Source organism: Psychromarinibacter halotolerans (genome assembly GCF_029168315.1).
In the GTDB taxonomy this organism is placed as follows: domain Bacteria; phylum Pseudomonadota; class Alphaproteobacteria; order Rhodobacterales; family Rhodobacteraceae; genus Psychromarinibacter; species Psychromarinibacter halotolerans.
In genome coordinates this window covers 619,947-676,698 of sequence record NZ_JARGYD010000001.1, presented here as the reverse complement: position 1 = coordinate 676,698, position 56,752 = coordinate 619,947, and the positions used below count along the sequence as shown (strand labels likewise).

Sequence of the window (56,752 nt, the reverse complement as noted above, 5' to 3'; positions counted from 1 at the left end):
GCTGACGACTTCGTCGGCTTCGTTCTGACGCATCAGGCCGTGGTCGACGAACACGCAGGTCAGCTGGTCGCCGATCGCCTCGTGGATCAGCACCGCCGCGACCGAACTGTCGACGCCGCCGGACAGGCCGCAGATGACCTTGCTGTCACCGACCTGCTTGCGGATCTTGGCGATCGCCTCGGCCTTGTAGGCGCCCATCGTCCAGTCGCCCGAGAAGCCCGCGAGCCGGGTGAAGTTCTGCAGGATCAACCGACCGTTCGGGGTGTGGTGAACCTCGGGATGGAACTGCGTCGCGAAGAAGCGCCGGTCCTCGTCGCACACGATGGCGTAGGGCGCGTTGGGAGAGGTGCCGATGACCTCGAAGCCGGGGGCCAGCGCCGTGACGCGGTCGCCGTGGCTCATCCAGACCTCTTCCTTGCCGTGGCTGAACAGCCCGCGGAAGATCCGGTCCGACGTATGGGCGCCCGTGGGTTCCACGAAGGCGCGTCCGAACTCGCGGTGGTGGCCCGATTCCACCTTGCCGCCAAGCTGCTGCATCATGGCCTGCTGGCCATAGCAGATGCCCAGCACGGGCACGTCCATCTCGTAGACTTTCATCGGCGGCATCGGCGCTTCGTCGTCAAGGACGCTGCGCGGGCCGCCCGAAAGGATGATGGCACGCGGGTTGAACTCTTCCAGGAAGGCAGAGTCGACGGCCTGGAAGGGGTGGATCTCGCAATAGACATTCGCCTCGCGCAGGCGGCGCGCAATCAGCTGCGTCACCTGGCTGCCGAAGTCGATGATCAGAAGGCGTTCGTGGGAAGCTGTCATGGCTTGCCAATAGGCATTGCCGCGCGCGGGCGCAAGAGTGTCCGATAGGCCGTTTCACGACCCCGCATGTCGCTTTCACGACTATTCCGACGCAAACCGGCATCGCTATTGCGATGGGGGACGGTATCACCGGGACAATTCGGTAAAGGAGGACGACGATGACAGAGGCAGGCACACGCCGCCGGGGACGCGGAGGCGGCGGCGCGGCGCGTCGGGCGGAACGCACCAGCGTGCGCATCGAGGCAGCCCGGTTCATCGAGCGCAACATCCCCAACTTCGAGATCCTCAACGAAGAGGCGCTGCAGATCATCGAGACCAACGCCGAGACGGTGCTGGAAGAGATCGGCGTGAACTTCGTGGAGAATCCCGAAGCCCTTGAACGCTGGCGCGCCGCCGGGGCGGACGTGCAGGGCGAGCGGGTGCATATCCCGCGTGGGCTGGCGCGCGAGCTGTGTTCAACCGCGCCCGGACGGTTCACGCAGCACGCCCGCAACCCCGAGCGCAATGTCGAGATCGGCGGCAACAGCCTTGTGCTGGCCCCGGTCTATGGCCCGCCCTTCGTGCGCGACCTCGACGGTAACCGCCGCTATGCCACGCTGTCGGATTTCCATGACCTTGTGAAGCTGGGCTATATGTCCAAGTGGCTGCACCATTCCGGCGGCACGGTGTGCGAGCCCACCGACGTTGCCGTGAACAAGCGCCACCTCGACATGATTCAGGCGCACATGACGCTGTCGGACAAACCGTTCATGGGCTCGGTCACCGAACCCAGCCGGGCGCAGGATTCCGTCGACATGTGCGAAATCCTGTTCGGCAAGGACTTCGTCCAGCAGAACACGGTGATGACCTCGCTGATCAACATCAACTCGCCGCTGACCTTCGACGCGACGATGATGGGTGCGCTGGAAGTGTACGCCGCCAACAATCAGGCCTGCATCGTGTCGCCGTTCATCGTCGGCGGCGCGATGGCGCCGGTGTCGGTGGCGGGCACGCTGACGCAGGTGCTGGCCGAGGGGCTGGCGGGCATCGCCTATTCCCAGCTGGTGCGGAAAGGCGCGCCGGTGATCATGGGGGCGTTCGTCACCTCGATCGACATGAACTCGGGCGCGCCGACCTTCGGCACCCCCGAGGCGTCGCAGATCACCTATGGCATGGGCCAGCTGGCCCGGCGGCTTGGGCTTCCGTACCGCTCGGCCGGGTCGTTCTGCGGGTCCAAGCTGCCGGACGCGCAGGCGGCCTATGAAACGGCGAACTCGCTGAACGTCGGGTTGATGTCGGGCGTGAACTTCATGCTGCACGCCTGTGGCTGGCTGGAAGGCGGGCTGGTGTCCGACATCCGCAAATTCGTGATGGACGCCGATCAGCTTGGCGTCCTGCACGGGCTGGCCAAGGGCGTGGCCGTCGACGAGGACGCGCAGGCGATGGATGCGATCCGCGAGGTGGGGCCGGGCGGCCACTATCTTGGCTGCGCGCACACGCAGGCGAACTTCAAGACCGCCTTCTGGCGCAGCCAACTGCTGGACTACAAACCGTTCGAGACATGGGCCGAAGAAGGCGCGCGCGACACGCTGACCCTCGCGACCGAGCGGGCGCGCAAGTTGCTGAACGACTACCAGCAGCCCGCGATGGACCCCGCAGTGTCCGAGGCGCTGGACGCCTTCGTGGCCGAGCGCAAGGCGTCGATGCCCGACAGCTTTAGCTGATCTCCCAAAGCCCTCCCGTCAGGGGGGCGTCCTATCCCAGACCCGCCGCGCGGCTTGCCCGCGCGGGCGGGCAGTCTCGTGCGTCGGCCGCTTCGCGCGCGGCTTCGGCCGTCAGCAGGCGGGTTTCGCCGATCAGCGCGGTCAGCGCCTCGATGTGGCGGGCTGGCGAATAGGACGCGTCGTTGCTGCGCCGGGCATCGTCCATCATCTCTTCCACCGCAAGAAGCGCGGGGACCGTTCGCTGCGGACGTGGCGCCGCGATGGTCCCGAGAAACCGGCGCAGCACCCGCTCACGGTTGTATTCCCCCAAGGCGTGCCGAACTGCTTCCAGTAGAAGCCGGGGCCTGCTTAGCCCGTTCACCGTGTCCTGATACTGCGTCATGGCAAGACCTCGCTGTTCCAATCGTGACAGCGACCAACATGACCGCACCGCGCAGGGCGTTGCGCAACAAGGCTTCACGGGCTTGGCGTTAGGACAATATTTAGAAATTGGGGACAGTCTTACCGGTCTGTGGATAAAATTAACCAATTGGAAACTAATTCCACCCCAAGTTGTCATTGCTTTTGCGCTTGAGGGGTGCGCGGGGGACGCGCTTTCTTCATTCGCGGAACGTCTGGAAACCACCGTCAGGGGCATCGAACACGATGACGGGATACAGAGGAACCGGATCCGGGAACCCATTCCCGGACTGGCTGCCGGTCCATGTGCGCCACTATCTGGTCCACACGGAATGCGGACAGTCGATCAGGGCGCTGGCGCGGCTTGCGGGCTGTCATGCGTCCACCGTGATGCGCCACGTCAGGCGCAACGAGGGTCGGCGGGACGACCCTGTCGTTGACAGGGCATTCAACAGGCTGGCGGCCGACGCCCGCAGCCAGCCGAACTTTTCAAGCAAGGATACCCGGAACATGAAAATGGACAGCCGCATCAGCAAGGAGACGTGGCCCGACGTCGAGAAGGTGAATACCGAAGCAAGGCGCATCCTGCGGCGCCTGTCCGAGCCCGATGCAGTGCTGGCGCTGGCGCCGGGGATGGAAAAGGCGGTGGTCGTCCGCGAAACCTCGGACGGGCGCAGCGTGCGCACCGCCGTGCTGGACACCGACATCGCCGAGGCCTTCGTCGTGAAGGACTGGATCGAGGGCAAGGCCAAGGGCCGCGTCGCCCGCTACCGGATCACCGCGGCAGGCCGCGCGGCGCTGAAGCGGCTTCTGGCCGAGCATGACGCCCAGCCCGGGCTGGCCGAGGCGCCGTCGGCCTTCGGCGAACAGCACCGCGAGTACGCGCAGGCCGACCCCGAGCAGGGCAAGCGGCCCGGTCGACGCGCCCGCTATAACGCGAACGAAAGCCCGCTGGTGGCGCTGGCGCGGCGGCGCGACAAGGACGGCAACCCGTTTCTGGACGCCGACCTTGTGACCGCGGGCGAGCGCCTGCGCGAGGATTTCGAACTGGCGCAGTTGGGACCGCGCGTGGCGCAGAACTGGGACCGTTTCCTGACCGGCGCGGATCGCGGCGGGTTCGGCGGGTCGTTGGACGGGCAGGGGTCGGAACGCGCCCGCGCCCGCGTCGCGGCGGCGCTGAAGGACCTCGGCCCGGGGCTGGGCGACGTGGTGCTGCGGTGCTGCTGTTTTCTGGAAGGCATGGAGCAGGCCGAGAAACGCATGGGCTGGTCGGCGCGCTCTGGCAAGATCGTCCTGAAGATCGCGCTGCAACGGTTGAAACGGCACTATGCGACGCTGGGGGCCGAGGCGCAGATGATCGGCTGACGGAAACGTCTGAACAGCAGAAAGGGCGCCTGTGGGGACGGGCGCCCTTTGCTTTTGCGGGGTGGGCCATCGGATTGCCCGCAGGCCCGTATGATGCAGGTCAATGTCGCGCACGCCGTCCGGTGTCATCCTGCCGCGTATCCAGGAAGCCAAGGGAGGACGCGATGAGCTTTCGCAACAAACGCCGGGCGCTTCAGGGGGTCGTGGGCGGCGCCGGTGTCGTCGCGGCCCTCGGCGGTGTGCTGGGGATTTATTCCCTGACGGTCGGCATTTTCGCCGCCTTCGCCATCTGGATCATCGGCGCCACGCTGGTGATCGCGTTCACCGACAGCTGAGACGGCACAAGGGCGCACGGCAAATTACCGCGCGCCCCTGTCGGGTTCGTCGGCCTTATTCGGCAGCCTGCTGCGGCGTCTTCTCGGTCACCGGCACGGCGTTGGGGTCGTACTTGTCCGGGTCAGCCGCACGCACGGCGTCGCGTACGCCCTTGCCGTAGTCCGGGTGGACCTGATCGAACAGCTTGCACTGACGTTCGATGATCTCGGCCGGGACCCCGCCCATCGCGGCGGCGACGTTGGAATACAGCCTCTCTTTTTCGCCATCGTCGAAGATGTTGAACAGCGCCGTCACCTGCGTGAAGTCGTCATGCCCCTTGCGGTGATCGTAGCGGTCGGCATCGCCCGACACCTTCAGCGGCGGTTCCTGCGCCTCGGGTACCTCGACGGGAGCGCCATCGACCGAGTTCGGCTCGTAATAGGCGTCGGGTGTGCCGGTCTGAAGCCCGGCGTAATTCATCGCGCCGTCCTTGTGATAGTGATGCACGGGGCAACGCGGCTGGTTCACCGGCATCTGCTCGTAATGCGTGCCCAGCCGGTAACGGTGCGCATCGGCGTAGGAGAAGATCCGCGCCTGCAACATCTTGTCCGGCGAGAACGAGATGCCGGGCACGATGTTCGACGGGCTGAAGGCGGCGTACTCGATTTCCTGGAAATAGTTCTCGGGGTTCCGGTTCAGTTCCAGCACGCCGATGTCGATGGGCGGATAGTCCGCGTGCGGCCAGACCTTGGTCAGGTCGAACGGGTTATAGTCCGTCTTCTCGGCGTCGGTCTCGGGCATGATCTGGACCTGCACCTTCCAGCGCGGGAAATCGCCCTCGTCGATCGCGGTGTACAGCCGTTCCTGATAGCCCTCGCGGGTCTTGCCCACGACCTTCTCGGCATCCGAGTTGGTGTAATAGTCGTGGCCCTGCTCGGTCTTGAAGTGGAACTTGACCCAGAAGCGTTCGCCCTCGGCGTTCCAGAACGAGAAGGTGTGCGACCCGTAGCCGTTCATGTGCATCGGCGACTGCGGCAGGCCGCGGTCGGACATCAGGATGGTGACCTGGTGCAGCGATTCCGGCGACAGCGACCAGAAATCCCACATCGCGGTGGGCGAGCGCAAATTGGTCTTGGGGTGCCGTTTCTGCGTGTGGATGAAGTCGGGGAACTTGTACGGGTCGCGGACGAAGAACACGGGCGTGTTGTTGCCCACGAGGTCCCAGTTGCCGTCCTCGGTGTAGAACTTCAGCGAGAACCCCCGCACGTCGCGTTCGTGGTCGGCGGCGCCGGATTCGCCCGCCACGGTCGAGAACCGGGCAAGCATCGGCGTCTCGGCGCCCGGCTGCAGCGCCTTGGCGATGGTGTATTTCGAAATGTCGCCGGTGATCTTCAGAACCCCATGCGCGCCCCAGCCCTTGGCGTGGACGGTGCGTTCGGGGATGCGTTCGCGGTTCTGGTGGGCGAGTTTCTCGAGCAGTTGGTAGTCCTGCATCAGGACCGGGCCACGCGGCCCCGCGGTCAGGCTGTCCTGGTTGCTGGGAACCGGAGCACCTGCGGTCGTGGTGAGTTTCCTGAACATATGCGTCCTCCGAATCTGGAAATGTCTGGTTGCCGGAGGAGGTAGAACGGCGCGGCGCGGCGTCGATGGGTTCGTGCGGATGGGGGCTGTGGAGGCGGGGTGGCGTGGGTGATGGTGGGTCAGATGGGGTGGAACCCCATCCTACGCCCACATTGGCCCCGTCGGTATCACCGTGAACGACGGCGGCCCCGTAGGATGGGGTTTCACCCCATTACACCGACCCTAAAACAAGAAAAACCCGGCAATCCGAAGGGACTGCCGGGCTAAATTCATTCAGATAGCGCGCGAAACCCGCGCCGCGATCAGGCGGCGGCGGTCGCTTTGGCTTCCTTGAGGTACTTCAGCAGGTTCTCGGGGCTCGACTCGCCATAGGGGTCTTCGCCGTGGTTGTCGCACAGGCCCGGCTCTTCGAACCACGCTTCGATCACGCCATCGTTGACGATGGCCGCATAGCGCCACGAGCGCATGCCGAAGCCCAGGTTGTCCTTCGCGACCAGCATGCCCATGCGGCGGGTGAACTCGCCCGAGCCGTCGGGGATGACCTTCACGTTCTGGATGCCCTGGGCCTTCGCCCACTGGTTCATCACGAAGCTGTCGTTGACCGACATGCAGTAGATCTCGTCGATGCCCAGTTCCTGGAAGGTGGCGAAGTTCTCTTCGAAGCCCGGCAGCTGGTAGGTCGAGCAGGTCGGCGTGAAGGCGCCCGGCAGCGAGAACAGGACGACGCGCTTGCCTTTGAAGTAGTCGTCGGTGGTCATGTCCTGCCAGCGGAACGGGTTCGGGCCGCCGACGGCCTCGTCGCGAACGCGGGTGCGGAAGGTGATGTTGGGAAGGGTCTGACCGGCTTTCATGCGCTCGTTCCTCGTCTTGCTGAAATGCTGCGTTTGCGAAGGGTCTTAGCTGGCCGGGACAACGGGCCGCAACACGCCACGGCACGATTTGGCACGGTTCGACGCGCATAGCCGCCATGCGGTTATTCGAAAGCGTCGCTTTGCCTGTTGGGGTTTCCGTTGGAAATGCATTACATAGCAGGCAAGCGAGGAGGTCCCATGCGTGATCTGAAGATTCCCGATCAGCGCCACCCGGAAAAGGCGCACCGCCCGGATAACGCCCAGCCGAAGAAACCCGACTGGATCCGCGTCAAGGCACCCGTTAGCGCCGGCTACAAGGAAACGCGCGACATCATGCGCGAGCACAAGCTGACCACGGTCTGCGAAGAAGCCGGCTGTCCCAACGTCGGCGAGTGCTGGAGCCAGGGCCACGCCACCATGATGATCATGGGCGAGGTCTGCACCCGTGCCTGTTCGTTCTGCAACATCGCCACCGGTAAGCCGCCCGAGGCGCTGGACGTGTTCGAACCGGGGCGCGTCGCCGACGCCGTGGCCAAGCTGGGGCTGAACCATGTCGTGATCACCTCGGTCGACCGCGACGACGTTGAGGATGGCGGGGCCGAGCATTTCGCGATGACCATCCGCGCCATCCGCAAGCGCGCGCCGGACACCACCATCGAGATCCTGACGCCCGACTTCCTGAAGTCGAAGCCAGGATCGCTGGAAGTGGTGGTCGAGGCGCGGCCGGACGTGTTCAACCACAACCTTGAAACGGTTCCCGGCCTGTACCCCGAGGTCCGCCCAGGCGCCCGCTACTTCCATTCCCTGCGCCTGTTGCAGCGGGTGAAAGAAATGGACCCGTCGATGTTCACCAAGTCGGGCATCATGGTGGGTCTGGGCGAGGATCGACAAGCCGTGCTGCAGGTCATGGACGACATGCGCGCCGCCGACATCGATTTCCTGACCATCGGTCAGTACCTTCAGCCGACGCCGAAGCACCACCGCGTCGACCGGTTCGTCACCCCCGAGGAATTCGCGGGCTACGAAAAGGCCGCGTTCGGTAAGGGCTTCCTGATGGTATCGGCCACGCCGCTGACGCGGTCCAGCTATCACGCCGGTGACGATTTCGCCCGCCTGCGCGACGCGCGGCAGCGCAAGCTCGGGCTGGCCTGAAGTGTGGTTGGTGGGATGGGGTAGAACCCCATCCTACGCAAAAACGGGCACGCGACGTGAAGAATGGCCGTAGGATGGGGTTTCACCCCATCTGGCACACTCCCAAAAATCCCGCTTAGAACCGCCAATCGAGGTAGGTGCTGACCACCGCGTCGTGGCCGTCTTCGACCCCGGCGCCGATGTTCACGCCGATGCCGCTGTTCATCTGGTATCGCCCGGACGCCGCCACGGTGGCCGCTGCGCCGTCCAACGGGATCTGCACCGCGCCCGAAAGCTCGATCCGGGGCGCTGCCGCGTAGGTGCCGGACAGTTCCAGCAGGTCGGGCAGGGTGGTGGAATCCGGGACGAACACCGCCGCCCCCGCGCTTAGGCGGTCACCGCGCCACTCGGCGGCCAGTTTCGCTTGGGTGCCGGTGTCGTCGTCCACGTCGCCTTCGACAGCGCCCGATACCGTCCACGCGCCCTGCGTCCACGCGGCACCCACGGCGACCAGCGTGGCCTTGCGGCTTTTGTCGCGATGCGCCGACACCGCCAGATCCACCGGACCGATCCGCGACTCGACCCGCGCGCCCAGCGGCAGGTAGCCGTCGAACATCGCGCCCCATGTCGCCTCGGACCGGGTCTGTCGCGCGCGCTCGGCACCAAGCGTCGGCAGAATCCGGTCCAGAGCGGACAGCGCAAAACTGTCATAGGCGGGCTTCACCACGCCCGCCGATACCTTGGCCACGGGGAAGGTCCACGCAAGCGCGCCATAGGTCTCGTGCGGGGTGTCGGTCCGGTTCAGGTAGCCATAAGCGCCCAGTTCGAAGGATAAAGGCGTGCCGCTGACGCCCAGCGAAAACAGAACGTCGCCTGCAAGGAAGGGGGCGGCGCCCGGAATGCGGTTCGTCAGGCCAATGGTGGCGCGGCCCTCGGCGTTGAAGGGCCACGAGTCGTCGGCGCTGGCCGCGTGGCCCGCGATTGCCACGGCACATGCAAGGCACCACGTCCGCATCATCGGTCTCCTTCATCCGGGGGATATCGATGATAGCGCAACCGCCGAAAAGGGAAAGATCGCAGCCTTGCGTTCCCGGCAAGGGTGACAGTCGCACCGGCAAAGGGATTTGGGCCTTTCCATTCTCCGACTTGCGTGAAATAGCAAACTGCCAAAACGAAAACTCCAAAGGAGACCCTCATGGAGATTCGCGAGGCCCTTACTTTCGACGACGTTCTACTGGTCCCGGCGGCCTCGAGCGTGCTGCCGTCCACGGCGGATACGCGGACGCTTGTGACCCGTCAGATCGCGCTGAACATCCCGCTTCTCAGTTCCGCGATGGACACCGTGACAGAGTCGCGGATGGCCATCACGATGGCGCAGGCCGGCGGCATCGGCGTGATCCACAAGAACCTGGACGTCGAGACGCAGGCCCGCGAAGTCAGCCGGGTCAAACGGTTCGAAAGCGGCATCGTGTACAATCCCGTGACGCTTCGGTCGGACCAGACGCTGGCCGACGCCAAGGCGTTGATCGACCGCTACAACTTCACCGGCTTCCCGGTGGTGGACGAGAAGGGCCGCGTGGTCGGCATCGTCACCAACCGCGACATGCGCTTCGCCACTTCGGACGACACGCCGGTGCGGGTGATGATGACCTCGAAAGATCTTGCGATCCTGCAGGAACCGGCGGACCGCGACGAGGCGATCAGCCTGATGAAGGCGCGCCGGATCGAAAAGCTGCTGGTCACCGACGAAAGCGGCAAGCTGACCGGCCTGCTGACCCTGAAGGACACCGAGATGTCGGTGCTGAACCCGACCGCCTGCAAGGACCGGCTGGGCCGGCTGCGCGTCGCGGCGGCGACCTCGGTGGGCGACTCGGGCTTCGAGCGGACCGAGGCGTTGGTCGATGCGGGCGTCGACATCGTGGTCATCGACACCGCGCACGGTCACTCCAAGGGCGTGCTCGAGGCGGTGACCCGCGCCAAGTTGCTGTCGAACGAAGTTCAGGTGATTGCGGGCAACGTCGCCACCGGTGAGGCCGTGCGCGCACTGATCGACGCGGGCGCCGACGCGGTGAAGGTGGGGATCGGGCCGGGCTCGATCTGCACGACGCGGATGGTCGCCGGCGTCGGCGTGCCCCAGCTGACTGCCGTCATGGACTGCGCGGCGGCGGCGGGCGACGTGCCGGTCATCGCGGATGGCGGCATCAAGTTCTCGGGCGACTTCGCCAAGGCGATCGCGGCGGGTGCGTCCTGCGCGATGGTCGGCTCGATGATTGCCGGGACCGACGAAAGCCCGGGAGAGGTGATCCTGTACCAAGGCCGGTCGTTCAAGTCCTATCGCGGCATGGGCAGCATGGGTGCGATGGCGCGCGGCTCGGCCGACCGCTATTTCCAGAAGGACGCCGCCAGCGACAAGCTGGTGCCGGAAGGCATCGAGGGGCAAGTGCCCTACAAAGGCTCTGCCGGTGCGGTGATCCACCAGCTGGTCGGCGGTCTGCGGGCCGCGATGGGCTATACCGGCTGTGCCACCGTGCCCGAGATGCGCAAGAACTGTCAGTTCGTGAAGATCACCGGCGCGGGGCTGAAGGAAAGCCACGTGCACGATGTTCAGATCACGCGCGAGTCGCCGAACTACCGGCTGATGTGACGGACCACCCGTGACCCCCGGAGCACGCATCGCGGCGGCCATCGCCGTGCTGGACGAGGTTCTGTCCGGCGCCCCCGCCGAAAAGGTCCTGACGACCTGGGCGCGCCGGAACCGCTATGCCGGTTCCGGTGACCGCGCCGCCATCCGCGACCACGTCTATGACGCGTTGCGTTGCCGCCGGTCCTTCGCGTGGCTGGGCGGGGCGGAAACCGGGCGCGGCCTGATGCTGGGCGCACAAAGGGCTTCGGGCACCGATCCCTCGTCGCTGTTCACCGGCGAAGGATACGCCCCCGCGCCTGTTGGGGCCGAGGAAGCGGGGCAGGACCTGTCCAACGCGCCCGACGCGGTGCGGCTGGACATGCCCGATTGGCTGATGGGGCCGCTGTCCGACAGCCTTGGCGACCGGACCGAGCCCGCGCTGGCCGTGCTTCGGACCCGCGCGCCGGTGTTCCTGCGGGTGAATATCGCACGGGCCGACCGCGAGGACGTGCGCGCCATGCTGGCCGCCGACGGGATCGAGACCGCGCCGCATCCGCTGGCCGACACCGCGCTTGAGGTGACATCCAACCCCCGCCGCGTGGCGCAGTCGCGCGCTTATCTCGATGGCTTGGTCGAGCTTCAGGACGCCTCCAGCCAGGCGGCCTGCGCGGCGGTGCCGCTGGAACCCGGCGCCCGCGTGCTGGACTACTGCGCCGGGGGCGGGGGCAAGGCGCTGGCGCTGGCGGCTCGGGGCGCGCGCGTGACGGCGCATGATTCCGATCCGCGCCGGATGCGTGACCTGCCGGTGCGGGCAGAGCGAGCGGGCGCGGCGATTGTCACCGAAGAGACGATCGCCGACGCGGACCGCTTCGACGTGGTGCTGTGCGACGTGCCCTGCACAGGCTCGGGCACATGGCGCCGGACCCCCGAAGCGAAATGGTTGTTGACGCCCGAGCGTCTGGACGATCTGTGCCGCACGCAGGCCGAGATCCTTGCCACCGCGGCGCGGCATGTGAAGCCGGGCGGAACGCTGGTTTACATGACCTGCTCGATGCTGACCGCCGAAAATTCCGCCCAGATCGAGGAATTCCTTGCCGCATCAAAGGGCTGGACCCTGACGCTGTCCCGGCGCTTTAGCCCCGAGGACGGAGGCGACGGGTTCTTCGTTGCCGTTATGGACGCGCCATCCACCTGATCGCAAGTTGATCCCAGGCTGAGCCCAGTCTGAGCCTCGGCGCCCGTCGACCCTCCGGATCTTAACACCCTGTTAACCATTTCGCGCCAAGCTTCCGCGCGAAACGCAGGGGGAAGTGTAGTGTCCGACGTCGCAAGGCCTCCTGGCGCGCTGACGCGCATGGCGCTGACGGTGGCGCCGCATTGGCGCCGGGTGCTGGCGCCTGCCGCGGGCTGTCTGGGTCTCGCGCTTTTGTTCTCTGGCGGTTTTACGGGTTTGGCCTTTCTGGTCGTCGGATCCACGCTAGGGATGCTTGGCGTCCTGATCGGGGTGCTGGTCCTGCATTACCGCGTGCGGCAGGGGCATGTGACCGCCGCCATCGCGACGCTGGTCGGACGCGACACGGTGCCCAGCTTTCTGACGGATGAAATCGGGCGCATCACCTATCGCAACGCCGCTGCCGCCAACCGATACCGCGACGGCGACGACAACACGCTGGCCGGCGCCATCGGCGACCACTTTGCCGCGCCCGGACAGGTGATCGCGCGGCTTCGCCACCGCGCCGACGCACAGGGCAGCGCCGCCGAGGACGTGGCGACCGCCTACGGCGTGCTGCGGCTTTCGGTCACCCGCGCCGATCCCGGCGGGCACATCTGGCGGCTGGACGAACACGCCAGCGCCTCGGCCGAGGATATCGAGATGCCGATGATGCGCCTGTCGCGCACCGACAGCATCGTCGCGATGAACCTTGCGATGGAACGGCTGATCGGCGGCCGGGTGAAGACGCTGGACCGGGTGGTGACGGACCTGCCGCTGCGCAAGGGACAGATGCACACGCTGGACACGGCGAAGGGGCAGGTGTCCGCCCATATCGTCACGATGGTGGAACCGGGCGGCCTGCGGCAGGCCTATGTCTGGCCCGGCGAATCCCCTGATACGGCGATGACCCACGCCGATGCGCTTCCCGTCCCGGTGCTGAAGCTGTCGGCCAACGGGCGAATCCTGATGGCCAATCGCCGCGCCCGCGCGCTTCTGGCGCTGCCCGAAGAGGAAGAGTTCGACTTTGCCGCCACGGTCGAGGGGCTGGGCCGCCCGGTGGAGGAATGGCTGCGCGACGTGTCCGAGGGGCGCGGCGGCAATCAGGCCGAGGTGGTCCGCGCGACCCGTCCGCAAAAGGACGTGTACCTTCAGGTGGCGCTTGGCCGGATGGTCGACGGCGGCACGGCCTCGTTGCTGGCGGTGCTGATCGACGCGACGGAGCTGAAGACGCTGGAAGCACAGTTCGTGCAAAGCCAGAAAATGCAGGCAGTGGGGCAACTTGCGGGCGGTGTCGCACATGACTTCAACAACCTGCTGACCGCGATCTCTGGCCATTGCGATCTGCTTTTGCTGCGCCATGAACCCGACGATTCCGAGTATGGCGACCTTGTGCAGATCAACCAGAACGCCAACCGCGCGGCGGCGTTGGTCGGGCAGCTTCTGGCGTTCTCGCGCAAGCAGAACATGCAGCCCGAACTGCTGGATCTGCGCGACACGCTGGGCGACCTGACCCATCTTCTGAACCGGCTGGTGGGCGAGAAGATTCAGCTGGATTGGACCAACGACCCCGACCTGCCTCAGATCCGGGCCGACAAGCGGCAGCTGGAACAGGTGCTGATGAACCTTGTCGTGAACGCCCGCGACGCGATGCAGGACGGCGGACGCGTCCGCATAGCCACCCGCGCGGTGCGCCTGTCCGATGTGCTGGCGCGCGACCGGGCAAAGGTGCCGCCGGGCGATTACGTGGTGGTCACGGTCGAGGACGAAGGCTGCGGCATCCCCGCCGACCGGATCGCCAAGATCTTCGAGCCGTTCTATTCCACCAAGCGCACGGGCGAGGGGACCGGGCTGGGCCTGTCGATGGCGTACGGCATCGTCAAGCAGTCCGGCGGTTTCATCTTCGCCGACAGCGTTCTGGGGCAGGGCACGGTTTTCACGATGTATTTCCCCGCCCATCGCGGCATTGGCCCCACCACGGCGGACCAGCGCGCCGCGCCCGCGCGACCGGCGGCGCGGCCTAACGGGGGTGTCGTCCTGCTGGTCGAGGACGAAGCGCCGGTGCGCGCCTTTGCAAGCCGCGCGCTGCGCCTGCGCGGCCATACCGTGCTGGAAGCGGACAGCGCCGAAGAGGCGTTGAAAAAGCTCGAAGACCGCGAGTTGCAGGTGGATGTCTTCGTGACCGACGTCATCATGCCCGGCATGGACGGTCCGACATGGGTCCAGCAGGCGTTGCAGGTCCGCCCGGACACGCGCGTGGTGTTCGTATCGGGCTATTCCGAGGACAGCATCTCTCATAACCGGGCGAAGATTCCCAACTCCGTGTTCCTGCCCAAGCCGTTCTCGTTGGCGCAGCTGACGGAAACGGTGCAGGAACAGATCGGCTGACGGAATAAGAAGCCAAGCGTTTCCCATTGGTTACAATATTCTCCCGAACCATCGAGGCCCGTAAACCAAACGTTCACCACTATGGGCGCATCCTTCATTCCATAAGATTTTGCTTGAAATGTGCTCTTTTTGTTCCCATACCATTGTGGGAACAAGAGGCGAACATCGGCAGTCATTGCCGCAGGGCAGGCGCTGTGAAATAAGGGTGCGAACGATCATGGCTACGGCAGAACTTCTGAAGATGATGGACAAGAGCGACAGCGACAAGAAGAAGGCGCTCGACTCGGCGCTGGCACAGATCGAACGGCAGTTCGGCAAGGGCTCGATCATGAAGCTCGGGGCCGACAACCCGCTGGGCGATATCGAGGCGACATCGACCGGGTCGCTTGGCCTGGACATCGCGCTGGGAATCGGCGGCATTCCGAAAGGCCGGATCGTCGAGATCTATGGTCCGGAAAGCTCGGGCAAGACGACCCTGACCCTGCACTGCATCGCGGAAGAGCAGAAAAAGGGTGGCGTTTGCGCCTTCGTCGACGCGGAGCACGCGCTGGACCCGCAATACGCCAAGAAGCTTGGCGTGAACCTTGACGAGCTGCTGATCTCGCAGCCCGATACCGGCGAACAGGCCCTGGAAATCACCGACACGCTGGTGCGGTCGGGCGCGGTGAACATGGTGGTGGTCGACTCGGTCGCCGCGCTGACGCCGAAGTCCGAACTGGAAGGCGACATGGGCGACTCGTCCGTGGGTGTCCACGCCCGCCTGATGAGCCAGGCGATGCGGAAGCTGACCGGTTCGATCAGCCGGTCCAAGTGCACCGTGATCTTCATCAACCAGATCCGGATGAAGATCGGCGTCATGTTCGGTTCGCCCGAAACGACGACGGGCGGTAACGCGCTGAAATTCTACAGCTCTGTCCGTCTCGACATCCGCCGCATCGGCGCGATCAAGGACCGCGACGAGGTTGTCGGCAACCAGACCCGCGTGAAGATCGTGAAGAACAAGGTGGCCCCGCCGTTCAAGCAGGTCGAATTCGACATCATGTACGGCGAAGGCATCTCGAAAACCGGCGAGCTTCTGGACCTTGGCGTCAAGGCCGGCGTGGTCGAGAAGTCGGGCGCTTGGTTCTCTTACGGGGATGAACGCATCGGGCAGGGGCGTGAGAACGCGAAGACCTTCCTGCGCGAGAACAAGGACATGGCGTACGAGATCGAGGACAAGATCCGCGCCGCGCACGGGCTGGATTTCGATATGGCCCCCGGCGAGAAAGACGACGACGACGCGCTGATGGAAGACTGACCACAGCGCATCGCGGAAATATCGCTGAATTCAGGGGGCCGCGCTTGCGGCCCTTTGTATTTGTATATACATACGCTATCCTGAACCTATACACGACGGAGGGATGGCGCATGTACGCACTACTGGCCCGAACCCGCGATGCGCTCGAGAAACGCCGGGCGGTTCGCGAACTGCAACGGATGCCCAACGAAGGGCTGTTCGACCTTGGCATACGCCGCGACCAGATCCGCGACTATGTCCACGGGCGCGGCGCCTTCGCGGCCCGGCCCGCGGCCCGCACGGCCGAGATCATCCCGTTCCCGGCCGGCCGCATGGTGCGCCGCGCCGCCTGAGGGCGTTTCGACAGGCGCTAAGGGCCATTGGCCAGTGGACAGTTTCCGGGTGCAAGGCTAAACGGGGCAGACCGTTGCCACACACCCGGACCGTACCCAAGACATGGCCAGCCTGAACGACATCCGCTCGACCTTCCTCGACTATTTCCGCCGTCAGGGGCACGAGGTCGTTCCGTCCTCTCCCCTCGTTCCGCGCAACGACCCGACGCTGATGTTCGTGAACTCGGGCATGGTCCAGTTCAAGAACCTGTTCACCGGGGTCGAGAAACGGGACTATAACCGGGCGACCACGGCGCAGAAATGCGTGCGGGCCGGGGGCAAGCACAACGATCTGGACAACGTCGGTTACACCGCGCGGCACCATACGTTCTTCGAAATGCTGGGGAACTTCAGCTTCGGCGATTACTTCAAGACCGAGGCCATTCCCTTTGCGTGGGAACTGCTGACCAAGGACTTCGGCATCGACAAGTCGCGTCTGCTGACCACGGTCTACCACACCGACGACGAGGCGTTCGAGATCTGGAAGAAGGTCGGCGTGCCGGAAGACCGGATCATCCGGATCGATACCTCTGACAACTTCTGGCAGATGGGCCCGACCGGCCCCTGCGGCCCCTGCACCGAGATCTTCTATGATCACGGCGATCACATCTGGGGCGGGCCTCCGGGCTCTGCCGACGAGGATGGCGACCGCTTCATCGAGATCTGGAACGTCGTGTTCATGCAGAACGAGCAGTTCGAAGACGGCTCGATGCGCGCGCTGGACATGCAGTCGATCGACACCGGCATGGGGCTGGAACGGATCGGCGCGCTGCTTCAGGGCAAGCACGACAACTATGACACCGACACCATGCGCGCCCTGATCGAGGCGTCGGCCCACGCGTCCAGCACGGACCCCGATGGCGACGGCAACGTCCACCACCGGGTGATCGCGGACCACCTGCGGTCGACCTCGTTCCTGATCGCGGACGGAGTCATGCCCTCGAACGAGGGGCGCGGCTATGTCCTGCGGCGGATCATGCGCCGCGCGATGCGCCACGCCCACCTGCTGGGCACGCAGGACCCGGTGATGCACAAGCTGGTTCCCGCGCTGGTGCAGCAGATGGGTCAGGCCTACAGCGAACTCGGACGCGCGCAGGCGCTGATCGAAGAAACGCTGCTGCTGGAGGAAACGCGCTTCAAGACCACGCTGGACCGTGGTCTGAAACTGCTGGACGACGAGCTTGACCAGATCGCCGAGGGGGCCGAGCTTCCGGGCGAGGCTGCGTTCCGCCTGTACGACACCTATGGCTTCCCGCTGGACCTGACGCAGGACGCCCTGCGCGAAAAGGGCCGCACCGTGGACACCGCCGGGTTCGACGCCGCGATGGCCGAACAGAAGGCCAAGGCGCGCGCCGCGTGGTCCGGGTCCGGCGAATCCAAGGATCTTGCCCTGTGGTACGAGATTGCCGACGAGCAGGGCGGCACCGAATTCCTGGGCTATGACACCGAGACCGCCGAAGGGCAGGTCACTGCGATCATCAACGACGGCAAGCTGACCGACAGCCTGCCCGAGGGCGAAAGCGGCTGGGTGATCGTGAACCAGACGCCGTTCTATGGCGAGTCCGGCGGTCAGGTTGGCGACACGGGCGTGATCCGCTCGCTGACCGACGGGTCGGTCGAGGCAGAGGTGACCGACACCCAACGCTTTGGCGGCGGCCGCATCTTTGGCCACTTCGTCACCGCCAAGAAGGGCGCGCTGAAGACGGGCGAGCCGGTGGCGCTGAAGGTCGACCATTCCCGGCGCAGCATGATCCGGGCCAACCACTCGGCCACGCACCTGCTGCACGAATCCCTGCGCGAAGTGCTGGGCGATCACGTCGCGCAGCGCGGGTCGCTGAACGCGCCGGACCGGCTGCGGTTCGACTTTAGCCATTCGAAGGCGCTGAGCGCCGACGAGGTGGCGCAGGTCGAGCGCGACGTGAACGCCTATATCCGGCAGAACACCCCGGTCGAGACGCGTATCATGACCCCCGACGACGCCCGCGCCATCGGCGCGCAGGCGCTGTTCGGCGAGAAGTACGGCGACGAGGTGCGGGTCGTGTCGATGGGCCGCGCGCCGACCGGCAAGGGCATGGACAAGGAAACCTACTCGATCGAGCTTTGTGGCGGCACCCATGTGGTCCGCACCGGCGACATCGGGGCCTTCGTGCTGACCGCCGAGTCCGCGTCGGCCTCGGGCGTGCGCCGCATCGAGGCGCTGACCGGGCAGGCCGCGATGGCCGAACTGCGGGGCCGCGACAAGCGGCTGTCCGAGATCGAGGATCTTGTGAAGACCTCGGGCGAGGATGCCGTCAGCCGGGTCAAGGCGCTGTTGGACGAGCGCAAGTCGTTGACGAACGAGCTGGCGCAGCTGCGCCGCGAGCTGGCGATGTCCGGCGGGGCCGGGCAGGGCGCGGGCGCCGAAGCCCAAGAGATCAACGGCCGCAAGTTCCTTGCGCAGGTGCTTCAGGGCGTCAGCGGCAAGGATCTTCCGGCCCTGATCGACGAACATAAACAACGGCTTGGCTCGGGTGCGATCCTGTTGATCGCCGACGCGGGCGGCAAGGCCGCCGTCGCCGCTGGCGTGACCGAGGACCTTGTGTCCGACATCAGCGCCGTGGACCTTGTGAAGGCCGCGGTGGCGCAGCTTGGCGGCAAGGGGGGCGGTGGCCGCCCCGACATGGCCCAAGGCGGCGGCAAGGATGTAACGAACGCGGACGCGGCCATCGCCGCAGCCGCCGAAGTGATGGGAGCCTGACAATGGGTGCACTCTGGATCGCGCATGTAACCGTCTCTGACGAAGAGGCCTATGGAAAGTACGCCGCCATCGCCACCGAGGCGATCGCGGCCCACGGCGGCGTCTTCCTTGCCCGTGGCGGGCGCTATCACGTGCTGGAAGGCCGGGACCGTCCCCGCAACGTGGTGGCGCGCTTTCCCAGCCTCGAGGCGGCGGTGGAATGCTACAACTCGCCCCGCTACCAAGAGGCGCTGAGCTTTGCCAAAGGCGCAAGCGAACGCGACCTCGTCGTTGTCGAGGAAGTGTAGTCCCGGCGCATTCAACCTGCGGCCGATTGACTTTTGCGTTGGCTCGCCGCCCGAATCGTCCGGTTTCCTCCAGCCCACGGAAATCGCTGAATTTTCGGCCCCGGTCCCCGTCAAGCGTCGGGGGCCGGGGCTTTTTACGTCGCGGTACGCGGAATTCTGTCAGAACGGCCACTTTTCGGTCGAGGATTCGCAAGTTATCCCCACGGGTGAAGCGATTGATTTTTGGTCGTCAGTTCAATTCTTCCACAGGACAACTTCTTTTCTGTTTGCATAAATCGAACAACATCAGCCGGTTCCGCGCTTTGTTTCAAGTGGCGTGCCAATTGCAAAAAATGACCTTACGGCAGATGCTGGGCGAGTGGTGCGGTCGCGCCACATAACTGCCCCAAATGGTAGAATATGTGCAATTTTCGCTTTCAATTGTCTTTCCTGCATCGGCTGCCCCTAGGTTAGTCAAATTCACGCGTGGTAAATTTTCCTTACTTTTTTGGGTAATGGAGGTTTGCAAAATGAAATCGATCCTGACCGCCGCGGTTGCCGCTGTTGTCATCTCTTCCGGGTCCGCGATGGCTTGGGAAGGCAAGACCGTCGGCTGCTTCGACAAGGTCTGGGTGTCCGCCACCTACACCACGAAGAAAGAGCTGGTGAAGCCTGCCAAGGAGCAGTTCGAGCATAAGAACGGCCGCATCGAACTGGTTCACTACGCTCCTGTCTATCGTGAGATCAAGATGCTTGCGTCGCCGGGCTACTGGGTGATGCGCGAAGTCAGCTGCGGCTGCCCGGTCTGCGACTGATCTGTCCGGAACGCTGGCGTCATCCGCGCCGGTAACCTTATTTGAAAAGCAAATGCGCGGGCCGGTCAGGCCCGCGCATATTTCGTTCCGGCCTATGGGCGTTCGCTGTCCAGCAGGATGGCACCCGACATTATCTGGCCGATATAGCCGCAGCCGTCGGGCCGCTGGCTGAAATGCGCCCACGCCGTCGCCGAAAAGCGGTGCGGCGCCATGAACAGCATCATCAGGGTCAGATCCTCTCGCGAAACCGGACCGGCGACGGCCCCCCGCGCTTCGAAGGCGACGATGGCGTCCGGCGTCAGGCTGCGAATCTGCATCGCATAGGCGACGTACTCGGCCGAGATGATGCAGCTGTCCAGCGGGCAGGGCACCTGATCGTGCAGTGCATGGGCCAGTTCGTGGACGATGACGCTGTCGTGGAAGGCCGCGTCATCCAGATCGCGAAACGGGGTGTCGGCATTGCGCACGGCGGCAGTGTCTTCGGGCGTCAGGATCTCGATCCGGTCTTCGCCGCAGTGGTACATGCCCACGCAGCCGCCCGGCAGGTCATCGACGACGTCGATGGTCAGCGGCTTGGACAGCGGAAGGTTACAGGCGGCAAGGACCGGAAGAGCAGCCCCCACGACGTCGCAGACGTGTCGTTCCAACGTGGGCTCGCCCCCGGTCACGGACACGCGCCCGTCGGCGAAACAGTCCAGCGCGTGCGCATCGACCGGCAGCATGCCGAACAGGCCCGGAAGGGCCGTCAGCAACCATATCGGACGACGGTTCGGCATAGGGGCAGGTTAGCGAACCCGCCCCACGCCAGGCAATCCTGTTACGGATCGTTATGCGCGCGACTGGCGCTTGCGCTCGTGCGGGTCGAGATACCGCTTGCGCAGACGGATCGCGTTCGGCGTCACCTCGACCAGTTCGTCGTCGTTGATATAGGCGATGGCCTCTTCCAGCGACAGCGTGACCGGCGTGGTCAGGCGCACGGCCTCGTCGGTGCCCGAGGCGCGGACGTTGGTCAGCTTCTTGCCCTTCAGCGGGTTCACCTCGAGATCGTTCTCGCGCGAGTGCTCGCCGATGATCATGCCGGTGTAGACCGGAGCCTGCGCCCCAAGGAACATCTTGCCGCGATCCTCGAGGTTCCACAGGGCGTAAGCGACGGTTTCGCCGTTCTCCATCGAGATCAGCACACCGGCACGGCGGCCCGGAATCGGACCCTTGTGCGGCGCCCAGCCGTGGAACACGCGGTTCAGCACGCCCGTGCCACGGGTGTCGGTCAGGAACTCGCCGTGATAGCCGATCAGGCCGCGCGACGGGACATGCGCGATGATGCGGGTCTTGCCGGCACCGGCAGGCCGCATCTCGACCAGATCGCCCTTGCGCGTGCCGGTCAGCTTTTCGATCACGGCGCCCGAGTATTCGTCATCGACGTCGATCGTGGCTTCCTCGATCGGTTCCTCGGTTCCGTTCTCGCCTTCGCGCATGATCACCTGCGGCCGAGAGATCGACAGTTCGAACCCTTCGCGGCGCATGTTCTCGATCAAGACGCCCATCTGAAGTTCGCCACGGCCCGACACCTCGAAGGCCTCGCCGCCGGGGGTGTCCTGGATCTTGATGGCGACGTTGCCCTCGGCCTCTTTCATCAGGCGCTCGCGGATGACGCGGGATTGCACCTTCTTGCCGTCCCGACCGGCCAGCGGGCTGTCGTTGATGCCGAAGGTCACGGTGATGGTCGGCGGGTCGATCGGCTGGGCGTCCAGCGGCTCGTCCACGGCCAGCGCACAGATGGTGTCGGCCACGGTGGCCTTGGTCATGCCCGCAAGGGACACGATGTCGCCGGCAAGGCCTTCTTCGATGTCCGACTGCGCAAGGCCGCGGAAGGCCTGGACGCGGGTGACGCGGAACTGTTCGATCTTCTGGCCGATGCGGGACAGCGCCTGCACCGTCTGGCCAACCTTGACCTTGCCGGATTCGATCCGGCCGGTCAGCAGGCGGCCGACGAAGGGGTCAGAGCCCAGCGTGGTTGCCAGCATCCGGAAATCATCGTCCTGGTGCTTGATCTGCTTCGGCGACGGGACGTGGTTGACGATCAGGTTGAACAGCGCCGACAGGTCCTTGCGCGGGCCGTCAAGCTCGGCATCCGCCCAGCCGTTGCGGCCCGAGGCGTACATGTGCGGGAAGTCCAGCTGGTCCTCGTTCGCGTCGAGGCTGGCGAACAGGTCAAAGCATTCGTCCAGTGCGCGGTCGGGTTCCGCGTCGGGCTTGTCGACCTTGTTCAGCACCACGATCGGGCGCAGGCCCAGCGCAAGCGCTTTCGAGGTCACGAATTTCGTCTGCGGCATCGGGCCTTCAGCCGCGTCCACCAGCAGCACCACGCCGTCGACCATCGACAGGATCCGCTCGACCTCGCCGCCGAAGTCGGCGTGGCCGGGGGTGTCGACGATGTTGATCCGGGTGTTCTTCCATTCCACCGATGTCGGCTTGGCGAAGATGGTGATCCCACGCTCGCGTTCCAGATCGTTGGAATCCATCGCCCGTTCGGCGACCGCCTGGTTCTCGCGGAAGGCGCCGGATTGTTTCAGAAGTTCGTCCACAAGCGTTGTCTTGCCGTGGTCGACGTGAGCGATGATCGCGATATTGCGCAGGTCCATTGGTCGTATCCGTAAGGGGAGTTGGCGCGCGGATACCTTGGGACGACCGGAAAGGCCAGCCCTTGCGGCATGTCAGGCGCGCAAAGCTGCCTGCTGCCTAGTGCGGCGCCGTTTTCGAGAACAGGTGTATGACAAGAATGCCGGTCAGGATCAACGCGATGCCAAGGACCGCGGGCAGGTCCAGCCGTTGCTGGAACACCAGAAGACCGATCACCGCGATGAACACGATACCAAGCCCGGACCACACCGCATAGGCGACGCCAACAGGCACCGTCTTTAGCACCATCGCCAGAAGGTAGAAGCTGACGCCGTAGGCGACGAAGACCACCACCGTCGGCAACGGGCGGGTGAACTGCTGGCTGGCTTGCAGCGCGGTGGTCCCGATCGTCTCGCACAGGATGGCAAGCACGAGGTAGGCATAGGTCATCATGGCGGCTCCTTCCGTTGACCCCTAGCGCGGGTCCGACGCGGGGGGAAGCGCGTTTGTCACAGCCTCGATTCCGTGTAGGCTTGACCCAAGGACAGGGAGGACAGTCCAATGACGGTTGCCGACGACGTCGCCGCGCTTTTGGCGCGGCTGGAAAGCGGCCGCGATCTGGTGATCGACGGGGACGTCCACATCACCGATCCGGATCGGCTGCCGGATTGGCAGCGCAAGCGGCGCGCGGCCAACCCCGACTATTACCACGGGCGCACGATCTCGGCCGAGGATGCGGTGGCAGAGATGGACGCCGCCGGGGTCGACATGGCGCTGGTCTGGCAGAACCCGGCAGCGACCGAGTACGGCGACGATCCGGCGGCGAACTATCAGGCGCTGCTAGAGGCCAACCGCTACATCGCGGATGCCGCGCGGCGCTTTCCCGGGCGGTTCATCCCGGCGGGCTGGACCGACCCCAAGGCGCTGGGGCTGGACGGGGCCTTGCGGCTGGTGGACGAGTTGACCGGCGCGCTTGGCATGGCGATCGTGAAGATGAACCCGGCGCAGAACGCCTATCGCATGGCGTCCGAGCCCGTGATGGCGACCGTCGCGCGCATCGTCGAGCGGGGGGCGGTGCCAGCGTTCCACTTCGGGTCCGACACGCCTTATACCCCGGCAGAAGACCTGCGCGCCGTGGCCGAGGCCTTTCCGCAGGTGCCGGTGATCGGCGTTCACATGGGCGGCGGCGGCGCAGCCTATCCGGACTCGGACGAGACCTATGCCAAGGCGCGGGCGCACGGGCTGGAGGTGCCGAACATCTTCTACGTCCTGTCCGCCAAGCGCGACACGCATATCGAAAGCGACCTGATCGCCTATACCGCCGCCGGACCCGAAGCCGCAGCGCGGATCGCCTGCGCGTCGGACGCGCCGTATGGGCGGATGACTTGGAATTTCGGCGGATACCGGGCGATGTTCGGCGCGCTGGCACAGGGGCAGGGCAATCCCGACCCGCGCCTGGCGCCGGGCATGTTCACCGATACCGTCGTGGCGGGCTACATGGGCAACAACCTTGCGCGGCTGGCGGCTTCGGCCATCCGGCGCTGGCAGGCCGTGCACGCCGATCAGGTTGCGATGTAGCGGTCGCGGCGGTGGTTGAAGGCGATGGTAAGGTTCAGCACCACCGCGCCCAGCAGCGACCACAGGATCACCTGCGGCGGGAACAGCAGGAACCCGATGGCGAAGATCACAGCGTCGACCAGAAGCTGGACGTAACCGGCCTTGAACCCGGTGCTGTCCTGCACGATCAGCGCCACGACGCCCAGCCCGCCCAGCGACCCGTTGTGCCGGAACATCGCCAACAGGCCGATACCCGTAGTGGTGCCGAACACGACGGCCGCGACGCCGGGCGCCATTTCGCCCACGGTCCAGCCCATCGGCAGAAGCGAGGTGATCCCCGACAGCAGCGTGACCGACAGCAGCGATTTGAAGGTGAACTCGGCCCCAAGACGGCGATAGGCAAGGACGTAGAAGGGCAGGTTGACGATGAAGAACACGGCGCCGAACGGCCATCCCGACAGGTACGAGATGATCACGGCAACGCCTGCGGTCTGACCGGTGATCAGCCCCGCGCTGGTCAGGACATGTACCCCGATCCCGCACAGGAAGATGCCGATGCCAAGGCCCTGGACGTCGTCCAGTGGCGTGTGTTCGACAGTGTTCGGCAGGTCTTTTCGCATATGCGGCGATTAGGACAGAATACCTGACCCGTCAATGATCTTCAGCGATCTCCGCCGCGTGCCTGCGGGTTCGGGCCCACTCTGCCGCCTCGCGCCGGGTCAGGGTGGGGCGGGCCTTGTCGCCATAGGTTTCGGGGGTCTGGCCGTATTGCTGTAGGGCCAAGCGCAAAGAGCTTCGCGCCGGCGGGGACAGCGCCGCCAGCGCCATTTGGCCCGGGAACAGGCTTTCCACCGGCATCGCGTTGCTGGTCAGGATCTCGTGCCGTGGCATCAGGACGTGGACATAGACCATTGCCGGACAGCCGTGCCGGACCCGGACGCCGCGCAGGGGCAGCAGGCCACAGGCCGGCGCAAGCATCTGACGGCCTTCGTCCTCGGTCAGCAGAACCCGATGCTGCGGCGAAAGATCGACCGAGTCCGATGGCGTGCCCGGGCCCAGCGCGCCCGGCTCGAACCGGATCGGGCGGCGGCCGTCCTCGCGCCCGCGAAAATCGGCGCGGCTTCGGCCGGTCCATAGAACCGGCTGCGGGCCGTGGTCCAGCGTCATGACCCTGTCGCCCGCCCGCAACCGCCCTGCCTGCACGGCGCCCGATGGCGTGTCGACGGGCGTCGCGGAGGTGAAGCAAGCGACGTTCGAATACAGTTCCGAGCTAGAGGTATTGTCGCTGCTGCCCGCCGGATCGCCATCGCGCGATTCGACCGGATAAAAGCTGGATCCCGCCGGGAAGCCGGTCACCCATGCGGGAACCGAGAATCCCACGTTCTCGCCGCCGATGCGGATGACCCAGACCTCGACCCCGCTGGCATCCACAAGCGAGAATTCCGCCTGAACCACGTCGCCCGCGCTGTACGTCTTGCCGTTCAGCGTAATGTCCTGGTTCAGGACCTGCGCCGCGCCGGTTTCGGTATAGCCGTCTTCGAAATACGGGTCGTCGTCGGTTATGTGAAGCTGTGCCGGCGCGCCGCCTTGATAGGTGTAGGTATATCCCGTCCACGTCGGCTGCGCCGGGTCGTAATACTGCGCATTGGGGTGGTTGGCATCCATGTCGTACAGGATGTTGGACTGTGTCAGGTGCCCCGGAAGGTTGACCCGGTCCCATTCGTATATCGCGACAATCGGCATCGAAACCACGCAGCTTTTGCGTGGACATTGCACGAGTTCGGTTAAGGAACCGTGTTCGGCCCTCGGCCTTGGGTCGCGTCGCCCGCGCGGACAGCCGCGCGGGCAGGGCGTGGCCTAGCCGACCAGCGCCTTGTTCAGGTTCTCGTCGATCTTCTCAAGGAAGCCCATCGTGGTCAGCCAGCCCTGATCCGGGCCCACCAGCAGCGCAAGATCCTTGGTCATGAACCCGTCCTCGACCGTCTGCACGACCACCTTTTCAAGCGTCGTGGCAAAGGACATCAGGGCGATGTTCTCGTCCAGCTTGGCGCGGTGCTTCAGACCGCCGGTCCAGGCATAGATCGACGCGATCGAGTTGGTCGAGGTCTGCTTGCCTTCCTGGTGCTGGCGATAGTGGCGCGTGACGGTGCCATGCGCGGCCTCCGCCTCGACGATCTTGCCATCGGGCGTCATCAGCTGCGACGTCATCAGCCCCAATGAGCCATAGCCCTGCGCCACGGTGTCGGACTGCACGTCGCCGTCGTAGTTCTTGCAGGCCCAGACATAGCCGCCCGACCATTTCAGCGCACTGGCGACCATGTCGTCGATCAGCCGGTGCTCGTACCAGATGCCCTTTTCCTTGAACTGGTCCTCGAACTCTTCCTCGAACACCTGCTGGAACAGATCCTTGAAGCGGCCGTCATAGGCCTTGATGATCGTGTTCTTGGTCGACAGGTACACCGGCCAGCCAAGGCTGAGGCCATAGTTGAAGGACGCGCGGGCGAAGTCGATGATCGACTGGTCGAGGTTGTACATCGCCATCGTCACGCCGGACGAGGGGGCATCGTAGACCTCTTTCTCGATCACCGTGCCGTCTTCGCCCTCGAACTTCAGGGTGATCTTGCCCTTGCCGGGGAAGCGGAAGTCGGTGGCCTTGTACTGGTCGCCGAACGCGTGGCGACCGACGACGACGGGCTTGGTCCAGCCCGGCACAAGGCGCGGCACGTTGCGGCAGATGATCGGTTGGCGGAACACCACGCCGCCCAGAATGTTGCGGATGGTGCCGTTCGGGCTGCGCCACATCTTCTTGAGACCGAATTCCTCGACCCGTGCCTCGTCAGGGGTGATCGTGGCGCATTTCACGCCCACGCCGACCTCTTTGATCTTCTCGGCGGCGTCGATGGTGATCTGGTCGTCGGTCTCGTCCCGGACCTCGATCGACAGGTCATAGTACAGCAGGTCGATGTCCAGATAGGGCAGGATCAGCTTTTGCTTGATGAAGTCCCAAATGATGCGGGTCATCTCGTCGCCGTCGATGTCGACGACGGGGTTGTCCACCTTGATCTTGGTCATGGGGTCTCCGATGGCTGGAATCGCTGGATGCTTGCCTCTTACAGGAAAGGAGGCCGCGCAGGAAGATCGTATGCGATAGTATACATACCCCGTCCCACGGCTTTGGCGGCAAGGGGGCGAATGTGGTATCCTGTACGCATTGAACAAAGACCCATTTGACGAAACCCATTGGAGAGACCGATGCCAAAGCGGATCGCGATTTTCTGCGACGGGACGTGGAACCGCCCCGACGCCCCCGAGACGACCAACGTCTACAAGCTGCACAAGGCCGCGCTGCAAACCGCGCCGGACGGGATCACGCAGATCCTGAAGTACATCCCCGGCGTCGGCACCGGCTTTGGCATGACGGGCGCGCGAAAGTACTGGGATATCGCCGTGGGCGGCGCATTTGGCACCGGGGTGACGCGCAACATCCTGGCCGCGTACCGCTTCCTGATCGAACACTACGAGCCCGGCGACCATATCTTCATCTTCGGGTTCTCGCGCGGGGCCTTCACGGCGCGGTCGCTGGCCGGGCTGATCCGCGCCTCTGGGCTGCCGCCGCACGCGATGGCGCACCGGGCGGCCGAGGGGCTGAAACGGTATCGCGACAGCAGCGACACGACGAAGCCGGGCAGCCCCGAAAGCCATGAATTCCGGCTGGAGTATTCACCCGGCGTGGCCACCAGCGCGGCAGAGCAGGCGTGGCGGCGGGACAACAACGCGCCCGAGGGGCATTTGCTGACGATCACCTATCTTGGCGTCTGGGACACGGTGGGCGCGATGGGCATTCCCGGCCACTACAAGCTGCTTGCCCAGATCTTCAACCGCAGCCACGGGTTCCACGACACCCAGCTGTCCAGCAGCGTAACCGCCGCGCGCCACGCCGTGTCGATCGACGAACGGCGGCGGACCTTCCCGCCGACGCTTTGGGGCAACCTCGACACGCTGTCCCGGATCGAGCCGGGCAAGGGGCCGACGCATCGGCAGGAATGGTTTTCGGGCGACCACGGATCGGTCGGCGGCGGGGGCGAGATCGTGGGGCTGTCGAACATCGCGATGCGTTGGATCGCCGCAGGCGCCACCGATCAAGGGCTGGTCTTCGAACCGGGCCAGATGACGGGATTTCGCGGGGCAGAGAACCACCTGGACGCGCTGCACAACACCGCGGCGCGGGCAGGGGTCCTGAAGCGCCTGCTGCGCCGGAACGCCAAGGACCGGGTCGGAGAGCATGGCCCCCAAACGCTGGCGGATCTGTCCCGTCCGGCCCAGTGCCGATGGCGGAACGGGCCAGAGTATCGTCCCGTCTCATTGGCGCCATTCGCAGCGGATTTGAACCTGATGCCGCGCTGCACCGAACAGGAGCTTTCGGAATAATCGGAACCTCGAGCGGCCTGTCGCGTTGACTGCACAACACATGCGATCTGCGTGAAAGGAGACTGAACCAATGGACCTTATTCGCATCATCTTCGCGATCATTCTGCCGCCGCTGGGTGTTTTCCTGCAGGTTGGCCTTGGCAAGCATTTCTGGCTGAACATCCTGCTGACGCTTCTGGGCTATATCCCGGGCATCGTGCACGCTGTGTGGATCATTGCGCGCACCCCGGAACACCAACCGGCGTAAGACAGACATAATTGACGTCTGAACTGGATCGGACCCGCACGGCACACCCGCCGCGCGGGTCTTTTCCTATGTGTGCGGTGTTCGCTTGCTCTCAGGCGGACGCGGCCCAAGCCGCGATGGCGGGTTGTAGGTCGCCATAGCCGGTGAACCGCCGCTCGTATCGCAGGCCAAGACGCGCGGCGCAGTCCTGTGCACGGGCGTCCAGCGCCGGATCGTCGGTCTGCGCCTGATACACCAGCGTTTCGTAATGCCCGAAATAGGTCGGCAGAAGCTCGGGGTGGCGGTCAAGGCCAAGCGGCTTCCAGACGAAGGCATCGAACTGGCGGACCAGAAAGTCGGTCAGGTAGAACGCGGTGAACTCGTCTCCGGCGCGGGCAAGGAAGGTCTCATTGCCCTCGAAGAAGGAATAGCAGTGCGGCCCTTCCAGCATGGACACACCCAGTTCGGCGCAGCGCCGCGCGAGCAGCCCGCCGGTGCCGCAATCGGCATAGACCACGTGGATGGCGTCATAGTTCGGGCGATGCCGGGCGACGGCCTCGGCCACGGCGTCGGGGATACGGTCGGGGCGGTTGTGCAGGATGGCAGGCAGGCACATCAGGTCCAGATGAGTCCAGCCGTTGGCCCGGATCAGCGCAAGGATCTCGCGGGCCAGCGCACCGCAGGCGATCAACAGCGTGGAGGCCCGTCCATCCGCCGCCATCCCGGACACGGTCAGCGTCGCGTCGTCGGGCGGCGCGGGGGTGTCGGTCATCGCTTCAGGCGGACCGCCGTGCCATAGGCCAGCACCTCGGACGCGCCCTGCTGGATCATCGAAGTCTGCACCCGGGCCGCCACGATGGCGTCGGCGCCAAGCTGATATGCCTCGTCGATCATGCGGTCGATGGCCTGCTCGCGCGAGCCTGCCAGAAGCGACGCGTACTCTCGCACCTCGCCGCCCACGAGGTTGCGAAGCCCCGCGACGATATCGGTGCCAAGGTGTTTGGCGCGCACGGTCGAGCCGCGCACAAGGCCAAGCACCTCGGCGATCTCTTGTCCGGCGACCGCGTCGGTGGTCACGATCAGCATGTCATTTTTCGATGTGGTCATAGTGATCGTCCTCGGCGTTTCCGATCCGGTCGGCGATCACGCGCCAGACCACGTACCCCACCAGCGCGGCGGGAATGAAGGCCAGCCACGCGCCCGGCACGGCAAGGGCCGTCAGCGCAAGGCTGGCGACCCAGACGGTGATCCCCGCCGCCACGACGACGATCACCAGCAGTAGAACGAACTTGTCCAGCGGCATCCCGGCACCTCCTGTCATGGAATGTGGGGCCACGGCGGACGCGGCGCAACCTTTTCAGCGCGCGCCGGTCTGTTCCGTCAGCCGGTGGCCAGCTGGTTGTGCTTGCGCGCCATCATCGCCTTCGCGGTTTCGACCGCGACCGCCGCATCGCGGCAATAGGCGTCCGCGCCGATGGCCTTGCCGAATTCCTCGTTCAGGGGGGCGCCGCCCACCAGCACGATGTAGTCGTCGCGCAGGCCCTGTTCGACCATCGCGTCGATCACGACCTTCATGTAAGGCATCGTCGTCGTCAAAAGCGCCGACATTCCAAGGATATCGGCGTCGAACTCCTTGATCGCGTCGATGTAATTCTCGACCGGGTTGTTGATCCCGATGTTCATCACCTCGAACCCGGCGCCTTCCATCATCATCGTCACAAGGTTCTGGCCGATGTCGTGGATGTCGCCCTTGACCGTGCCGATCACCATGCGGCCGATGGTCGGCGCGCCGGTTTCCGCCAGCAGGGGTTTCAGGATCGCCATGCCGCCCTTCATCGCGTTGGCGGCCAGCAGCACTTCGGGGACGAACAGGATGCCATCGCGGAAATCGACACCGACGATGGTCATGCCGCCCACCAGCGCCTCGGTCAGGACCTTGTAGGGGGTCCAGCCGCGTTCCAGCAGGATGTTCACGCCTTCTTCGATCTCGTCCCGCAGCCCGTCGTACAGGTCGTCGTGCATCTGCTGCACAAGTTCCTCGTCGTCGAGGTCCGACAGGATCAGGTCGTCTTCGTCGTCAGCCATGCAAAGTCTCCCGCACGGATCGATTACGCTGGGTCTTCTTCATTACTGGGCGAATGCGCCGATGTTGGGGCGGCCGATTGCGACATCGGGCGGTCCGTGACCGACGCCTCGCGGAATCGGTACTAGCCGATGTTCCCTTTACGTTCTATTTTCAGCGCATGGACTCGCACATGACCTCAGATAGCACTGTCGCGCCCGACCGGCGCAAGGGGCGCGCGGCGCTTGGAAATCCCGCCAACCGCTTCGAACGGCTGGCATCTTCGGCCGTCGACGACGGTTGGGACCGGGACGAGGATCTGCCGCCCCTACGCACCGAGGTGTCCGAGGAACGCCCGCGCACGGTGATCACGCGGAACACGTCGCCCGACGTGCCATTCGACCGCTCGATCAACCCGTACCGGGGGTGCGAACACGGCTGCATCTATTGCTTCGCGCGACCGACGCACGCCTATCTTGGCCTGTCGCCGGGGCTGGATTTCGAGACCAAGCTGATCGCGCGCCCCGACGCGCCAGAGGTGCTGGCCAAGGAACTGGCCGCGAAACGCTATCGCCCGCGCACGCTGGCCATCGGGACCAATACCGATCCCTATCAGCCGATCGAGAAGGATTATGGCCTGATGCGCCGGACGCTGGAGGTGCTGCGCGACTTCCGGCACCCAGTCGGGATCGTGACAAAGGGCACGCTGATCGAGCGGGACATCGACATCCTGTCCGAGATGGCCGCCGACAACCTTGTGCGCGTCGGCATCTCGGTCACCACGATGGACCGCGACCTGTCACGCCGGATGGAACCGCGCGTGCCATCGCCCGAACGCCGCCTGCGCGCGATCGAGCGGCTGGCGAAGGCGGGGGTGCAGGTGCGGGTCATGGCGTCCCCGATGATCCCGGGCCTGACCGATCCCGATCTTGAGCGCATCTTGGCGGCAGGGCGAGATGCGGGTGCAATCGGCGCAAGCTGGATCATGCTGCGCCTGCCGCACGAGGTCAGCCCGATGTTCCGCGACTGGCTGGCCGAGCATTACCCCGACCGGATGACCCGCGTGATGGACAAGGTGCGCGAGGCGCATGGCGGCAAGGACTATGACGCCGAGTGGGGGCGCCGGATGCGGGGGCAGGGTGGCTATGCCGAGCTGATCGACCAGCGGTTCCGGCTGGCGGTGCGCCGGCTGGGCCTGTCGACCGACCTGCCGCCGCTGGACTGTTCGCTGTTCCGGATCCCCCCGCGAAAGGGGGACCAGCTAGAGCTGTTCTGACCGTCGTGCCGGTGTCAGCCGCGACGACGCCGGCGGCGGCTGCGGTCGGGGGCAGGGGCGTCGGCCTCGGTCCCGTCGCTGGGCGACGAGAACCCGCCAAGCGTCTCCGCGATGGCTTCCAGCGACGGACGCTCGCCTTTCGGGCGGGTTTCCAGCGCCTCGCGCATCTTTTCAAGGTGCTCGGGCATGGTGCCGCAGCAGCCGCCGATGATCGTCGCGCCGGAATCCCGCGCCATGACCGCGTAATCCGCCATCAGCTCGGGCGTGCCGTCATAGTGGATATGCCCCTCGACGTATTTCGGAATGCCCGCGTTGCCTTTCGCCACGATGGGAAGCGAACTGCCCTGGCTCGACAGACCCAGCACGGTGCGCAGCAGGTCGGACGCGCCCACGCCGCAGTTCGCGCCGAAAGCCAGCGGCACTTGCGGCAGCTTCTCGGCCAGCGTGGCCCAACCTTGCGAGGTCAGGCCCATCATCGTGCGCCCGGCGGTGTCGAAGCTCATGGTGCCGACGAAGGGCATCCCGGCCAGCTTCGCGGCCTCGGCGGCGGCCTTCATCTCTTCGGGGGCGCTGATCGTCTCGACCCACAAGACATCGGCGCCGCCTTCTTTCAGACCCTCGGCCTGTTCGTGGAACATCTCGACCGCGATGGCGTGAGTGAGGGTGCCCATCGGGGCCATGATCTCTCCGGTCGGGCCGACCGAGCCCGCGACGACCACCGTGCGGCCAGAGGCATCCGCGATCTCGCGGCCCAGTTCGGCGGCGACGCGCGACAGTTCGCGGGCGCGGTCCGCCGCGTCGTGCAGTTTCAGCCGCGAGGCGTTGGAGCCGAACGAGTTGGTCAGGAACAGGTCGCTGCCCGCGTCGACGGCGCCCTTGTACAGTGCGCGGATTTTGTCGGGCTCGTCCACGTTCCAGAACTCGGGCGCGTCGCCGGACGACAGGCCCATGTTGAACAGGTTCGTGCCGGTGGCACCGTCCGCAAGAAGCCAGTCGCGGTCGGCAAGCAGTCGGGACAGGGCGTCGCTCATGTGAAAGGTCCAATAGATTTGAGGCAGGGATGCACAAGGCATATCCCCGAAGGTTACGCAAGGCCACGGGCGCCATTATGGCGTAAACTGGCAATGATCATAACCCGGGCGCGACCGAAACCCGGAATCCGTCAGGACCGAGGCGTTCGCGCCTCACGCGGGCGGGTGATGCGGTCGGCAAGGTCCACGGCGGCAAGGCCAAGGTTGGCCGGGGTCGGGGCGGCGACGTACAGTGTTTCCCATGACGGGGCGAAGCTGGCCTTGAACCGGCGCAACCCGTCGGACCCGGACAGGCTGCGGAACCGCTGCGCCAGCGGCTTGGGCAGCGGCCAGTCGCGCGGGACGGCGGCCAGAGACAGGCGGGTGCAGTCCTCGTCGGCGGCGGCTTCGATGGCGTGGGTGACCAGCAGGTGCATGGTGCCCTGCGGCGCGTCGGCGCCGTGCACGACAAGGTCCAGCGTCTGTTCGTCGTGGCTTTCGTGAAAGGTCAGGAACGCCACCAGCCGGTCGCCATGATAGGCAAGGTGGCACCGCTGCCCGGCGACGTAGAACGCCGAAAACACCCCCATCGAAAAGCCCCGCGCCTTTTCACGGGTGTCCGCCAGGGCGCGCATTTCGGCCAGCGGCAGCGCGGCGCCCCAGTCCGACACCAGCGTCAGGTCCGTTTTTTCGGCCTTGCGGACCTGTCGGCGCAATTGCCGCCGCGACGGGCTGCCAAGGTCGAACCGGCGCGGATCAAGCCACGCCTCGTGCGAGACGGGCATCACCGACCAGCCCAGCCGCCGCGCGGCGGCGGCGGTGCGCCCGCCGCATTTGTAGACGCACGGCACCCGCAGCCGATCCTCGGCCGCGCGGTCCAGCGCATGAAGCGCGATGGCAGGGTCCTGCCCACGGCGCAGCGGGTCGGACAGCATGATCAGGCTTTGCCCGGTCAGGGCCACCATCGACAGCGGCAGGTGGTGCGCGTTGCACAGCAGGTCGAACGCGCCCTGCCGCATCAGCCCCGCCTCGGCCCGGCGGGCGGTATAGGCCAGCGCCTGCGCCTTCACCGGCGGCACATGCGCCGCGATCACCGGGTCCAGCACCGGGCGGTCGGCATCCTCGTGCCGCCGCAGCGCCGGACCGGCCAGCAGGATCAGCAGCGCGACCGAGGCGGGCAGGGCGAAATACACCAGCCGGAACCCCATGATCGCCGCCAGCAGTTCGGGTTCCGGCAGGTGGGGCAGGAAGGTCAGCGTCACATACTCGAACGGTCCCACGCCCCCCGGCGTGGTGCCGAACAGGCCCGCGAACAGCGCCAGCAGGAAGACGGCATAGAACAGGTCCGGCGCGGGCAGAGCGTCCTTTGGCAGCAGGACGTACAGCGCAAGCGCGGCGAACCCCGTGTCGGCGGCGGTGTAGATCATCAGCCGCACCTGCGCCCGGATCGGCGGCAAGGCGCGGCGCATGTGCAGCAAGTGCCGGGGGCGCCACAGCGACATCGCAAACAGCGCGATCGCCGCGATCACCGCGACACCGGCAAGCAGGCGCCAGCCGCCGGACAGCACCGGCGTCACCGCCAGCGTCGCCGCCGCCAGAACGGCAAGACACAGCATGAACGCGACAGAGACACCCACGGTCAGCCGCATCGCCTGCCACACCGACATCTCGGGGAACATGCGCCAGCGCGCCAGCGCGCCCGTCAGCAGGCCGAAGCCGGTCAGCTGCGACGCGCCGACCGCGCCGATCCCGGCGATCTGCGCATAGCGTTCCGGCGCGCCGGTGGCGCCCAGCCGGTGCATCACCCACTCGAACCGTCCGAACGCCCAGAAGCTCCCCGCCGTAGCCAGCACCGCCAGCAGCCACTGGCCCACGCCGATGTCACCTGCCGCGGCGATGACGGCCCGCAGGTCCATCGCCGCAAGCTGCCGGATCAGCAGGTAGCCCATGATCACCAACAGCCCCAGCGGCAGCACCTGCCGGGTCAGCAGGGCCCGCAGGCCATCCTCGTTTTCCGTATTGTCCGTGTCCGCCGTCGCGCGGTGCACCATCCGACCCTCCGGCCAAGCCCGCGACGGGCATACGCCACAAGCCCTTCGCAAAGGCTTAAGACCCGCGTCGAGCGGGAAGGGTGGTTAACGATGGTGTGGGGAAGGGACGGCCACGCAGGGCCGGAAACGCGCCGCCGGACAGGACCGCCGGCGCAGAAAGCTTAGAACAGGCTGCGGGTCACTCCGGCAGTTCTTCCATCAGCTGCGCCTTGGCGACGGTCATCAGCTCGGACATCTTCGCGCGGATCGTCTTTTCGTCGGCCTTGCCTTCGAGATCGCCGGACACCTTGCGATAAACGTCCTCGTCACCGGCTTCCTCGAAATCGGCGCGGATGACTTCCTTTGCATAGTCCTCGGCGTCCGAGCCGCTTTTGCCCATAAGCTCGGCGGCCCACAGGCCCAGAAGCTTATTGCGACGCGCCTCGGCCTTGAACTGCATCTCGGCATCGTGGGCGAACTTGTTCTCGAAGGCGTTCTCGCGATCGTCAAAGGTGGTCATAGGGTCCTCTCGGGCTCTCGTTCCGGTCGTTCCCCATATGCCCGTGGCACCTGCGTTAGGCAAGGCCCGCCTTGTCTTGCGATGTGCGGTCAACTGGCCTATAGGGGCCGCTCAGGGACGGGATACGTACCCCATCCGATCGGAGATTTCATGGCAAGGCGCAAGAAGCTTTACGAGGGCAAGGCGAAGATCCTGTACGAGGGCCCCGAGCCCGGCACGCTGGTGCAGTACTTCAAGGACGACGCCACCGCCTTCAACGCCGAGAAGAAAGACGTCATCGACGGCAAGGGGGTTCTGAACAACCGCCTGTCCGAGTATTTCATGACGGGCCTCAACAACATCGGCGTGCCCACGCACTTCATCAAGCGCATCAACATGCGCGAGCAGCTGATCCGCCAGGTCGAGATCATCCCGCTGGAAGTCGTCGTGCGGAACGTGGCCGCCGGTTCGCTGTCGAAGCGGCTTGGCATTGCAGAGGGCACCGCGCTGCCCCGGCCGATCATCGAGTTCTACTACAAGGACGACGCGCTGGGTGACCCGCTGGTCACGGAAGAGCACGTCATCGCCTTCGGCTGGGCCGCGCAGCAGGACCTTGACGACATGGTCGCGCTGTCGCTGCGGGTCAACGACTTCATGTCCGGCATCATGCTGGCGGTCGGCATCCGTCTGGTGGACTTCAAGATCGAGATCGGCCGCGTCTGGGACAACGACTTCCAGCGCCTGATCGTGGCGGACGAGATCAGCCCCGACTCGTGCCGGCTGTGGGACATCGAAACCGGCCAGAAGCTGGACAAGGACGTGTTCCGCCGTGACCTTGGCAACCTTGCGGACGCCTACACGGAAGTCGCGCGGCGCCTTGGCGTGCTGCCGTCGAACGTGACCCACGCGACGAAGCCGCACCTGATCAATTGAAAGCGACACCGCCTTGGTGTGGTTCGCTGACTTCGAGACCTTGACGACAAAGACAACGGGCCGGGCCCCGGGGGTATGCACATGAAAGCGCGTGTTCAGGTGATGCTGAAGAACGGGGTCCTTGACCCGCAGGGCGAGGCCGTGCGCCACGCCCTTGGATCGCTGGGCTTCGACGGGGTCGAAGGTGTCCGGCAAGGCAAGGTGATCGAGATCGATCTGGCCGAGACCGATGCCGACGCCGCCCGCACCAGCGTCACCGCGATGTGCGAGAAGCTTCTCGCCAACACGGTGATCGAAAGCTACGAGATCGAGATCGACTGACATGCGGCGGGTGCGGACGATGCCCACGCGCCGTTCGCCCGCCGGGGTGGCGGCATGAAGGCGGCCGTCCTGACGGAATACCGCGCGCCGCTGTCGGTGCAGGACCTTCCCGATCCTGTCTGTCCCGAAGACGGCGTTGTGTTGGAGGTTCTGGCCTGCGGCGTCTGCCGCTCTGACTGGCACGCGTGGACCGGCACCGATCCCGATATCGTGCTGCCGCATGTTCCCGGGCACGAATACTGCGGCATCGTGGTCGAGACGGGCGCGCGCGTCACGCGCTGGTCGCCCGGTGATCGGGTGATCGCGCCCTTCATCCTTGCCTGCGGTCAATGCCCCGCCTGCCAGTCCGGCAACCAGACGACATGCCCCACGCAGGTCGTGCCCGGCTTCACCGTGGCCGGGGCCTTTGCCGAACGCATCGCCGTGGCCCATGCCGACGTCAACCTGACCCGTCTGCCCGCGTCGATGGACCCGGCGCTTGCCGCGGCCCTTGGCTGTCGGGTGACGACCGCGTGGCATGCGCTGACCGGCCGCGCCGCGCTGAAGCCGGGCGAGTGGCTGGCCGTCTGGGGCACCGGCGGGGTCGGGCTGTCCGCGATGCTGCTGGGCCGGGCGCTTGGCGCACGCGTCGCAGTGGTCGACGTGGTGGGCGAAAAGCTGGACCACGCGCAGGACCTTGGCGCCGACGCGGCCATCGACGCGTCCAAGGGCGACCCGGTCGCGCACCTGCGCGAGATCACCGGCGGCGGCGCCCATGTCGCCGTCGAGGCGCTGGGGATCGCGGAAACCACCCGCAACGCCTTGCTATCGCTTCGGAAACTCGGACGTATGGTGCAGGTCGGAATGCCCGCCGGCAGCCACGTCACGATGCCGTTGCCGATGGATGCCGTCTATTCCGGTCAACTGGCGATCTATGGTACACGCGGGATGCCGGCCCACCGCTATCCCAGCCTTCTGTCGCTGATCGAAGGCGGGCAGGTGGACCTGAACCCTTTGATCGCCCGCCGCATCGGCCTGTCGCAGGCCAGCAACGAACTTGCCGCCTTCGACGCACCCGCCCCCCCGGGCGTCGCCGTCATCACCGATTTCTCGTCATGAGCGCATCCCGCAAAGCAAGGGCAGCCCTTCAAGACGCCCTTCTTCGCGAGCGTGACTGCCCGCTGGATGAAAAGGGCTATGTCGTCTCGCTCGCGGACAATCTTGTCGATGGAGTGGACGACCAAGATTTCCGTGACGATTTGAGCGGCGGAGCTGGCAAAGAATTGGAGGGCAAGTTTCGGGCCCCTCATTCCTCTTCAGCGTTGGCGGTCAACAGCTTCGCCCCGTTCCGACGCAAGCTCAACGCGTTTCGTATGCCCAATCTGCCGGCTGCCGGCAGTATCGCATTTGAAGTAAAATGCCCGAACGGACTGGCGCGCGCACAGCCACCGAACCTCGATGTTCTTGTGACCTCGAAGGATGTGATCGTGGGTGTGGAATCGAAGCTACTGGAGTATTTTTCGCCCCACCGGGCGGCCTTTTCGGCCCGCTACAGGACCGAATTGCCAGATCACCTGCGCGACGGTCCGTGGTTCGCAGAGATGCTTCGACTGTCAGAGGACCCCCAAAGCTACCGTCACCTTGATGCCGCACAGTTGGTCAAACATGCGTTCGGGCTCGCGCACACGTTCCGGGAAAACTCAACTCGCCTGCTCTATGTCTTCTGGGAACCGGGGGATGCGGACCAAATCCCCGAATGCCGGCGCCATAGGCAGGAACTGCAAGACTTCGCCGACCGCGTATCAGGCGGAACGCCGCAATTCTCCTATTTGTCTTACCCGGAACTCTGGGATAACTGGAGCACCGCCGAAACCGATTGGGTTCAGGCCCATGCCAGCGCGCTGCAAAGGCGCTACGGGGTCGTTTTGAACGAGAGGAAAGCCACATGAAAGCCGCCGTCATCGTCTATCCCGGCTCCAACTGCGACCGCGACCTTGCGGTGGCCTTCGAGCGCGCGGGCGCCGAGGTCACGATGGTCTGGCACAAGGACACCGCGCTGCCGGCAGGGCTGGACATCGTCGGGGTGCCGGGCGGGTTCTCTTACGGCGATTACCTGCGCTGCGGCGCGATCGCGGCACAGTCGCCGATCACCCGCGCGCTGGCCGACTTCGTGCACGCCGGTGGCCATGCCATCGGCATCTGCAACGGCTTTCAGGTGCTGACCGAAACCGGCCTGCTGCCCGGTGCGCTGATGCGGAACTCGGGGCTGAAGTTCATCTGCCGCAGCGTGGGCCTGCGCGTCGCGACGACCGACAGCGTTTTCACCCGCGATTATTCCGACGGGCAGGTGATCCACCTGCCGGTTGCGCACCACGACGGCAACTATGTCTGCGATCCCGACACGCTGAAACAGCTTCAGGACGAGGACCGCATCGCCTTCACCTATACCGACAACCCGAACGGTTCCGTGGCCGATATCGCGGGCGTTCTGTCGGGCAATCGCCGGGTGCTGGGCCTGATGCCGCACCCCGAGCGCGCTGTGGACGACGCGCATGGCGGCACCGACGGGGCGGCGGTGTTCCGCGCAGTGGCCGGGCTGGTGGAAGCCGCCTGATCGCGCCGCGCTTGAGCACGGTGCGCCGCCGCTCTAGATTGACGCAATGACCGAAACCAAGGACACGCGCACCGAATCCGTGCGCACCGCGCTGTCATGGCGGGTGCGGGCGTTCCTTGTCGTGTTCATCTGCGCCGCCGTCGCGGTGGTCTGGATCACCAACCAGTTCCTGACCGAACGCTACACGGTCGCGACAAAGAACCGGGCCGAGGTGCGGCAAACGCTGTACGCGGGTAACCTGCAAAGCGAATTGCAGCGGAACTCGATCGTGCCGCTTCTGTTGTCGCGCGACCCGGTGCTGATCGGGGCGCTGAACTCGGCCGACTTCAGCCAGACCTCGCTGCGCCTGATCTCGGTGATGGACGAAATCGGCGCCGCGTCCATCATGATGCTGGACGCCAGCGGCCGGACCGTGGCCGCCACCGACCGGGGCCGGATCGGGTCGGCGCATCGTCAGGCCCCCTATTTCATCGAGGCGCTGCGGTCCAACGACACGGTGTTCAACGCGGTCCAGAACGACAGCGGTGCGATGCAGTTCTCGTATTCGCGGCGGATCGAAGCCGGGGGCGAGCTGATCGGCGTGATCGTGGTCGAGGTCGACCTGAGGAAGTACGAACAAAGCTGGTCCACGATTTCCGACGCGGTGATCGTCACCGACAGCGAGGGCCGCATCATCCTGTCGACAGAGCCCCGCTGGCGCGGCCTGACCGAGGAAGAGGCGCTGAAACTGCGGTCTGCGCCATCGGCCATCGAACGGGCGATCCGCGCCACCGCCGACTGGGCCGCCCTTCCGACCGAGGCGTTCTATCGCGGCAGTGCGCTGATGCGGCTGGAAAACCGCATCCCGTTCCGGGGCTGGCGCATGGTGACCTTCACCACCTACGGCAGCGTGCGCGAACGGGTGAACGGCGTTCTGGCGCTTGAGATCATGTTCTTCGCCATCCTGCTGGCCGGCGCGTTCTACCTGTCCAGCCGCCGCGCGCTGGCACGATCGATCTTTTTTCAGAAAGAAACAGCGGAACTTCGCCAGCTGAACGAGGCACTGCAGCGAGAAATCGCCGAACGCGAACGGGTGGAAAAGAACCTTGAAGTGGCCGAGCAGACGCTGGCCCAAAGTTCGAAACTCGCGGCGCTTGGCGAGATGTCGGCCAGCGTCAGCCACGAGCTGAACCAGCCGTTGGCGGCGATGAAAACCTACCTTGCCGGGGCCAAGCTTTTGCTGCAGCGCAGACGCCCCGAAGAGGCCCTGACAAGCTTCCAGCGCGTCGACGATTTGCTGGAACGGATGGGCGCCATAACTCGGCAGCTAAAAAGCTTCGCGCGCAAGGGCGGCACCGCGGTCGAACCGCTGGACGCAAGGGCTTGTATTTCCTCGGCTTTGTCGATGATGGAGCCGCAGTTGAAGGACCGGAAGGTCCGCATCACGCGGTCGCTTCCGGACCAGCAGGTGATGATCCTTGCCGACCGGCTGCGGCTGGAGCAGGTGCTGATCAATCTGCTGCGCAACGCGCTGGACGCCACCAAAGAGACGGCAGAGCCCTCGATCGACATCCTGCTGACGGTGGGCCAGATCGCCACCATCACCGTCCGCGACAACGGTCCGGGGATCGAGGATCTCGAGTCCCTGTTCGAGCCCTTCTACACCACGAAAGCCCCCGGCGACGGGGTCGGCCTTGGCCTTGCGATTTCGTCAGGCATCGTGAAGGAGCTCGGCGGAAGACTATATGCAAGGAACGGCCGGGTGGGCGGCGCCGTTTTCGAAGTACGACTTCCGCTCATCGATGCGGACGTTAAGGCTGCCGAATGAGGTACTAAAAAATATGACGCAGGCTATGAAAATTGCCATCATCGACGACGAACAGGATATGCGTCAGTCGATCAGTCAGTGGCTGGCTCTGTCCGGCTTCGACACCGAGACCTTTGCCAGCGCAGAGGACGCGCTGAAGTCGCTCGGGCCGGACTATCCCGGCGCGGTGGTCAGCGACATCAAGATGCCCGGCATGGACGGGATGCAGTTTCTCAAGAAGCTGATGAGCGTGGACAGCGCGCTTCCCGTCATCATGATCACCGGCCACGGTGACGTGCCGATGGCGGTCGAGGCGATGCGCGTGGGCGCGTTCGACTTTCTGGAAAAGCCGTTCAACCCGGACAAGATGACCGATCTGGCCAAGAAGGCCACGCAACGCCGCCGCCTGATCCTGGACAGCCGCGCGCTGCGCAAGGAGCTGTCGGACGGCTCGACGCTGATGAAGAAGCTGATCGGCGCGTCGCCGGTGATGGAGCGGCTGCGCGAAGACATTCTGGATCTCGGGCAGGCGGACGGACACGTCCTGATCGACGGCGAGACCGGCACCGGCAAGACGCTTGTGGCGCACGCGCTGCACGCGGTGGGCGCCAAGGCGGGCAAGAAGTTCGTCCTGCTGTCCTGCGCCGCGCATGACAAGGACTCGCTGGCTGGCAAGCTGTTCGGCCCGGTCGAGGACGGCAGCGGCCTTCCGGCGCTGGAAGAAGCGCGCGGCGGCACGCTGGTGCTTGAGGATGTCGAGGCGCTGCCGCAAGAGCTGCAGGCACGGCTGCTGTCGTGGATGAACGATCAGGGCACCCCGGCCGAGACCCGCATCGTCGCGATCTCGAACCTGCAAGAGCAGGGCAAGACCTGCGAGGACGTGCTGCGGCCCGACCTGTATTTCCGCCTCGCCGCGATGAAGATCACCCTGCCGCCGCTGCGCCAGCGGGGCGAGGACATCCTGATGCTGTTCACCCACTTCTCGGAACAGTTCGCCGATGAATACGGCTGCGACGCGCCGCAGGTTTCGGCACAGGAAGCCGCGCAGCTTCTGCAAGCGCCGTGGCCCGGCAACATCCGCCAGCTGATCAACGTCGCCGAACGCGCCGTGCTGCAGAACCGTCGCGGCACCGGCACCATCGCATCGCTGCTGATGGCCGAAAGCGACGAACAGCAGCCGGTGATGACGACCGAAGGCAAGCCGCTGAAAGAATATGTCGAGGCGTTCGAACGGATGCTGATCGACAACACCATGCGGCGTCACAAGGGGTCCATCGTCGCGGTGATGGACGAGTTGTGCCTGCCGCGCCGGACGCTGAACGAGAAGATGGCGAAGTACAATCTTCAGCGCTCTGACTACCTGTAAACACACGGTTGCGGACCTGTAGGCCGGACAGCCTGCGGGTCCGCGTCCGACGCGCAGGCCGCGCCGTGGCATCGCGGGACGTGCGAATGAAACGCGGCGTTGCGGCCCAAGACGCGTTGCGCGCGTCAGTTGTGCAAGGTGAACGCCATTCGACCTTACCAATGTTTCCAAACACTGTACGGTCGGATCACATTCATCATTGTATTGGGGATACATTCGCCCTTATGTTACATCTTAGCGCGGGACGAACGATAACTTCGCGACCGCCTACCGAATTGAATTTTCATGTTTTTCCAACCATCGGCCCCCCGCCGGGAAACTCATGAGATCAAAACCAGGCCCGCAGGGGCCGGGGAATCGCCCGCAAAGCCGTCACCGGCCGGGCCTAGTTGGCGTCCGTAACACCGGATGCCGGAGAAGAACCGCGATGAGGCGCGCAGGACGATACATGACAGGTGAACTGGCCAGCGGGCCGGTCATCGAGTCGCGTCGCGCGCCAGCATTCGCCCAGAAAACACCGATCCACAAACTAGCCGCGCCTCCGGGCGACGGCTTCGACGTGCGGTGCCCAAGGACTACATGGCAAAGAAGATGCTTATCGATGCCACCCACGCGGAAGAGACCCGCGTTGTGGTGGTCGACGGAAACAAGGTCGAGGAATTCGACTTTGAAACGGAAAACAAGCGCCAGCTAGCAGGCAATATTTACCTGGCAAAGGTCAGCAGGGTCGAACCCTCGCTGCAGGCGGCGTTCATTGAATACGGCGGCAACCGGCACGGTTTCCTCGCATTCTCCGAAATCCACCCCGATTACTACCAGATCCCCGTCGCCGACCGCGAAGCCCTGCTTGCGGAGGAACGCGCGTACGCGGCGCAAGAGGACGAGGACGAAGACGAGGCGCCCAAGAAGCGCCGGTCGCGGTCTCGCCGTAAGCCGAGGGCCGAGAAGGCGGAAACCGTCAAGTCGGATGACGCCGTCGCAACCGGCGAAGTGTCCAGCGACGACATCCCCGGCATGGGCGTTGTCGACCTTGGCGAAGAGAGCGACAGCGACGAAACCGTCGACAGCTCGGACGCCGGACGGGTGGACGCTGCCGAAGACGCGACCCAGTCTGACGCGTCCGATGCCACCGCCGCGGACGACGTGTCCGACGACGATGATCACGACGACGACGACGATCACAGCCACGACGACGACCAGCCCTATGCGGCGGTCGATCACGCGACCGAACTGGATTCCGAGATCGAATCCGTCGCGGAAGAGGACGTCGCCGAGGAAATCCGCCGCCCGCGCAAGCCGCGTGCCCGGAAGTACAAGATCCAGGAAGTCATCAAGGTCCGGCAGATCCTGCTGGTACAGGTCGTCAAGGAAGAACGCGGCAACAAGGGCGCCGCGCTGACCACCTACCTGTCGCTGGCCGGCCGGTACTGCGTCCTGATGCCCAACACCGCCCGTGGCGGTGGCATCAGCCGCAAGATCACCAACGCCGCCGACCGCAAGAAGCTGAAGCAGATCGCGACCGAGATCGACGTGCCCGATGGCGCGGGCCTGATCGTGCGGACCGCCGGTGCCAAGCGCACCAAGTCCGAGATCAAGCGCGACTATGAATACCTTCAGCGGATGTGGGAACAGATCCGCGAACTGACGCTGAAGTCCATCGCGCCCGCCAAGATCTATGAGGAAGGCAACCTCATCAAGCGGTCGATCCGCGACCTGTACAACCGTGACATCGACGAGGTTCTTGTCGAGGGCGAGGCCGGCTATCGCGTGGCCAAGGACTTCATGAAAATGATCATGCCGTCCCACGCGAAAAACGTGAAGAACTACTCTGAACCGATGCCGCTGTTCGCGCGCTATCAGGTGGAATCGTACCTTTCGTCGATGTTCAACCCGGTCGTACAGCTTCGGTCCGGGGGCTACATCGTCATCGGCGTGACCGAGGCGCTGGTCGCCATCGACGTGAACTCGGGCCGCGCCACCAAGAAGGGCTCGATCGAGGAAACCGCGCTTGAGACCAACATGGAGGCGGCCGAGGAAATCGCCCGCCAACTGCGTCTGCGCGACCTTGCCGGCCTGATCGTCATCGACTTCATCGACATGGAAGAGCGTAAGAACAACGCCTCGGTCGAAAAGAAGTTCAAGGACAAGCTCAAGACCGACCGCGCCCGCATTCAGGTGGGCCGGATCTCGGGCTTCGGCCTGCTGGAAATGTCGCGTCAGCGTCTGCGTCCCGGCATGCTTGAAGCAACCACGCAGCCTTGCCCGTCCTGCCACGGCACCGGTCTGATCCGGTCGGACGACAACCTTGCGCTGTCGATCCTGCGCCAGCTGGAAGAGGAAGGCACCCGCCGCAAAACGCGCGAAGTGCTGCTGAAGGCGCCCATCGGGATCGTCAACTTCCTGATGAACCAGAAGCGCGAGCATGTCGCCGGGATCGAGGCACGCTATGGCATGTCGGTCCGGATCGAGGCCGACCCGCACCTGATCTCGCCCGACTTCTCAATCGAGAAGTTCAAGACGGCGACCCGTCCGGTGGCCGAGGCCGCGCCGGTGGTTTCCGTAACCGCCGAACTTATGGCCGATCTCGACGAGGTCGAGGAAGAGGACACCACCGAGGATCAGGTCGACACGTCCTCCGAGGACTCGGGCGACGACAACGGCGACGACAAGCCGAAGAAGCGCCGTCGCCGGCGTCGCCGCCGTCGTGGCAGCGGCAACGTCAACGGCGAGAACGGGTCCAACGGCGAGAACGGCAACGGTCAGGACACGCAAGACTCGGATGGGTCCGAAGAGTCCGACGAGGCCAAGCCGAAGCCCGCCAAGGAAGAGGCCGCCAAGGACGATGCGTCCGAGGCGACCGAAGCCAAGCCCGAAGGGGACGAGGCCGAAGTCGCCGAAGAGAAGCCCAAGCGCCGCCGTCGGTCGCGCTCGCGTTCGCGCAAGTCGTCGGATACGTCCGAAACCAGCACGGAACAGGCCGCGACCGAAACGCCGGAGGCCGCAGAGCCTGTCGCGCAGGACGCCGTCCCCGAGGCTGCGGAGGTCGTGACCGAGGCACCTGCTGCTGAAGCTCCGGCCGCGGAAGAGATGGCAGAGACCCCGTCAGAGCCGGTCGCAGAAGAAGCTGCGCCCGCGCCCGAGCCCGCTGCGGAACCCGAGACGGATGAACAGCCCGAACCGGCGCCGGTGGCAGAGCCCGAACCCGAGCCCGAAACGGTCGCCGAGGACAGCACGGATGAGACCGGTACGGAAGAGGCCCCGGCCGCCGCGCAGGACGAGACGCCTGAACCCGCAATGGCCGAGGACTCCGCCGAAGCGGACGCCCCCGCCAAGCCCAAGCGACGCGGTTGGTGGTCGATGGGCCGCTAAGGTCTGGACCACAGCACAGAACAGGGGCGGCCCACGGGCCGCCCTTTTTCGTGTCCGACCCCGATTACATTCCCTTTGGTGGCATTCGCAAATTCTTAATCGCCTTAAAAGCGAAACACACCGGCGACTTCGCGCGCTACATGCGCCGCGGGCGAGATGTGGTTGATAATCTGTTCGAAATCCCGCAATCATCCAGCACGGGTGAGGGGTTATTCGATGTCCGATTTCAGAAAGCTTAGTACGACTCTTTCTTATGCGCGGCTTGGGCTGGTCTCGCTGACTGCCGCGATCGCTCCGATCACCGGCGCGGCGCAGGAACTTTGCGGTGCCGACCTGTTCGAAGGCGAGCCGGACGCCGACAGCCTGATGGCCAAGACGCTGGAATTCCTCGACCTGCTGGAAGCCAGCGGCGTTGTCGCGTTCACGGGTGTCGAAGGGAAGATGTCGGTCACCGCCGCGCGCGAGGCGCTGCTGGACGGGGTCGCCAGCGCGACCCTGCTGACCTGCGTGGTCAACGCCGACAGCATCGAATTCAACGACGGCTCCGAGAACCTTGTGATTGCCTGCGGCGGGCTGGGAACGCCCACCGTGGTCGCGGCACCGGCACCTGCGGCGGAAGACGTGGCCGAGGACGCGCCCGCCGAGGAGGAAACGCTTGTCGATCTGGTGGACGACACTGCCGACGAACAGGTCGACCAAGCCGATGACGAACTCGCCGCCGACACCGGCGACGCGGGGGGCGAGGACACCGAAGCCGAGCCCGTCACCGAAGTGACGGCCGCCACCGAGGCTGGCCTGCCGACCGGACAGTTGTTCTGCACCACCGAGATCGCGACCATCGAACAATACCTGAGTTCCGAGGCCTAGGCCCGGGCCGTCGTCCCGCGAGACGCCCATGATTTCAGCATTCATTCCATTTCGCGATTGGTCGATTGAACGGCTTGGTGCCTGCCTTGACCGGCTTCGGGACCTGCCGAGCATCACCGAGATCATCCTTGTCGACTTCGGGTCTGCCGAACCGCTGGGGCAGGTCGAGGGCTGCCGCGTCGTGCGCGTCGAATCTGGGCGCTGGTGCCTGTCCGAGGCCAACAACATCGGCATCGCCGAAGCCAGCAACGACGTCGTCCTGAAAATCGACGCCGACGTTCAACTGCTGCTGCCCGACGACACGCTGGCCGGGTTGGCCCGGTCGGTCGCGGACGGGCAGGCGGATTTCGTCAATCTGCAAGCAACCGACTTCGACTATATCGACGGGCGCGTGTCCCGTAAGCGGCTTCGCCCAAGCTGGGGAGAGGGCTGCTGCAACCTGTTCAGCCGCGCGGCGGTGATCGAGATCGGCGGCTTCGACACCCGGTATTTCGACTACGGAGGAGAGGACAACGACCTGTGCCAGCGGCTGCGGCGGTATGGCCGGCGGGTGGATGTCTTTAGGTCGGACATGGTGCTGCATGAACGCCATCCCTATTCGGATGCCCGGGCGCAGGGTCAGTTTACCGAGGATCACAAGAAGACGCTGCTCGCCGACGCCTCGATCTTCCGGTCGCGGCCGTTTCGCTATTCGGATTATCGCAACCCCGACGCCTTCGGACCGGCCATCACCGTGGCGATCGCCACCATCGACCGCACCAACCGCGCCGATCACCTTGCCTATTGCCTGAACGGGCTGGCGGGGCAGACGGTGCAGGATTTCGAGGTGGTGATCTGCGAGAACGGCACGCCCGAGGGGGCGCGGCTGGACCTGCCGGCGTTGCAGGCGGCCTTTCCGATGCTGGACATCCGGCTGCTGACGCTGGGCGACCCCTCGATCCCGACCGCCCGCAACCGGATTACCGATGCGGCGCGCGGGTTCTACATCGCGGTGCATGACGACGACGACTTTTCGTTCCCGTCGCGGTTCGAGGATCAACTGGACTGCTTTACCACCCACGAGGGCGCGCACGGCTGTCATTCCAGCTGGATCGAGTTCGACGAATCCACCGGCGGGCTAAAGTCCTTTATCGGCCAGTCGCGCGACATCAACGACCTGCTGCGCCGGCAGGGGAAGGTCTCGCTGCATGGGACCGGCTTCTACCGGCGCGACGCGATGCAGCGGATCCGCTACGACGAAAGCCTTGTGCTGAGCTCGGACCACCATCTGCACACGCGGATGGCGCTGGCCGGGCTGAACATCCCGCACACCCGTCAATTTCACGTCCTGCGCCGCCTGCATGGCGCCAGCGTGTCGGCCACTGGCCCCGAAATCCAGCGCGACGTCTCGGGCCGGACGAATGCGGCGTACAAGTATTTCATGGGCGGGTCGTTCCTTGCGGCGGTGCGCGCCCGCAAAGAGAAAAAGCTGTGGTCCGCTGGTTTTCCCACCATGCGCGAGATGCTGTCGTATCTGCCCGACGACTTCGGCGCGTTCCGCATCGACCTTGATGTCGAGACGGCGCTGGCGCTGGGGCTGGACCCGATCTTCGGCGCCGGAGGCGGCGCGACCGAACAAGAGGCGGGCGGGCTTGCCTTCGTGCCAGCCTATCGGGGCTATGGCTATGACACCCGGCTGGTCTTGCGTTCGGCAAAGGCGCTGACCGCCGGCGAGGTGATGCAGCGGCTGCCGGAATACCGCGACCTGCGCGGCGTCGACGTGGTGTCGGACGCCGAACTGTCCAGCGACCCGGCGCTGCGCGATCTTGGCGCGCTGGTGGTGGCGCAGGGGCATCGCCGCGTAATCTCGCGCCCGTACCCGGACATGACCTCTGCGCTGGCCGCGCTGCCCCGGTCGGTCCTGGGCTTCGGGCTGGGGCGGATCAACTTCTTCGCGGTGAACCACCCCGAGGAAGGCGTCCACGTCATGCTGGGAACCTACAAATCCGTCACAGATTTGGAACATGCGCTGAGCATGGCGAATGCCGGAACCACCGGCGATTTCATCGCCGTGTCCAACGGCGGCAAGCGCGGGAGTTTCAATGGAAATTAGCTTCCACTACGCGCGCGACCGCCAGTACTACGCGATCCGGTTCGGCGCGGGCCCGTTCGAGACGGTGCCCTTCCTGTCAGAACTGCGGTTCTGGGGCGTCGACCGCTTTCCCTGCCCACGGCTTAGCACGGTGGCGGCACTGATCGCGCTGGGGGATCACCCGATGACCTCGGCCACGTTGCCGAACGCCGAATTGAACGTGCCGCTGTGCGCCGCGATCTCGGAACATTTCGGGATCGAGCTTCACCCGTCCAAGTACAACGCCGAACGCCGCGACCTTGCGGGCGGCGATCTTGTCGTGGCGCCGACGCGGTTCACCGCACCGCGCGATCCGCGCACCTTCGTCGACGGTGGCGAGGTTCTGACGTGGATCAGCCTCGATGACATCGGCGGGCCGCTTGGGGGGCTGGTGCGCACCAACCTCGATGCGTTCCAGATGGACGAGATGACCAAGAACCTTGTCGTCGCGCTGTGCTGTGCCGGCAAGGAGGTCGGGCATATCGTGCTGGACGGCGCCCCGCCGAAACTGGCGCAGCTGATGCACTGGCTGGGTCTGGAACTGGTTACCCCGTCCGAGGTCTAGGCCAGCCGCAGCGCCGACCGGACACTTCCGGCGCCGGTGGTCGTTCAGCCGTCGCGCAGTTTCGACAGCAGGCTGTCCCGCAGTTTCTCTTCGACGGTTTCCGGCTGTACGACAGTCGCCCCGGTGGCGCCGTCCCGGCGGAACGGGGGATATACCGAGTCCTCGTTGGCAAGGTAGATCTCCAGCACGCCGCCGTCCGGGTTGTAGCCAGAGCTGACAAAATCCCGCGCCGCCGCGTGCAGCCCGTCGGCCAGCAGACCGGCGCCTTCGGCGGCCCATGTGTCATAGAACCGGACCTGATTTTCCGAGATCTGGTAATCGACCCGCATCACGCGGCGCACCGGCAGGCCCAGATCCTCGACGATCCGGGTCGTGGTCTGGACCATCTGGGCGTCGACGCTGGGTTCCGCGAAAATCCAGACGGCAAGGTTGCCAAGACCCGGGACTATCGGTGTCGGCGGAACCGGGTCCGTGGCGGGCGCCATGCCGCTGGTTCCGGTGGCGCCCAGCAGCACCAGTGCACTGCGGAACGGCGGATCGGCGGGCGCAGAGGCGAGCATCGGCGCGGGACGCGTGCCCGGAGTGTCCAGCGATGGCGGCGATGCCCAAGCGAAGACCTCGGGCGGGGGCGCCGGGGCGTCCAGTCCGGGCAGCGCACCCGGGGTCGCGGCGGCGGTAAGGTCGTCAGGCCGGCCCAGCGCGCGCAGGTTCTCTTCGGGCGCGGCATCATCGGTGAACGGGGCCGGATGGTCCGACGGGGAGGGCGCGCCCTCGGGCGGCCGTACCGCGGGGGGTTCCGCCATCGCGAAGGTTTCGGGCCGCAGGTGGGCCGGGCCGACCTCGGGCCGCTGGGCGGGGGCGGGCACCGAAAGATCGCCGGGCCGTGCCGGGGGCGGGACCGAGGCCGATGTCGGGGCAGGCGGCGCGGGCTGGATATCCGGCTCTGGCGTCAGCGGGCCGCCGTCGAGCACGGCCAGCGCGTCCGGGCCTTCCGTCGGCGTGTCCGCGGGCGCGGGGGCCTCTGCGGCGGCCAGATCGGTTGCGGACGGTTGCTCTGGGATCTCAGGGGCCGGGTCGGCCGTCGGCAGATCCGGTGCGACCAGTTCAAGGGGCTGCACCGGAGAGCCGGGCAGATTGGTGCCGGGCAGGTCGGCAGTGGTTTCGGGACCGGGCTGGGATGGAGACACAAACGTAGAGGTCGGCTGGATGTTGGTCAGCACGTTGTCGGGCGTGGCCCCGGGCGTGTCCGTCGGCGCGTCGGCGACATCCGTTTCAGGCGTTACAGCCGGTACGTTGTCAGGCGCGGCGGGAGGCTCGGCCACTACGGCGTCGGGCTGATCCACCGCCAGCAACTCGTCCCCGGGGCCGGTCGTGCGCAGCATGACCGTCAGCGCGCCAACGCCCACACCAACACCGACCCCCGCGCAGAAGCCCAGCGCGACGGTCACGGCCCGCCTGCGGCGCGAGCGCGGTCGGCGCTCTGGCGCAAGGATCACCGGCGGCAGCTTCTGGATGCGGTTCTCGGATTTCTTACGATCCGGCGACAGCGCGCCCGAGGCCAGCATGGCGCCCAGCGGTGCCTCCGAATTCGACGTCGGATCAGGAGACGCGGCACGCGGCGCGGGCGATGGCTTTTTCAAAACCGACGCGGCGCGCGGACCAGCCGGTCGACTCGGCGGTGCCTGGCGCGGCTTGGCCGAGGCGGACGCGGACGCGGTTTTCGCACCGGGGCGCGGTGTCTTGGCCGGGCCGGGCTTGGCGTCTGCCTCTAGTGCCTCTGGTGTCTCTGGTTTCTGGGGCGGCCCGGCCGTTCCAGCGGCCTTCGAAGCCGGCTCGGGTTTCGCGGCAGGGTCGGCTTTCGGAGCTTTAGGATTTTCCGGCGCGGGTCCGAAAACGAACATGTCCGCCGGCGTCGTGGGCGGGGCGTTGCCTTCGGCCGGTTCGGACGGGTCCGGGGGCCGCAGCGCGGACTTGTCCACAAGCGGTTTCGGCTCGTTGCCCTCGGCAGCCTTGGCCCGCAGCACCGATTCCCGCTGGGCGCGCGCACGCTCCAGACGGGCCTCCCAGCTCATCTCCTGCAGGACCTTCTGGTTTTCCGAAGGAATTCCACTCACTTGCCGCGATCCCCCTAAGATCGAAGCCGGATTTCGCACTGACCCCCATGCGCCGGCTTGAACGACATAATGCCCTTGCCAGCGCGAAGACGCAAATCGTCGGATCGGCGTAAATCAGCCGGTTTTCCTAATGAAATAAACCTGTTCGACATCGGACACCGTGCTGTCGATCAGCACATGGCCCGCCTCGGTGCAAAAGTGCGGAATGTCGATCACCGCCACCGGATCGTCGGCCATCACACGCATGACCTGCCCGGGCGCGATGGCCTGCAGGCGCTTGCGCAATTTCAGCACCGGCAGGGGGCAAATCAGCCCCCGCGCGTCAAGTTCGGCATCAAACGGGATCGTGGTGTCCATGCGCCGCGTGATAGGCAAAGGCGGTCCGGCAGGCAACAGTCCACGGGGATGTGACCTTTGGGGCAGGTGACGCGGCGCGGGACGCGGGCTATGCAGGCCAGACACCCGCCCGGCAAAGTCACAGGGACACCCATGTTCGGCATTGATATCTTCGACGCCAGCCTTCTCCCCGCGATGATCGTCGCGCTGTCGGCGGGCTTCATCTCGTTCCTGTCGCCGTGCGTCCTGCCCATCGTGCCGCCGTATCTGGCGTACATGGGCGGCATCAGCATGGGCGAGATGCAGGGCAGCATCGGCGACCGCCGCCGTGTGCTGCTGGCGGCGTTGTTCTTCGTGCTGGGTCTGTCGACCGTCTTCCTGTTCCTTGGCTTCACCGCCTCGGCCTTCGGGTCGTTCTTCCTGCAGAACCAGGAATGGTTCGTGGTCGGGGCAGGGGCCGTCGTCATGGTGTTCGGCGCGCATTTCATCGGCGTCTACCGCATCGGATTTATGGATCGCGAGTTGCGGGTCGAAGCCGGCGACAAAGGCGGCAGCGCCTTCGGGGCCTATGTGCTGGGCCTTGCCTTCGCCTTCGGCTGGACGCCCTGCATCGGCCCCCAGTTGGGCGCGATCCTGTCGCTGGCCGCGTCCGAGGCCAGCCTGACGCGCGGCACCACGCTTCTGGGCATCTACGCGCTGGGGCTGGGCATCCCGTTTCTGCTGGTGGCGCTGTTCTTCCCGCGCCTGCAAGGGGTGATGGGCTGGATGAAGCGCCACATGGACCGGATCGAGAAGATCATGGGCCTGCTGCTGTGGACCGTGGGGCTGATGATGCTGACCGGACAGTTCACCGCGTTCTCGTTCTGGCTGCTCGAGAAATTCCCGGCACTGGCCACCATCGGCTGAACAGTCGCGTCGGGCGCGAACAATCCGACGCATATTCATCACTTTGTCGCCCGTTCATCGTGGGTAAACTTTCGTCGGCTTATGTTCACGGGACCTCTGCGCTAATCTCGCCCGGAACCTGAAAGGCCGTCCAATGGCTCCTGATCCGAGTGGCCCACAGCCTGTTCCCGTCTCGCGCCGCCGGGTGTTCTACATCCCCGGCTACGACCCGATTCACCCCCGTCGCTACCGCGAACTGTACCGCACCGAATCCGCCGAACAGGCCGGGATCAGCGGGTACGAGATCGGGATCACCCCCCGCAGCGGCGACCGCTATGGATGGGACGTGGCCGCGACGATGGACGGCCACCGCGTTCAGGCGCAGGTCGAGGTTCTGGTATGGTCCGACCTTGTGCGGGCTTCAATGTCGAACGGGATCGGCGCCACCTACCTGCAGCTTGTCCGTACCGCGTGGACCTATACCCGCAGCGGCACGCTTCGGCGGCTGATGTGGATGCGCAAGGGCCCGGTGATCGCGGCGCTTTACCCGGTGGCCATGCTGCTGGCGCAGGCGCTGGTGGCACTGGTGTTCGGCGCGCTGGCCGGGACGGTCGTGACACGCGGGCTGGATTGGCTTGCGGATTTCGCGCTTGGTCTGTTCGGCGCGACGGCGGACGGCGCGATCTGGTCGGGCGCGCTGACGGTGCTGTGGTGGGCCTGCCTGCTGGCCGCGGGGTATGGCGTGCTGCGCTGGTTCAAGGCGCGCGACGGCAAGCTGTTCGCCTATTACCTGATGCACGACTACGCCCACAGCTGTCAGCTCGACGGCGCCTATCCCGACGATCTTGAGGCGCGGTTGAAGGACTTCACCGACGTGATCGCCCACGCGCTTAACGACGACGTGGACGAGGTGCTGGTCGTCGGCCACAGCTCGGGCGCGCATCTTGGCGTCTCGATCCTTGCCAACCTGATCCGCCAGAAACGCGTGCCCGCCAACGGGCCGGCGCTGTCCTTCCTGTCGCTGGGGCAGGTGGTGCCTATGGTGTCCTTCCTGCCAAAGGCCGACCGCCTGCGCGCCGACCTGCATTACCTGTCGCAGCGCGAGGAACTGACTTGGATCGACGTGACGGCGCCCGGAGACGGCTGCGCCTTCGCGCTGTGTGACCCGGTGGCGGTGTCGGGCGTGGCCCCGGCACGCGGCAAGCGATGGCCGCTGGTGTTCTCGGCCGCCTTCACGATGGCGCTGTCGGAAGAGAAATGGAAGGCGCTGCGCTGGCGCTTCTTCCGGCTGCATTTCCAATACCTGTGCGCCTTCGACCGCCCACGCGATTACGACTATTTCCGCATCACCTCCGGGCCTTTGACGCTGGGCGCGCGATATGCCGGTCGCGAACCCTCGCGCTCGCGCATCGACGTGGCGGTCTCGGCGCACACCAGCATGGCCGCATGATCCCGCCCAAGCCGCCGTCACGGCCCGGGCGCGTGTCGCTCTGGCGCTATCTCCGGCTGTTCCGGCAAGACATCCTGTCGGCCCAACCGGCGCGCCTGTACCGCGCGTGGATGGCCGAGTTCCGGACGCCGTTCTTTCGCTCGTATCTGGTGAACCAGCCCGACCTTGTGCGCGAGGTGCTGAACGCCCGCCCGATGGACTTCCCGAAATCCAACCGGGTGGGCGAGGGTCTGCGCCCGCTGCTGGGAGACTCGGTGTTCCTGACCAACGGCGAAACCTGGCTGCGGCAGCGCCGCATCATCGACCCCGCGTTCGAGGGCGGGCGCCTGCGCGACACCTTCCCGGCGATGCTGGCGGCGGGGCAATCCTGCGTCGCGCGGCTGGCGGGGCGCACCGGACAGACCGTCGAGATCGAAGAGGAACTCAGCCACGCCGCCGCCGACGTCATCTTCCGCACCCTGTTCTCGATCCCGATCGAGCACGCGCTCGCGTCAGAGGTCTTCGCGCGCTTCCGCGACTACCAGCGCACCCAGCCGATCCTGAACCTCGCGGCCTTCGTGCCGCTGCCGTCGTGGATGCCGCGCCTTCACCGCCGCCGCACCCGCGCCGCCGCCGCGCGGATCCGCAGCCTGATCACCCAGCTGACCGAGGCACGGATGGCCGAGATAAAGGCCGGCACCGCCCCGGACGATCTGGCCACCAAGATCATGACCACTCCCGACCCGCAGACCGGCGACCGCTTCGGCACCGCCGAGATGGTCGATCAGGTGGCGATCTTCTTCCTTGCGGGCCACGAAACAAGCGCCTCGGCGCTTGGCTGGGCGCTGTACCTGCTGGCACTGCACCCCGAGGTTCAGGACCGCGTCGCCGCGGAGGTCGCGACGCTGCCCGACCAGCCAACCTTCGCCGACCTGTCGACCCTGCGCCTGACCCGCGACGTGTTCCGCGAAACGCTGCGGCTGTACCCGCCGGTGCCGATGATGGTGCGCGAGACGACGCGCCCGGAACAGTTCCGCGACCGCGACATCCCCGCCGGATCGCAAATCGTCCTCAGCCCGTGGCACCAGCAGCGCCACGAACGGCTGTGGGACGACCCCGACAGCTTCGATCCCGACCGGTTCACCACCGAGAACGGCCGCCAATGCCTGCGCGAGGCCTACATGCCCTTTTCATCCGGCGCCCGGGTCTGCACTGGCGCGGGCTTCGCGATGGTCGAGGGTCCGTTGCTGCTGGCACTTCTGGTCCGGGCCTTCCGCTTTCAACGGATCGAAGGCGACGACCCGACACCTGTCGCATTTCTCACGGTGCGTTCGAGAAACGGGATCCGTCTGGACGTACGTCCCCGCTAATAGGGGGCGCTGCCCCCGCCGCACCTGCGGTGCGTCTCCCCCGAGGTATTTACGAAGAGAAGAAAGCGCGCGCGGACGGGCCTTCTTCTCTTTTGAAATACCTCGGGGAGCGCGAGGGGCGGGCCCCTCGCTTCTTCGGGGTCAGGGCATGAGCCGCGAGATGTAGGGCGGCAGCGCGAAGGCAGCCTTGTGGACCTCGGGCGTGTAGTAATCGGTCTCGATCGCCGCCGCGTCGAAGCGGGCCTTCAGCGTGTCGAGGTCGGTGTGGCGCGCTTTGCCGTCGGTGCCCCAGCCGAAGGCCATCGGGCCGCCGGCGTAGGTGGGGACCGTCGCGGTGTAGCAGGTCCAGTCGCGGAACAGCTCTTTGAAGGCGCGCATGGTGTGCGTCAGCTCATCGCCCTGCAGGAACGGCACGCCGTTCTGGGTGACAAGAATGCCCTCGGGGCTGAGCGCGCGGTGGGCGTGGCCGTAGAAATGATCCGTGAACAGCACCTCGCCGGGGCCGACCGGGTCGGTGGAGTCGATGATGATGACGTCGTAGCCGCCCTCGGTCTCGCGCATGAAATCGGCACCGTCGGTGATGACCAGTTCCAGCCGCGGATCGTCGAAGGCGCCGTCCGACAGGGTGGGCAGGTATTCCTTCGAAAAGTCCACCACGCCGGCGTCGATCTCGACCATCGTCAGATGCTGCACCGTCTGGTGTTTCAGCACCGTCTTGGCCATGCCCCCGTCGCCGCCGCCGATGATCAGCACCCGGCGGGCGTCGCCGTGGGCAAGGATCGGGACGTGGGACATCATCTCGTGGTAGATGAAGTTGTCGCCCTCGGTGGTCTGCACCACCCCGTCCAACGTCAGGACGCGGCCGAAGGTCGGGTTCTCGAACACCCGCAGACGCTGGTGGTCGGTTTTGCTGTCGTAGTGGACCTGTTCTTCGCGCAGGGCCTGGGCGTGATCATCGTGCAGGCGCTCTACGCTCCATCCGGTCATGTCGGTCATCGGGACATCCTCCGTTTTGGCCTGTTTGCCGTGGCGGGCCGCGATGTCAACCTGTCGCGTCGCGCGGAGAAGGGTCACCCCGGGTTCGCATCGGTTCGAAGACCACTGCTGAGACGACTCGACGCGACGGAAGGCATTCGCGG

Annotated in this window: 52 protein-coding genes (1 of these 52 running past the window's edge); 31 read left to right on the top strand and 21 right to left on the bottom strand. The window is 65.6% G+C overall.

Annotated elements, in window-relative coordinates; all coding sequences use genetic code 11:
* A protein-coding gene (guaA, locus tag P1K30_RS03215) for a glutamine-hydrolyzing GMP synthase (RefSeq protein ID WP_275631227.1) crosses the window boundary here: on the bottom strand, positions 1-810 show its 5' portion. The gene continues 753 nt to the left of window position 1, outside the view; 810 of the gene's 1,563 nt are visible here — the first part of the coding sequence; its start codon is at positions 808-810; its stop codon lies beyond the left edge, outside the window.
* Between the two features lie 158 nt (positions 811-968).
* Between guaA and P1K30_RS03210 the strand changes: the two genes are divergently transcribed.
* Positions 969-2,513: a trimethylamine methyltransferase family protein gene (locus tag P1K30_RS03210; protein ID WP_275631226.1), complete on the top strand. Its 1,545-nt coding sequence runs from the start codon at positions 969-971 to the stop codon at positions 2,511-2,513.
* A 31-nt stretch (positions 2,514-2,544) separates the two neighbouring features.
* Here the strand turns inward: P1K30_RS03210 and P1K30_RS03205 are convergent, their stop codons facing one another.
* On the bottom strand, positions 2,545-2,895 hold the full coding sequence (locus P1K30_RS03205) for a DUF6477 family protein (protein WP_275631225.1): 351 nt from the start codon (positions 2,893-2,895) through the stop codon (positions 2,545-2,547).
* 263 nt (positions 2,896-3,158) lie between these two features.
* Here P1K30_RS03205 and P1K30_RS03200 point away from each other — a divergent pair, with 263 nt between their 5' ends.
* Entirely contained in the window at positions 3,159-4,277 is a 1,119-nt protein-coding gene (locus P1K30_RS03200) for a DUF6456 domain-containing protein (protein ID WP_275631224.1), read from the top strand.
* A gap of 164 nt (positions 4,278-4,441) precedes the next feature.
* Positions 4,442-4,612, top strand: a complete 171-nt coding sequence (locus tag P1K30_RS03195) for a hypothetical protein (protein ID WP_275631223.1) — start codon at positions 4,442-4,444, stop codon at positions 4,610-4,612.
* 55 nt (positions 4,613-4,667) lie between these two features.
* Here the strand turns inward: P1K30_RS03195 and P1K30_RS03190 are convergent, their stop codons facing one another.
* Positions 4,668-6,173 (bottom strand): catalase, encoded by a 1,506-nt coding sequence (locus P1K30_RS03190; protein WP_275631222.1) that lies wholly within the window; start codon positions 6,171-6,173, stop codon positions 4,668-4,670.
* A gap of 302 nt (positions 6,174-6,475) precedes the next feature.
* On the bottom strand, positions 6,476-7,024 hold the full coding sequence (locus P1K30_RS03185; protein ID WP_275631221.1) for a peroxiredoxin: 549 nt from the start codon (positions 7,022-7,024) through the stop codon (positions 6,476-6,478).
* Positions 7,025-7,222: 198 nt separating this feature from the next.
* On the opposite strand from P1K30_RS03185, the gene lipA reads away from it, so the two are divergent.
* Complete coding sequence (gene lipA / locus P1K30_RS03180) at positions 7,223-8,176, top strand: lipoyl synthase (protein ID WP_275631220.1); 954 nt, start codon at positions 7,223-7,225, stop codon at positions 8,174-8,176.
* Between the two features lie 115 nt (positions 8,177-8,291).
* Here the strand turns inward: lipA and P1K30_RS03175 are convergent, their stop codons facing one another.
* On the bottom strand, positions 8,292-9,170 hold the full coding sequence (locus P1K30_RS03175; RefSeq protein WP_275631219.1) for a hypothetical protein: 879 nt from the start codon (positions 9,168-9,170) through the stop codon (positions 8,292-8,294).
* Positions 9,171-9,350: 180 nt separating this feature from the next.
* On the opposite strand from P1K30_RS03175, the gene guaB reads away from it, so the two are divergent.
* The 8 genes from guaB to P1K30_RS03135 all read left to right on the top strand — a co-directional run bounded on the left by guaB (position 9,351) and on the right by P1K30_RS03135 (position 19,862).
* On the top strand, positions 9,351-10,799 hold the full coding sequence (gene guaB / locus P1K30_RS03170) for an IMP dehydrogenase (RefSeq protein ID WP_275631218.1): 1,449 nt from the start codon (positions 9,351-9,353) through the stop codon (positions 10,797-10,799).
* Positions 10,800-10,809: 10 nt separating this feature from the next.
* Entirely contained in the window at positions 10,810-11,973 is a 1,164-nt protein-coding gene (locus P1K30_RS03165) for an RsmB/NOP family class I SAM-dependent RNA methyltransferase (RefSeq protein WP_275631217.1), read from the top strand.
* A 120-nt stretch (positions 11,974-12,093) separates the two neighbouring features.
* Entirely contained in the window at positions 12,094-14,376 is a 2,283-nt protein-coding gene (locus P1K30_RS03160; RefSeq protein WP_275631216.1) for a hybrid sensor histidine kinase/response regulator, read from the top strand.
* A gap of 217 nt (positions 14,377-14,593) precedes the next feature.
* Positions 14,594-15,673, top strand: a complete 1,080-nt coding sequence (gene recA, locus P1K30_RS03155) for a recombinase RecA (RefSeq protein ID WP_275631215.1) — start codon at positions 14,594-14,596, stop codon at positions 15,671-15,673.
* Positions 15,674-15,783: 110 nt separating this feature from the next.
* Positions 15,784-16,005 carry a YjiS-like domain-containing protein gene (locus P1K30_RS03150; RefSeq protein WP_275631214.1) on the top strand — a complete coding sequence of 74 codons (222 nt, stop codon included), beginning with the start codon at positions 15,784-15,786 and terminating at the stop codon, positions 16,003-16,005.
* Positions 16,006-16,108: 103 nt separating this feature from the next.
* Positions 16,109-18,781 (top strand): alanine--tRNA ligase, encoded by a 2,673-nt coding sequence (gene alaS, locus P1K30_RS03145; RefSeq protein ID WP_275631213.1) that lies wholly within the window; start codon positions 16,109-16,111, stop codon positions 18,779-18,781.
* 2 nt (positions 18,782-18,783) lie between these two features.
* A complete protein-coding gene (locus P1K30_RS03140) occupies positions 18,784-19,068 on the top strand; it encodes a DUF1330 domain-containing protein (protein ID WP_275631212.1) in 285 nt (94 codons plus the stop codon).
* 509 nt (positions 19,069-19,577) lie between these two features.
* Positions 19,578-19,862, top strand: coding sequence for a hypothetical protein (locus P1K30_RS03135; RefSeq protein WP_275631211.1), 285 nt, complete (start codon positions 19,578-19,580; stop codon positions 19,860-19,862).
* A gap of 92 nt (positions 19,863-19,954) precedes the next feature.
* Here the strand turns inward: P1K30_RS03135 and P1K30_RS03130 are convergent, their stop codons facing one another.
* The 3 genes from P1K30_RS03130 to P1K30_RS03120 form a co-directional block, all read right to left on the bottom strand.
* The gene (locus P1K30_RS03130) at positions 19,955-20,638 is read right to left on the bottom strand and encodes a DUF6639 family protein (RefSeq protein WP_275631210.1); all 684 of its coding nucleotides are present in this window, start codon (positions 20,636-20,638) and stop codon (positions 19,955-19,957) included.
* A gap of 51 nt (positions 20,639-20,689) precedes the next feature.
* Positions 20,690-22,504 carry a translational GTPase TypA gene (typA, locus tag P1K30_RS03125; protein WP_275631209.1) on the bottom strand — a complete coding sequence of 605 codons (1,815 nt, stop codon included), beginning with the start codon at positions 22,502-22,504 and terminating at the stop codon, positions 20,690-20,692.
* Positions 22,505-22,601: 97 nt separating this feature from the next.
* Positions 22,602-22,931 (bottom strand): DMT family transporter, encoded by a 330-nt coding sequence (locus tag P1K30_RS03120; protein ID WP_275631559.1) that lies wholly within the window; start codon positions 22,929-22,931, stop codon positions 22,602-22,604.
* A gap of 111 nt (positions 22,932-23,042) precedes the next feature.
* Between P1K30_RS03120 and P1K30_RS03115 the strand changes: the two genes are divergently transcribed.
* A complete protein-coding gene (locus tag P1K30_RS03115; RefSeq protein WP_275631208.1) occupies positions 23,043-24,059 on the top strand; it encodes an amidohydrolase family protein in 1,017 nt (338 codons plus the stop codon).
* On the opposite strand, the gene P1K30_RS03110 is transcribed toward P1K30_RS03115, so the two are convergent.
* From P1K30_RS03110 to P1K30_RS03100, 3 genes are all read right to left on the bottom strand, one after another.
* Positions 24,044-24,658: a YitT family protein gene (locus tag P1K30_RS03110; RefSeq protein ID WP_275631207.1), complete on the bottom strand. Its 615-nt coding sequence runs from the start codon at positions 24,656-24,658 to the stop codon at positions 24,044-24,046. The genes P1K30_RS03115 and P1K30_RS03110 overlap by 16 nt on opposite strands.
* Before the next feature lie 31 nt (positions 24,659-24,689).
* A complete protein-coding gene (locus tag P1K30_RS03105; protein ID WP_275631206.1) occupies positions 24,690-25,781 on the bottom strand; it encodes a Hint domain-containing protein in 1,092 nt (363 codons plus the stop codon).
* Between the two features lie 114 nt (positions 25,782-25,895).
* Positions 25,896-27,110: an NADP-dependent isocitrate dehydrogenase gene (locus P1K30_RS03100; RefSeq protein ID WP_275631205.1), complete on the bottom strand. Its 1,215-nt coding sequence runs from the start codon at positions 27,108-27,110 to the stop codon at positions 25,896-25,898.
* A 180-nt stretch (positions 27,111-27,290) separates the two neighbouring features.
* Here P1K30_RS03100 and P1K30_RS03095 point away from each other — a divergent pair, with 180 nt between their 5' ends.
* Together P1K30_RS03095 and P1K30_RS03090 are read left to right on the top strand one after the other, a co-directional pair.
* Positions 27,291-28,466: a DUF2235 domain-containing protein gene (locus P1K30_RS03095; protein WP_275631204.1), complete on the top strand. Its 1,176-nt coding sequence runs from the start codon at positions 27,291-27,293 to the stop codon at positions 28,464-28,466.
* A gap of 70 nt (positions 28,467-28,536) precedes the next feature.
* Positions 28,537-28,713, top strand: coding sequence for a YqaE/Pmp3 family membrane protein (locus P1K30_RS03090; RefSeq protein ID WP_275631203.1), 177 nt, complete (start codon positions 28,537-28,539; stop codon positions 28,711-28,713).
* A gap of 91 nt (positions 28,714-28,804) precedes the next feature.
* Here P1K30_RS03090 and P1K30_RS03085 read toward each other — a convergent pair whose 3' ends face one another.
* The 4 genes from P1K30_RS03085 to P1K30_RS03070 form a co-directional block, all read right to left on the bottom strand.
* Positions 28,805-29,464, bottom strand: coding sequence for a DUF1638 domain-containing protein (locus tag P1K30_RS03085; RefSeq protein ID WP_275631202.1), 660 nt, complete (start codon positions 29,462-29,464; stop codon positions 28,805-28,807).
* Positions 29,461-29,799, bottom strand: a complete 339-nt coding sequence (locus P1K30_RS03080; RefSeq protein WP_275631201.1) for a YbjQ family protein — start codon at positions 29,797-29,799, stop codon at positions 29,461-29,463. Before P1K30_RS03080 ends, P1K30_RS03085 begins: the two co-directional genes overlap by 4 nt.
* Positions 29,780-29,995, bottom strand: coding sequence for a hypothetical protein (locus P1K30_RS03075; protein WP_275631200.1), 216 nt, complete (start codon positions 29,993-29,995; stop codon positions 29,780-29,782). Before P1K30_RS03075 ends, P1K30_RS03080 begins: the two co-directional genes overlap by 20 nt.
* Before the next feature lie 77 nt (positions 29,996-30,072).
* Positions 30,073-30,777, bottom strand: coding sequence for a corrinoid protein (locus P1K30_RS03070; RefSeq protein WP_275631199.1), 705 nt, complete (start codon positions 30,775-30,777; stop codon positions 30,073-30,075).
* Between the two features lie 170 nt (positions 30,778-30,947).
* On the opposite strand from P1K30_RS03070, the gene P1K30_RS03065 reads away from it, so the two are divergent.
* Positions 30,948-32,030 carry a PA0069 family radical SAM protein gene (locus P1K30_RS03065; RefSeq protein ID WP_275631198.1) on the top strand — a complete coding sequence of 361 codons (1,083 nt, stop codon included), beginning with the start codon at positions 30,948-30,950 and terminating at the stop codon, positions 32,028-32,030.
* Positions 32,031-32,044: 14 nt separating this feature from the next.
* Here P1K30_RS03065 and bmt read toward each other — a convergent pair whose 3' ends face one another.
* The 3 genes from bmt to P1K30_RS03050 all read right to left on the bottom strand — a co-directional run bounded on the left by bmt (position 32,045) and on the right by P1K30_RS03050 (position 35,590).
* Positions 32,045-33,061 carry a betaine--homocysteine S-methyltransferase gene (gene bmt / locus P1K30_RS03060; protein ID WP_275631197.1) on the bottom strand — a complete coding sequence of 339 codons (1,017 nt, stop codon included), beginning with the start codon at positions 33,059-33,061 and terminating at the stop codon, positions 32,045-32,047.
* A 131-nt stretch (positions 33,062-33,192) separates the two neighbouring features.
* On the bottom strand, positions 33,193-35,091 hold the full coding sequence (locus P1K30_RS03055; protein WP_275631196.1) for a phosphatidylglycerol lysyltransferase domain-containing protein: 1,899 nt from the start codon (positions 35,089-35,091) through the stop codon (positions 33,193-33,195).
* A gap of 178 nt (positions 35,092-35,269) precedes the next feature.
* On the bottom strand, positions 35,270-35,590 hold the full coding sequence (locus tag P1K30_RS03050) for a DUF1476 domain-containing protein (protein ID WP_275631195.1): 321 nt from the start codon (positions 35,588-35,590) through the stop codon (positions 35,270-35,272).
* A gap of 150 nt (positions 35,591-35,740) precedes the next feature.
* Between P1K30_RS03050 and purC the strand changes: the two genes are divergently transcribed.
* The 12 genes from purC (at position 35,741) to P1K30_RS02990 (ending at position 49,479) form a co-directional block, all read left to right on the top strand.
* Positions 35,741-36,502 carry a phosphoribosylaminoimidazolesuccinocarboxamide synthase gene (gene purC / locus P1K30_RS03045; protein ID WP_275631194.1) on the top strand — a complete coding sequence of 254 codons (762 nt, stop codon included), beginning with the start codon at positions 35,741-35,743 and terminating at the stop codon, positions 36,500-36,502.
* Positions 36,503-36,583: 81 nt separating this feature from the next.
* A complete protein-coding gene (purS, locus tag P1K30_RS03040) occupies positions 36,584-36,823 on the top strand; it encodes a phosphoribosylformylglycinamidine synthase subunit PurS (protein ID WP_275631193.1) in 240 nt (79 codons plus the stop codon).
* Between the two features lie 54 nt (positions 36,824-36,877).
* A complete protein-coding gene (locus P1K30_RS03035) occupies positions 36,878-37,921 on the top strand; it encodes a zinc-dependent alcohol dehydrogenase family protein (RefSeq protein ID WP_275631192.1) in 1,044 nt (347 codons plus the stop codon).
* A complete protein-coding gene (locus P1K30_RS03030) occupies positions 37,918-38,751 on the top strand; it encodes a PGN_0703 family putative restriction endonuclease (RefSeq protein ID WP_275631191.1) in 834 nt (277 codons plus the stop codon). Before P1K30_RS03035 ends, P1K30_RS03030 begins: the two co-directional genes overlap by 4 nt.
* Complete coding sequence (gene purQ / locus P1K30_RS03025; RefSeq protein ID WP_275631190.1) at positions 38,748-39,416, top strand: phosphoribosylformylglycinamidine synthase subunit PurQ; 669 nt, start codon at positions 38,748-38,750, stop codon at positions 39,414-39,416. The genes P1K30_RS03030 and purQ overlap by 4 nt, the downstream gene beginning before the upstream one ends.
* Positions 39,417-39,462: 46 nt before the next feature.
* The gene (locus tag P1K30_RS03020; RefSeq protein ID WP_275631189.1) at positions 39,463-41,223 is read left to right on the top strand and encodes a sensor histidine kinase; all 1,761 of its coding nucleotides are present in this window, start codon (positions 39,463-39,465) and stop codon (positions 41,221-41,223) included.
* A gap of 13 nt (positions 41,224-41,236) precedes the next feature.
* Entirely contained in the window at positions 41,237-42,568 is a 1,332-nt protein-coding gene (locus P1K30_RS03015; protein ID WP_275631188.1) for a sigma-54-dependent transcriptional regulator, read from the top strand.
* A gap of 579 nt (positions 42,569-43,147) precedes the next feature.
* Positions 43,148-45,937 carry an Rne/Rng family ribonuclease gene (locus tag P1K30_RS03010; RefSeq protein WP_275631187.1) on the top strand — a complete coding sequence of 930 codons (2,790 nt, stop codon included), beginning with the start codon at positions 43,148-43,150 and terminating at the stop codon, positions 45,935-45,937.
* 50 nt (positions 45,938-45,987) lie between these two features.
* Entirely contained in the window at positions 45,988-46,176 is a 189-nt protein-coding gene (locus P1K30_RS03005; RefSeq protein WP_275631186.1) for a hypothetical protein, read from the top strand.
* Positions 46,154-46,804, top strand: a complete 651-nt coding sequence (locus P1K30_RS03000) for a hypothetical protein (RefSeq protein WP_275631185.1) — start codon at positions 46,154-46,156, stop codon at positions 46,802-46,804. Before P1K30_RS03005 ends, P1K30_RS03000 begins: the two co-directional genes overlap by 23 nt.
* Positions 46,805-46,832: 28 nt before the next feature.
* The gene (locus tag P1K30_RS02995) at positions 46,833-48,896 is read left to right on the top strand and encodes a glycosyltransferase family 2 protein (protein WP_275631184.1); all 2,064 of its coding nucleotides are present in this window, start codon (positions 46,833-46,835) and stop codon (positions 48,894-48,896) included.
* The gene (locus P1K30_RS02990; protein WP_275631183.1) at positions 48,886-49,479 is read left to right on the top strand and encodes a hypothetical protein; all 594 of its coding nucleotides are present in this window, start codon (positions 48,886-48,888) and stop codon (positions 49,477-49,479) included. Before P1K30_RS02995 ends, P1K30_RS02990 begins: the two co-directional genes overlap by 11 nt.
* A 44-nt stretch (positions 49,480-49,523) precedes the next feature.
* Here P1K30_RS02990 and P1K30_RS02985 read toward each other — a convergent pair whose 3' ends face one another.
* Complete coding sequence (locus P1K30_RS02985) at positions 49,524-51,551, bottom strand: hypothetical protein (RefSeq protein WP_275631182.1); 2,028 nt, start codon at positions 51,549-51,551, stop codon at positions 49,524-49,526.
* A gap of 156 nt (positions 51,552-51,707) precedes the next feature.
* Complete coding sequence (locus P1K30_RS02980; RefSeq protein WP_275631181.1) at positions 51,708-51,950, bottom strand: sulfurtransferase TusA family protein; 243 nt, start codon at positions 51,948-51,950, stop codon at positions 51,708-51,710.
* A gap of 132 nt (positions 51,951-52,082) precedes the next feature.
* Here P1K30_RS02980 and P1K30_RS02975 point away from each other — a divergent pair, with 132 nt between their 5' ends.
* The 3 genes from P1K30_RS02975 to P1K30_RS02965 all read left to right on the top strand — a co-directional run bounded on the left by P1K30_RS02975 (position 52,083) and on the right by P1K30_RS02965 (position 55,613).
* Positions 52,083-52,835: a cytochrome c biogenesis CcdA family protein gene (locus P1K30_RS02975; protein ID WP_275631180.1), complete on the top strand. Its 753-nt coding sequence runs from the start codon at positions 52,083-52,085 to the stop codon at positions 52,833-52,835.
* A gap of 133 nt (positions 52,836-52,968) precedes the next feature.
* Positions 52,969-54,264 carry a hypothetical protein gene (locus P1K30_RS02970; RefSeq protein WP_275631179.1) on the top strand — a complete coding sequence of 432 codons (1,296 nt, stop codon included), beginning with the start codon at positions 52,969-52,971 and terminating at the stop codon, positions 54,262-54,264.
* On the top strand, positions 54,261-55,613 hold the full coding sequence (locus P1K30_RS02965; protein ID WP_275631178.1) for a cytochrome P450: 1,353 nt from the start codon (positions 54,261-54,263) through the stop codon (positions 55,611-55,613). Before P1K30_RS02970 ends, P1K30_RS02965 begins: the two co-directional genes overlap by 4 nt.
* 141 nt (positions 55,614-55,754) lie before the next feature.
* Here P1K30_RS02965 and speE read toward each other — a convergent pair whose 3' ends face one another.
* A complete protein-coding gene (gene speE, locus P1K30_RS02960) occupies positions 55,755-56,609 on the bottom strand; it encodes a polyamine aminopropyltransferase (RefSeq protein ID WP_275631177.1) in 855 nt (284 codons plus the stop codon).
* Positions 56,610-56,752: the final 143 nt, after the last annotated feature.

Coding starts and splice junctions, on each gene's coding strand:
- P1K30_RS03210 (WP_275631226.1), top strand. CDS start 969: ATGACAGAGGCAGGCACACGCCGCCGGGGACGCGGAGGCGGCGGCGCG.
- P1K30_RS03205 (WP_275631225.1), bottom strand. CDS start 2,895: ATGACGCAGTATCAGGACACGGTGAACGGGCTAAGCAGGCCCCGGCTT.
- P1K30_RS03200 (WP_275631224.1), top strand. CDS start 3,159: ATGACGGGATACAGAGGAACCGGATCCGGGAACCCATTCCCGGACTGG.
- P1K30_RS03195 (WP_275631223.1), top strand. CDS start 4,442: ATGAGCTTTCGCAACAAACGCCGGGCGCTTCAGGGGGTCGTGGGCGGC.
- P1K30_RS03190 (WP_275631222.1), bottom strand. CDS start 6,173: ATGTTCAGGAAACTCACCACGACCGCAGGTGCTCCGGTTCCCAGCAAC.
- P1K30_RS03185 (WP_275631221.1), bottom strand. CDS start 7,024: ATGAAAGCCGGTCAGACCCTTCCCAACATCACCTTCCGCACCCGCGTT.
- lipA (WP_275631220.1), top strand. CDS start 7,223: ATGCGTGATCTGAAGATTCCCGATCAGCGCCACCCGGAAAAGGCGCAC.
- P1K30_RS03175 (WP_275631219.1), bottom strand. CDS start 9,170: ATGCGGACGTGGTGCCTTGCATGTGCCGTGGCAATCGCGGGCCACGCG.
- guaB (WP_275631218.1), top strand. CDS start 9,351: ATGGAGATTCGCGAGGCCCTTACTTTCGACGACGTTCTACTGGTCCCG.
- recA (WP_275631215.1), top strand. CDS start 14,594: ATGGCTACGGCAGAACTTCTGAAGATGATGGACAAGAGCGACAGCGAC.
- P1K30_RS03150 (WP_275631214.1), top strand. CDS start 15,784: ATGTACGCACTACTGGCCCGAACCCGCGATGCGCTCGAGAAACGCCGG.
- alaS (WP_275631213.1), top strand. CDS start 16,109: ATGGCCAGCCTGAACGACATCCGCTCGACCTTCCTCGACTATTTCCGC.
- P1K30_RS03140 (WP_275631212.1), top strand. CDS start 18,784: ATGGGTGCACTCTGGATCGCGCATGTAACCGTCTCTGACGAAGAGGCC.
- P1K30_RS03135 (WP_275631211.1), top strand. CDS start 19,578: ATGAAATCGATCCTGACCGCCGCGGTTGCCGCTGTTGTCATCTCTTCC.
- P1K30_RS03130 (WP_275631210.1), bottom strand. CDS start 20,638: ATGCCGAACCGTCGTCCGATATGGTTGCTGACGGCCCTTCCGGGCCTG.
- typA (WP_275631209.1), bottom strand. CDS start 22,504: ATGGACCTGCGCAATATCGCGATCATCGCTCACGTCGACCACGGCAAG.
- P1K30_RS03120 (WP_275631559.1), bottom strand. CDS start 22,931: ATGACCTATGCCTACCTCGTGCTTGCCATCCTGTGCGAGACGATCGGG.
- P1K30_RS03115 (WP_275631208.1), top strand. CDS start 23,043: ATGACGGTTGCCGACGACGTCGCCGCGCTTTTGGCGCGGCTGGAAAGC.
- P1K30_RS03110 (WP_275631207.1), bottom strand. CDS start 24,658: ATGCGAAAAGACCTGCCGAACACTGTCGAACACACGCCACTGGACGAC.
- P1K30_RS03105 (WP_275631206.1), bottom strand. CDS start 25,781: ATGCCGATTGTCGCGATATACGAATGGGACCGGGTCAACCTTCCGGGG.
- P1K30_RS03100 (WP_275631205.1), bottom strand. CDS start 27,110: ATGACCAAGATCAAGGTGGACAACCCCGTCGTCGACATCGACGGCGAC.
- P1K30_RS03095 (WP_275631204.1), top strand. CDS start 27,291: ATGCCAAAGCGGATCGCGATTTTCTGCGACGGGACGTGGAACCGCCCC.
- P1K30_RS03090 (WP_275631203.1), top strand. CDS start 28,537: ATGGACCTTATTCGCATCATCTTCGCGATCATTCTGCCGCCGCTGGGT.
- P1K30_RS03085 (WP_275631202.1), bottom strand. CDS start 29,464: ATGACCGACACCCCCGCGCCGCCCGACGACGCGACGCTGACCGTGTCC.
- P1K30_RS03080 (WP_275631201.1), bottom strand. CDS start 29,799: ATGACCACATCGAAAAATGACATGCTGATCGTGACCACCGACGCGGTC.
- P1K30_RS03075 (WP_275631200.1), bottom strand. CDS start 29,995: ATGCCGCTGGACAAGTTCGTTCTACTGCTGGTGATCGTCGTCGTGGCG.
- P1K30_RS03070 (WP_275631199.1), bottom strand. CDS start 30,777: ATGGCTGACGACGAAGACGACCTGATCCTGTCGGACCTCGACGACGAG.
- P1K30_RS03065 (WP_275631198.1), top strand. CDS start 30,948: ATGACCTCAGATAGCACTGTCGCGCCCGACCGGCGCAAGGGGCGCGCG.
- bmt (WP_275631197.1), bottom strand. CDS start 33,061: ATGAGCGACGCCCTGTCCCGACTGCTTGCCGACCGCGACTGGCTTCTT.
- P1K30_RS03055 (WP_275631196.1), bottom strand. CDS start 35,091: ATGGTGCACCGCGCGACGGCGGACACGGACAATACGGAAAACGAGGAT.
- P1K30_RS03050 (WP_275631195.1), bottom strand. CDS start 35,590: ATGACCACCTTTGACGATCGCGAGAACGCCTTCGAGAACAAGTTCGCC.
- purC (WP_275631194.1), top strand. CDS start 35,741: ATGGCAAGGCGCAAGAAGCTTTACGAGGGCAAGGCGAAGATCCTGTAC.
- purS (WP_275631193.1), top strand. CDS start 36,584: ATGAAAGCGCGTGTTCAGGTGATGCTGAAGAACGGGGTCCTTGACCCG.
- P1K30_RS03035 (WP_275631192.1), top strand. CDS start 36,878: ATGAAGGCGGCCGTCCTGACGGAATACCGCGCGCCGCTGTCGGTGCAG.
- P1K30_RS03030 (WP_275631191.1), top strand. CDS start 37,918: ATGAGCGCATCCCGCAAAGCAAGGGCAGCCCTTCAAGACGCCCTTCTT.
- purQ (WP_275631190.1), top strand. CDS start 38,748: ATGAAAGCCGCCGTCATCGTCTATCCCGGCTCCAACTGCGACCGCGAC.
- P1K30_RS03020 (WP_275631189.1), top strand. CDS start 39,463: ATGACCGAAACCAAGGACACGCGCACCGAATCCGTGCGCACCGCGCTG.
- P1K30_RS03015 (WP_275631188.1), top strand. CDS start 41,237: ATGACGCAGGCTATGAAAATTGCCATCATCGACGACGAACAGGATATG.
- P1K30_RS03010 (WP_275631187.1), top strand. CDS start 43,148: ATGGCAAAGAAGATGCTTATCGATGCCACCCACGCGGAAGAGACCCGC.
- P1K30_RS03000 (WP_275631185.1), top strand. CDS start 46,154: ATGTCCGATTTCAGAAAGCTTAGTACGACTCTTTCTTATGCGCGGCTT.
- P1K30_RS02995 (WP_275631184.1), top strand. CDS start 46,833: ATGATTTCAGCATTCATTCCATTTCGCGATTGGTCGATTGAACGGCTT.
- P1K30_RS02990 (WP_275631183.1), top strand. CDS start 48,886: ATGGAAATTAGCTTCCACTACGCGCGCGACCGCCAGTACTACGCGATC.
- P1K30_RS02985 (WP_275631182.1), bottom strand. CDS start 51,551: ATGAGCTGGGAGGCCCGTCTGGAGCGTGCGCGCGCCCAGCGGGAATCG.
- P1K30_RS02980 (WP_275631181.1), bottom strand. CDS start 51,950: ATGGACACCACGATCCCGTTTGATGCCGAACTTGACGCGCGGGGGCTG.
- P1K30_RS02975 (WP_275631180.1), top strand. CDS start 52,083: ATGTTCGGCATTGATATCTTCGACGCCAGCCTTCTCCCCGCGATGATC.
- P1K30_RS02970 (WP_275631179.1), top strand. CDS start 52,969: ATGGCTCCTGATCCGAGTGGCCCACAGCCTGTTCCCGTCTCGCGCCGC.
- P1K30_RS02965 (WP_275631178.1), top strand. CDS start 54,261: ATGATCCCGCCCAAGCCGCCGTCACGGCCCGGGCGCGTGTCGCTCTGG.
- speE (WP_275631177.1), bottom strand. CDS start 56,609: ATGACCGACATGACCGGATGGAGCGTAGAGCGCCTGCACGATGATCAC.